At 68.2% G+C, this 43,438-nt stretch carries 43 protein-coding genes and 2 pseudogenes; 25 read left to right on the plus strand and 20 right to left on the minus strand.

From position 1 onward, the window contains the following. The 5 genes from ACFWDI_RS11205 to ACFWDI_RS11225 form a co-directional block, all read right to left on the minus strand. On the minus strand, positions 1-853 hold an 853-nt coding region (locus ACFWDI_RS11205), incomplete at its 3' end, for a histone protein (protein ID WP_385302978.1). A gap of 7 nt (positions 854-860) precedes the next feature. Then, positions 861-1,109: a gas vesicle protein GvpG gene (locus tag ACFWDI_RS11210; protein WP_385302981.1), complete on the minus strand. Its 249-nt coding sequence runs from the start codon at positions 1,107-1,109 to the stop codon at positions 861-863. Position 1,110: 1 nt separating this feature from the next. Continuing rightward, on the minus strand, positions 1,111-1,857 hold the full coding sequence (locus ACFWDI_RS11215; RefSeq protein ID WP_385302983.1) for a GvpL/GvpF family gas vesicle protein: 747 nt from the start codon (positions 1,855-1,857) through the stop codon (positions 1,111-1,113). Between the two features lie 3 nt (positions 1,858-1,860). Continuing rightward, positions 1,861-2,325 (minus strand): gas vesicle structural protein GvpA, encoded by a 465-nt coding sequence (locus tag ACFWDI_RS11220; RefSeq protein ID WP_385302984.1) that lies wholly within the window; start codon positions 2,323-2,325, stop codon positions 1,861-1,863. Positions 2,326-2,359: 34 nt separating this feature from the next. Then, a complete protein-coding gene (locus ACFWDI_RS11225) occupies positions 2,360-2,680 on the minus strand; it encodes a gas vesicle protein (RefSeq protein WP_385302987.1) in 321 nt (106 codons plus the stop codon). A gap of 220 nt (positions 2,681-2,900) precedes the next feature. Between ACFWDI_RS11225 and ACFWDI_RS11230 the strand changes: the two genes are divergently transcribed. The 6 genes from ACFWDI_RS11230 (at position 2,901) to ACFWDI_RS11255 (ending at position 7,627) form a co-directional block, all read left to right on the plus strand. Continuing rightward, positions 2,901-3,056, plus strand: coding sequence for a DUF6131 family protein (locus tag ACFWDI_RS11230; protein ID WP_327327732.1), 156 nt, complete (start codon positions 2,901-2,903; stop codon positions 3,054-3,056). A 345-nt stretch (positions 3,057-3,401) separates the two neighbouring features. After that, the gene (locus tag ACFWDI_RS11235) at positions 3,402-3,893 is read left to right on the plus strand and encodes a hypothetical protein (protein ID WP_385302989.1); all 492 of its coding nucleotides are present in this window, start codon (positions 3,402-3,404) and stop codon (positions 3,891-3,893) included. 571 nt (positions 3,894-4,464) lie between these two features. Beyond that, positions 4,465-4,710 carry a DUF6158 family protein gene (locus tag ACFWDI_RS11240; protein ID WP_385302991.1) on the plus strand — a complete coding sequence of 82 codons (246 nt, stop codon included), beginning with the start codon at positions 4,465-4,467 and terminating at the stop codon, positions 4,708-4,710. A 97-nt stretch (positions 4,711-4,807) separates the two neighbouring features. Next, positions 4,808-6,358 carry an FAD-dependent oxidoreductase gene (locus ACFWDI_RS11245; RefSeq protein ID WP_385302992.1) on the plus strand — a complete coding sequence of 517 codons (1,551 nt, stop codon included), beginning with the start codon at positions 4,808-4,810 and terminating at the stop codon, positions 6,356-6,358. 427 nt (positions 6,359-6,785) lie between these two features. Further along, a complete protein-coding gene (locus ACFWDI_RS11250; RefSeq protein ID WP_385303264.1) occupies positions 6,786-7,319 on the plus strand; it encodes a type 1 glutamine amidotransferase domain-containing protein in 534 nt (177 codons plus the stop codon). 134 nt (positions 7,320-7,453) lie between these two features. Beyond that, positions 7,454-7,627, plus strand: a complete 174-nt coding sequence (locus ACFWDI_RS11255) for a CsbD family protein (RefSeq protein WP_385302994.1) — start codon at positions 7,454-7,456, stop codon at positions 7,625-7,627. Between the two features lie 111 nt (positions 7,628-7,738). On the opposite strand, the gene ACFWDI_RS11260 is transcribed toward ACFWDI_RS11255, so the two are convergent. Next, entirely contained in the window at positions 7,739-8,071 is a 333-nt protein-coding gene (locus ACFWDI_RS11260; protein WP_385302995.1) for a DUF3140 domain-containing protein, read from the minus strand. A gap of 185 nt (positions 8,072-8,256) precedes the next feature. Further along, complete coding sequence (locus tag ACFWDI_RS11265) at positions 8,257-8,766, minus strand: DUF664 domain-containing protein (RefSeq protein WP_385302997.1); 510 nt, start codon at positions 8,764-8,766, stop codon at positions 8,257-8,259. Between the two features lie 242 nt (positions 8,767-9,008). Here ACFWDI_RS11265 and ACFWDI_RS11270 point away from each other — a divergent pair. Beyond that, positions 9,009-9,587, plus strand: a pseudogene (locus ACFWDI_RS11270) (dihydrofolate reductase family protein). Between the two features lie 14 nt (positions 9,588-9,601). On the opposite strand, the gene ACFWDI_RS11275 reads toward ACFWDI_RS11270, so the two are convergent. Together ACFWDI_RS11275 and ACFWDI_RS11280 are read right to left on the minus strand one after the other, a co-directional pair. Continuing rightward, positions 9,602-10,159 carry a hypothetical protein gene (locus tag ACFWDI_RS11275; RefSeq protein ID WP_385302999.1) on the minus strand — a complete coding sequence of 186 codons (558 nt, stop codon included), beginning with the start codon at positions 10,157-10,159 and terminating at the stop codon, positions 9,602-9,604. Between the two features lie 112 nt (positions 10,160-10,271). After that, positions 10,272-10,568: a DUF1876 domain-containing protein gene (locus ACFWDI_RS11280; protein ID WP_385303001.1), complete on the minus strand. Its 297-nt coding sequence runs from the start codon at positions 10,566-10,568 to the stop codon at positions 10,272-10,274. A 258-nt stretch (positions 10,569-10,826) separates the two neighbouring features. On the opposite strand from ACFWDI_RS11280, the gene ACFWDI_RS11285 reads away from it, so the two are divergent. The 7 genes from ACFWDI_RS11285 (at position 10,827) to ACFWDI_RS11315 (ending at position 21,500) form a co-directional block, all read left to right on the plus strand. After that, the gene (locus tag ACFWDI_RS11285) at positions 10,827-12,152 is read left to right on the plus strand and encodes an ABC transporter substrate-binding protein (RefSeq protein ID WP_385303002.1); all 1,326 of its coding nucleotides are present in this window, start codon (positions 10,827-10,829) and stop codon (positions 12,150-12,152) included. Positions 12,153-12,217: 65 nt separating this feature from the next. Continuing rightward, complete coding sequence (locus tag ACFWDI_RS11290) at positions 12,218-13,099, plus strand: sugar ABC transporter permease (RefSeq protein WP_327328597.1); 882 nt, start codon at positions 12,218-12,220, stop codon at positions 13,097-13,099. Next, entirely contained in the window at positions 13,099-13,932 is an 834-nt protein-coding gene (locus ACFWDI_RS11295) for a carbohydrate ABC transporter permease (protein WP_385303003.1), read from the plus strand. The genes ACFWDI_RS11290 and ACFWDI_RS11295 overlap by 1 nt, the downstream gene beginning before the upstream one ends. A gap of 38 nt (positions 13,933-13,970) precedes the next feature. After that, positions 13,971-15,167 carry an ABC transporter ATP-binding protein gene (locus ACFWDI_RS11300; RefSeq protein ID WP_385303005.1) on the plus strand — a complete coding sequence of 399 codons (1,197 nt, stop codon included), beginning with the start codon at positions 13,971-13,973 and terminating at the stop codon, positions 15,165-15,167. Between the two features lie 483 nt (positions 15,168-15,650). Then, the gene (locus tag ACFWDI_RS11305) at positions 15,651-17,750 is read left to right on the plus strand and encodes a SpoIIE family protein phosphatase (protein ID WP_385303006.1); all 2,100 of its coding nucleotides are present in this window, start codon (positions 15,651-15,653) and stop codon (positions 17,748-17,750) included. 2 nt (positions 17,751-17,752) lie between these two features. After that, positions 17,753-20,200, plus strand: coding sequence for a SpoIIE family protein phosphatase (locus tag ACFWDI_RS11310; RefSeq protein ID WP_385303007.1), 2,448 nt, complete (start codon positions 17,753-17,755; stop codon positions 20,198-20,200). 70 nt (positions 20,201-20,270) lie between these two features. Beyond that, positions 20,271-21,500 (plus strand): PP2C family protein-serine/threonine phosphatase, encoded by a 1,230-nt coding sequence (locus tag ACFWDI_RS11315; RefSeq protein WP_385303268.1) that lies wholly within the window; start codon positions 20,271-20,273, stop codon positions 21,498-21,500. Between the two features lie 68 nt (positions 21,501-21,568). On the opposite strand, the gene ACFWDI_RS11320 is transcribed toward ACFWDI_RS11315, so the two are convergent. The 3 genes from ACFWDI_RS11320 to ACFWDI_RS11330 form a co-directional block, all read right to left on the minus strand. Further along, positions 21,569-23,173, minus strand: a complete 1,605-nt coding sequence (locus tag ACFWDI_RS11320; protein WP_385303008.1) for a cation acetate symporter — start codon at positions 23,171-23,173, stop codon at positions 21,569-21,571. Further along, positions 23,173-23,373, minus strand: coding sequence for a hypothetical protein (locus ACFWDI_RS11325; protein WP_385303010.1), 201 nt, complete (start codon positions 23,371-23,373; stop codon positions 23,173-23,175). Before ACFWDI_RS11325 ends, ACFWDI_RS11320 begins: the two co-directional genes overlap by 1 nt. 282 nt (positions 23,374-23,655) lie before the next feature. Continuing rightward, positions 23,656-24,936, minus strand: a complete 1,281-nt coding sequence (locus tag ACFWDI_RS11330; protein ID WP_385303011.1) for a PucR family transcriptional regulator — start codon at positions 24,934-24,936, stop codon at positions 23,656-23,658. 227 nt (positions 24,937-25,163) lie between these two features. On the opposite strand from ACFWDI_RS11330, the gene ACFWDI_RS11335 reads away from it, so the two are divergent. Together ACFWDI_RS11335 and ACFWDI_RS11340 are read left to right on the plus strand one after the other, a co-directional pair. Beyond that, complete coding sequence (locus tag ACFWDI_RS11335; protein WP_385303012.1) at positions 25,164-25,634, plus strand: hypothetical protein; 471 nt, start codon at positions 25,164-25,166, stop codon at positions 25,632-25,634. A 114-nt stretch (positions 25,635-25,748) separates the two neighbouring features. After that, the gene (locus tag ACFWDI_RS11340; protein WP_385303013.1) at positions 25,749-26,426 is read left to right on the plus strand and encodes a pyridoxamine 5'-phosphate oxidase family protein; all 678 of its coding nucleotides are present in this window, start codon (positions 25,749-25,751) and stop codon (positions 26,424-26,426) included. A 104-nt stretch (positions 26,427-26,530) separates the two neighbouring features. Here the strand turns inward: ACFWDI_RS11340 and ACFWDI_RS11345 are convergent, their stop codons facing one another. Further along, positions 26,531-27,190: a TetR/AcrR family transcriptional regulator gene (locus ACFWDI_RS11345; protein WP_385303015.1), complete on the minus strand. Its 660-nt coding sequence runs from the start codon at positions 27,188-27,190 to the stop codon at positions 26,531-26,533. Positions 27,191-27,535: 345 nt separating this feature from the next. On the opposite strand from ACFWDI_RS11345, the gene ACFWDI_RS11350 reads away from it, so the two are divergent. Further along, positions 27,536-28,771 carry a YncE family protein gene (locus ACFWDI_RS11350; protein ID WP_385303269.1) on the plus strand — a complete coding sequence of 412 codons (1,236 nt, stop codon included), beginning with the start codon at positions 27,536-27,538 and terminating at the stop codon, positions 28,769-28,771. A 50-nt stretch (positions 28,772-28,821) separates the two neighbouring features. Here ACFWDI_RS11350 and ACFWDI_RS11355 read toward each other — a convergent pair whose 3' ends face one another. After that, on the minus strand, positions 28,822-29,049 hold the full coding sequence (locus tag ACFWDI_RS11355; protein ID WP_385303016.1) for a hypothetical protein: 228 nt from the start codon (positions 29,047-29,049) through the stop codon (positions 28,822-28,824). A 111-nt stretch (positions 29,050-29,160) separates the two neighbouring features. After that, complete coding sequence (locus ACFWDI_RS11360) at positions 29,161-29,955, minus strand: intradiol ring-cleavage dioxygenase (protein WP_385303018.1); 795 nt, start codon at positions 29,953-29,955, stop codon at positions 29,161-29,163. A 298-nt stretch (positions 29,956-30,253) separates the two neighbouring features. Between ACFWDI_RS11360 and ACFWDI_RS11365 the strand changes: the two genes are divergently transcribed. The 4 genes and pseudogenes from ACFWDI_RS11365 to ACFWDI_RS11380 all read left to right on the plus strand — a co-directional run bounded on the left by ACFWDI_RS11365 (position 30,254) and on the right by ACFWDI_RS11380 (position 32,472). Beyond that, a complete protein-coding gene (locus tag ACFWDI_RS11365; protein WP_327327707.1) occupies positions 30,254-30,826 on the plus strand; it encodes a MarR family transcriptional regulator in 573 nt (190 codons plus the stop codon). Between the two features lie 197 nt (positions 30,827-31,023). Continuing rightward, complete coding sequence (locus tag ACFWDI_RS11370; RefSeq protein ID WP_385303020.1) at positions 31,024-31,152, plus strand: hypothetical protein; 129 nt, start codon at positions 31,024-31,026, stop codon at positions 31,150-31,152. Continuing rightward, positions 31,145-31,747 (plus strand): annotated as a pseudogene (locus tag ACFWDI_RS11375) (aldehyde dehydrogenase family protein); the annotation flags it as partial. The gene ACFWDI_RS11370 and the pseudogene ACFWDI_RS11375, both read left to right, overlap by 8 nt. Beyond that, positions 31,744-32,472, plus strand: coding sequence for a gamma-glutamyl-gamma-aminobutyrate hydrolase family protein (locus ACFWDI_RS11380; protein ID WP_385303023.1), 729 nt, complete (start codon positions 31,744-31,746; stop codon positions 32,470-32,472). The pseudogene ACFWDI_RS11375 and the gene ACFWDI_RS11380, both read left to right, overlap by 4 nt. A 62-nt stretch (positions 32,473-32,534) precedes the next feature. On the opposite strand, the gene ACFWDI_RS11385 is transcribed toward ACFWDI_RS11380, so the two are convergent. The 4 genes from ACFWDI_RS11385 to ACFWDI_RS11400 all read right to left on the minus strand — a co-directional run bounded on the left by ACFWDI_RS11385 (position 32,535) and on the right by ACFWDI_RS11400 (position 36,796). Continuing rightward, positions 32,535-33,392 (minus strand): fumarylacetoacetate hydrolase family protein, encoded by an 858-nt coding sequence (locus ACFWDI_RS11385; RefSeq protein WP_385303025.1) that lies wholly within the window; start codon positions 33,390-33,392, stop codon positions 32,535-32,537. A gap of 1 nt (position 33,393) precedes the next feature. Further along, positions 33,394-34,359: a 3,4-dihydroxyphenylacetate 2,3-dioxygenase gene (locus ACFWDI_RS11390; protein WP_385303027.1), complete on the minus strand. Its 966-nt coding sequence runs from the start codon at positions 34,357-34,359 to the stop codon at positions 33,394-33,396. Further along, complete coding sequence (locus ACFWDI_RS11395) at positions 34,352-35,824, minus strand: aldehyde dehydrogenase (protein ID WP_385303028.1); 1,473 nt, start codon at positions 35,822-35,824, stop codon at positions 34,352-34,354. The genes ACFWDI_RS11390 and ACFWDI_RS11395 overlap by 8 nt, the downstream gene beginning before the upstream one ends. A gap of 165 nt (positions 35,825-35,989) precedes the next feature. Continuing rightward, a complete protein-coding gene (locus tag ACFWDI_RS11400) occupies positions 35,990-36,796 on the minus strand; it encodes an acetoacetate decarboxylase family protein (RefSeq protein ID WP_385303030.1) in 807 nt (268 codons plus the stop codon). Between the two features lie 200 nt (positions 36,797-36,996). Between ACFWDI_RS11400 and ACFWDI_RS11405 the strand changes: the two genes are divergently transcribed. The 3 genes from ACFWDI_RS11405 (at position 36,997) to ACFWDI_RS11415 (ending at position 41,097) form a co-directional block, all read left to right on the plus strand. Then, entirely contained in the window at positions 36,997-38,379 is a 1,383-nt protein-coding gene (locus ACFWDI_RS11405) for a glutamine synthetase family protein (RefSeq protein ID WP_385303033.1), read from the plus strand. Positions 38,380-38,400: 21 nt separating this feature from the next. Next, positions 38,401-39,765, plus strand: coding sequence for a pyridoxal phosphate-dependent decarboxylase family protein (locus ACFWDI_RS11410; protein ID WP_385303035.1), 1,365 nt, complete (start codon positions 38,401-38,403; stop codon positions 39,763-39,765). 279 nt (positions 39,766-40,044) lie between these two features. Next, complete coding sequence (locus ACFWDI_RS11415) at positions 40,045-41,097, plus strand: chitinase (RefSeq protein ID WP_385303037.1); 1,053 nt, start codon at positions 40,045-40,047, stop codon at positions 41,095-41,097. Positions 41,098-41,234: 137 nt separating this feature from the next. On the opposite strand, the gene ACFWDI_RS11420 is transcribed toward ACFWDI_RS11415, so the two are convergent. Continuing rightward, positions 41,235-41,765 (minus strand): hypothetical protein, encoded by a 531-nt coding sequence (locus tag ACFWDI_RS11420; RefSeq protein WP_385303039.1) that lies wholly within the window; start codon positions 41,763-41,765, stop codon positions 41,235-41,237. A gap of 338 nt (positions 41,766-42,103) precedes the next feature. On the opposite strand from ACFWDI_RS11420, the gene ACFWDI_RS11425 reads away from it, so the two are divergent. After that, positions 42,104-43,357, plus strand: coding sequence for an AI-2E family transporter (locus ACFWDI_RS11425; RefSeq protein WP_385303042.1), 1,254 nt, complete (start codon positions 42,104-42,106; stop codon positions 43,355-43,357). Positions 43,358-43,438 lie beyond the last annotated feature (81 nt).

Consider the following 43,438-nt stretch of genomic DNA (forward strand, 5'->3'; position numbering starts at 1 on the left):
ACGTCTTCTTCGCCGCGCTCTTCTTGGCCGGAGCCGTCTTCTTCGCCGCGCTCTTCTTGGCCGGAGCCGTCTTCTTCGCCGCGCTCTTCTTGGCCGGAGCCGTCTTCTTCGCCGCGCTCTTCTTGGCCGGGGCCGTCTTCTTGGCCGGGGCCGCCTTCTTCGCCGCAGCCTTCTTGGCCGGGGCCGCCTTCTTCGCCGGGGCCGCCTTCCTACCTGCGGCCCTCGTGGAGCGCCCTCGGGGCGTCCGCGTCCGTGCGGATTGAGACCGCCTTGCTGCCGCTTCTCGAGAGCTGCGGCGCCGTCGCGGACTTACCTCCTCCGGCTCTTCCTCTTCTTCCTCTTCCGGCTCTTCCTCTTCCGGCTCCTCCTCTTCCTCTTCCTCTTCCGGCTCCTCCTCCTCTTCGTCCTCGTACTCTTCCGGCTCTTCCTCTTCTTCCTCTTCCTCTTCCTCTTCCGGCTCCTCCTCTTCTTCGTCCTCGTACTCTTCCGGCTCTTCCTCTTCGGCCTCTTCCTCGTCCTCGTACTCCTCCTCGTCCTCCCCCTCGCCGAGGCGGGCTGTACGGTCACTGATCGCGTCGGCCAACGAACTCATCCCTCGGTTCGCTGTAGCTGTCAGCGCCTTGCGGCCGGCGTCGAGGACCTCCCCCTTCAATTGCCCCTGCAGCTCGGCGAATTGTGGGATCTCACCCAGCCTGCGCATCCCTTCAGTGGCAAGCTGACGCGGTTCGAGGCCGAATCGCCTGCCCGCGAGATACGTCGCCACGGTGAGGGCCAGCCGGCCCTTCTTGGTACGGCCCAGCAGGTAGCCGCCCACGACTGAGACGGCGAGGGCCAACTTGGTTTGCTCGTCCATGAGTGAGTCACCTTCGTTCATTCGGCGCGCAGAACGCTTCATGGAGTCGGTCGAGCAGCCGTTCCTCTTCCCGTTCGAACTCCTCCTGACTGATGTGTCCGTCTTCGAGCTCCTGGTTCAGCGCCACCAGTTGAGCGCGCAGTACGGCGGGGTCATGCAGCTCGCGCTCGGCGGCTTCATTGACTTTCTCCGCTACCCAGATCACTCCGCGGACCGGCGCGAGAGGGAGTGTGAGCAGTCCCGTGATGAGTCCCATGTCATGCTCCGGCCGGCACGGGAGGGCAGTCGTCGGCGACGAAGCTGTAGCAGGGCAGCGGGCCCGCAATGCGAAGCTCAACTCGTTCACGGTGCGCATCACCAAACCGCTCCGCCGTCTTTCGGAAGTCGTCGCTGTCGCTCCGGTTGACGAGGAAGGACACGTTGAGAGCGCACCCCTGAACTTCCGGTCCCGCTGCTGCCGCGCGAGCCATGGGCGTGAGCTCGCGCACCAGACGCTGGCCGGCCTCGGCCGCTCTGCGGGACAGCGCCACAGCCACGGCTTCACCCAGCCGGAGCGTGGCGTCGTATCCGGGACGGCGACGTACGTCCTCGCGCAGCCGTCGGATGTTCCTGTCCTCGGCCACGAGGGCGGCCAACCCGTTCTCGGCCGAAAGTGCCTTGATGTTCACCTCGACCCCGCCGTCGACGTGCTCCAACGCCGCGATGTGGCGCGTCTCGGCGACGGCCAGTTGCTTGCGCACGGTCTCCTCGTCCGGTGCGACCATTCCGAAGCGCATGGGCAGCACTGGTCCGCCGTCAGCCAGGCGCATCAGAAGATCCTGGTGTGCGAGCAGATCGCGACGGCGTGCACGCAGCTGCGGGGGCGCATCGCTGACGACGGCGGTGACAGGCCCCTGCCGGACCACTCTCAAGGAGGCAGGCGGGCTGCCCACGCCGGAGGCGTCCGTCGGCAGCGGTTTTCCGGTCCGGATGATCGCGTAGACGTACACACCATTGTTCGTCACCGGTCATGCCTCCACACGTCGGCGTCGGCGGGCCCCGCTGCCGGCAGGCGCGCGTCGACCCGGCCGCTCCTGCTGCTCCTCGTCGGCCTCATCGGACTCTTCGGAGTCATCGTCGTCACGGCCTCCGACCGCCTTGCGCACGGTGTCACCCACGGATTCCGCGGCCTTCCTCACCTTGCGCTTGCCGACGGACTTGGCCGCACCGCCACCGAACAGCTCCGGGACGGTGGTGCTGCGCGAGTCGCGCTCCAGGTCCAGTCGGTTGCACGCTTCGGCGAAGCGCAGATAGGTGTCGACGCTGGCGACGACGATGCGCGCGTCTATCTTGAGGATCTCGATGCCCACCAGGGAGACCCGGACGAACACGTCGATAACCATGCCCCGGTCCAGGATGAGTTCCAGCACGTCGTACAACGTGCCGGCGCGTGGCGGGCACGCAACCTCGTCGGAGTACACGGTTGTGGGCATGGGTGCGTCCTCTCAGCTGGTCGGGCAGCGCAGATCACTCGTCGGCGGAGCCCCTTCGATAGCGGCGGACCCTGCGGTACTCCAAGAGCTCGCCGCCCTGATCGAGTTGCACCTCGTACGAGGCGAGCAAGCTCGTTGTGTCCGGAATTCGAGCCACCTCAAGGACGTCAACGACGACGCACCATCCGTCGTCCGTACGTCGTACTGCCGACACGCCCTCTACGGGATGGCTGATCAGCCCCTCCAGCCGCTGGCAGGCATCGCGGCCAGCTTGCTCCGGCCCCCGGGTGGAGGAGGCTCGTCGGCCCGACGTCTTTGCCGAGGGCCGCTCCCGCGTGCGCCGCTGTTCTGCCATAGCAACAAGTCTCATCGCTAACAGGAATGGCGCATCTTGTGCTGAGCCGTCGGCGTGGCCGCTGCGCCCCCGTGCGTGCACCGGGGGGCCTGCCACGCGGTTGCAGGGAGGGTCATGCACGGGTCGCGTAGCGCGCGGCTGTCGGACCGGGAGCGGTTGCCGCCTTGACAGCCGAGGAGCAGAGTGATTTGGAGATCTTTAGGCGAATCGGGAGGTCACCGTGATCACTCTTGGCGTCATTCTGCTCGTCATCGGGTTCGTGGCCGGTATCAGTATCCTTTGGACCATCGGGATCATCCTGGTCGTGATCGGGGCAATCTTCTGGATCCTGGGGTCGGTCGGGCACGCGGTCGGCGGGCGGCGACACTATTGGTAGAGGACCGCGCTTATGGGGGCGCTCGCGTAGTCCCCGTAACCGAGGGCATCTGGCAGCGAGTACGGCCCGGTGACACATTCGCCACCAGGGTTACCCAGATACCAGCCTGATTGCGGCGTGCTGCTCTCCGGAGCGGCGATGTCACCGGTTTGCTCACAGCGGTGACGATGGTCGACGTGTCATTCTCCGGGCCAACCCCACCCCGTGCGCCGGCCGGCGTCGGCCCCTACCTGCTCGGTCCCGGCTCTCGTCGCAGCGATCAACACGACTACGCCCCCCGCAGAGCGTGCCGTCGACGCGGACGCCGGCATCCCGGACGTGAATACGCAAGGAGGAAGGAACGTCGTGGACGAACGATCGCACCTGCTCGGCATCTACCTCAACGACCATCTTGCGGGCTCTTTCGCCGGCACCGATCTGGCCCGTCGCATGGCGAAGACCCACGAGGATCCGGCAGTCTCTTCGACCTTGGAGCCCATTGCGGCAGAGATTGCTCAGGACCGTTCGGCTCTGCTGGAGATCATGAGCAGGCTCGACCTCCCGGTCCGCCGTCACAAGGTCGTTGCGGGCTGGCTGTCCGAAAAAGCCGCCCGCCTCAAAACCAATGGCCGCCTTGTGCGTCGTTCGCCGCTCAGCTCCCTGCTGGAGCTGGAGATACTGCGACTGGGCGTGGAGGGCAAGGCGGCGGCATGGAAGACGCTGCGGCTGCTGGCTGACAGCGAGCCGCGGTTGGAGTCGCAGAGGCTGGACACCCTCCTTGAGCGTGCGGGGCGTCAGCTGCGGACGCTCGAGGAGCTGCGCCTCCAGCAGGCGGGAACCACATTCCGGCACGCATAACGTGCCCTCTTGGTGCTGCGCGCGACAGTTGCTTGAAGCTCCTCAGGCATGGCCGTCCACGAACATTGCGGCATGGCGCCCCCAGTCTCGGTGGCTCAGCCGAGCATGGCGGTATCCGGCCTCCCCGCCGAGCCCGCCGCGCCCTTTCGGCCCGCGTCCACGGGCTGGTGGTAGACGTCCGCACCTCTGCGCTCTGTTGCTGCACGCGTCCGCCCCCCACAGCGCCGCCTCCGGCCGGCCGCAGGTCAGCCGGGTTACCCCGGTCACCGGGGTGAGGCTGTCCTGCGAGTAGATCCTCACCAAATGGACCGTACTCGCCCCCGACCATCGCGGTCCCGTGTCGGCTCGCGTGCCAAAGCCTGTCCGTGGGGCCAGAGTGGAAGAGATGCCCGAGGACCGGATCCGGGAACGGCGCAAGGGAACGGTCCCCGCGGCCGGCTCCGGCGGGCGACGTAACGCAGTACCTGGAGCGCTGCGACCCCTGCGCCCCTGCCCGAATCGACGGCATCACGTAGTTGCTTCCCGGGCGGGTAGCAGGTACTGGACGAAGTGCAGACGGGAAGGAAGTCCGATGAGCGACGCTGGAGGCAGGCACAGGGGTGTGGGGCCGGCAGATCTCGACGACCAGCAGCTACTGCGGGAGCTGGAGACCATTCACCGCACGCGGCACGACGCACTGCTGCACGGCTCACAGAACGCGCTGGTAGCGCACAGCATCCGCATGACGGAGCTGGAAGCCGAGTATCTGAAGCGCCATTCCGACCGCCCCGTGGCGCCCGGCAGGACACGGGAAGGCGCCCGCGCGAGGAGCGAGTGAGTGGTGCCATACGTCGCGCCCTCGGCGCACTCGGCCGATGGAAGTCCGTTCACGCACGACGCCGTTGGCCAAAGGACAGAAGGGGAAGACGGCAATCATGGCTGCGGAACGCCCAACAACCGACGAGTCGTACTGGATGGTCACCACCCCCGGTACCGGCTACCCACCCGCCGGCACAGATGTGACCGCCGAGGTCGCCGTCATCGGCGGGGGCATCGCCGGCCTGTGCACCGCATGGGAACTGGTCCGGGCGGGTCTGGACGTCGTCATCCTGGAGGCGGACCGGATCGCCGCCGGAGTGACCGGATACACCACAGCCAAACTGACGTCCCTGCACGGTCTGGCATACACGCGGCTGGAGGCGAAGCACGGCGCCGACAACGCCGGTTTGTATGCGCTCTCGCAGCAGGACGCGGTCGAGCGGACAGCGGCTCTCTGTGCCCAGCTGGGTATCGATGCCGACCTGGAGCGCGCCCCTGCCTACACATACGCAGAGGATTCGAAGCGCGCGGGCGAGATCAGGGACGAGGCGGAGGCGGCCCGCAGGGCAGGACTCGACGCTTCCTTCGTGACCGAGACGGAACTGCCCTTCCCGGTCTCCGGCGCGGTGCGCGTCGAGAGCCAGCTGCAGTTCCATCCGCGGAAGTTTCTGCTCGCCCTGGCCGAGAAGTTCGTCGCCGCGGGCGGCCGCATTCACGAACGCAGCCGTGTCACCGCACTCCATGACGGCAGCCGCTGCCGACTGTCGACGGAGGGCGGAGTGACGGTCCAGGCGCGCGATGCCGTCATCGCGACGCACTACCCGGTATTCGACCGCACCCTCCTCATCACCCGGCTCAAGCCCCGTCGGGAACTGGTGATCGCCGCGCCGGTACCGTCCGATGCCGCGCCCACGGGCATGTACATGAGTCCCGAGGACAGGGTCCGTTCGGTGCGCAGCGCGCCCTACGACGAAGGACGCCGGCTGCTCATCGTCACCGGTGAATCGTTCGAGCCGGGGGCCGGAGGCGTACGGCAACGGTTCGCGCGCCTCGACTCCTGGGCGCGCGAGCGGATGCCCGGCTTCGCAGAGGCCGACCACGCCTACCGCTGGGCGGCGCAGGACAACGACTCGAGCGATCACCTGCCGTACGTCGGACACGCCCACCCGGGCACCCAGCACGTCTATGTGGCCACCGGCTTCGGCGGCTGGGGCATGAGCAACGGGGTGATGGCCGGCCGCCTGCTCGCGGCCCACATCGCAGGCGGGGGCCGACCTGCCTGGACCGACCTGTACGACCCGAGGAGGCTGCCTCGGGTGAGCGAGACGGCGGAGCTGGTGAAGTTCCAGGCTTCTGCCGCCCGGCACTTTGTCGGCGACCGCTTGCACACCAGCCACGTCGACTCGGTGAACGATATCCCGCCCGGCAGCGGAGCAGTCGTACGACTGGAGGGAAGGCGCTGCGCCGTGTACCGCGACGAGTCGGGCCACGCCAGCGTGCTCTCCGCGCGCTGCACTCACCTCGGCTGCCTGGTGCAGTTCAACGATGCCGAGCGGGTCTGGGAATGCCCCTGCCACGGCTCCCGCTTCGCAACGGACGGTTCGGTCCTGCACGGACCCGCCACCCGGCCATTGGAATCTCGTGAGGCGCCCGGAACCGGGGGATGAACAGGTGAGAGGTCCATCGGTCTTGGCTCCGATGACCTCATCGCGCATCCGCTCGGCATGGACAAGGGAAGCAGCAGCCAAAAAGACAGCTCTGAGGCCCCGCTACTGCGGCTCGGGTAACCGACGGCGGGGATGCGAAACACCCCCAGCGCTTATGACGGAAAGTAGCGGCCTGGCACTCATGAGGCACACCTCGTGCGGGCGCGGGACGAATCGCATTCGTTGGATTGCCCACCAAGTGGAAATAGCACGCTCATCACGCTGGGCACGGGCCGGACACCGCATCCTGGTCCGGTTCCGGCCTCCCAGCGGCCCGCCCGGAAGACGGGTTCTGAAAGTTTGGGATATGCCGCGGCAATGTGGGCACTCGCGGTTGAGATGGACGGGGTACATATCGCCGCGCATCGATGGAAAGGACGTGAGTCCCGTGCGAGTCGCTTTTCTCATGGCTCCCGAGGGTGTGGAACAGGTCGAACTGACCGACCCCTGGCAAGCTGTCGTCGAAGCAGGTGGTGAGCCGGAACTGCTCTCGACAAAGTCCGGACGCGTGCAGGCTTTCCACCACCTCGACAAGGCCGACACCTTCCCCGTTGACCGGACGGTCGCGGAGAGCAATGCAGAGGACTATGCCGGGCTGGTGCTTCCCGGAGGCGTCGCCAATCCGGACGCACTGCGCATGAACAAATCGGCCGTCGCCTTCGTCAGGCTGTTCTTTGACCTGGCCAAGCCGGTGGCGGCGATCTGTCACGCCCCCTGGACGCTGGTGGAGGCCGACGTGGTGCGCGGGAGGACGCTGACCTCTTGGCCCAGCCTGCAGACCGACATCCGCAACGCGGGCGGCACGTGGGTCGACGAGGAGGTCGAGGTCTGCCGTGCCGCCCCCGCCACGCTGATCACGAGCCGTAAACCCGCCGATCTGAAGGCTTTCTCTTCGACGTTCATCCCGGAGTTCGGCAAGTGAGCGGCAGCACCCTGGAGAGAGTCGAATGGTTACCGTAAGCAACAAAATGAACAATAGGCATCCACATGCGCACTCTGGGTGATGAGCGCAAGATGGGCATGCCAGCCCACTCCCCACATGAAAGGGCAACCGTCATGAGCAAGGCAAAGGCGAAGGCAAAGCAGGTCAAGGGAAAGATGAAGGAAACCGTCGGCAAGGCCACTGACGACCTGAGCATGCAGGCGGAGGGCCGTGGCGAGCAGATCACGGGCAAGACCCAGGAAGTCGCCGAAAAGGCTGCCGACCGGGCGAAGAAGTCCGGACGGTAAGCCGGGATCACTCGAGGACTGGACCTGAGGCGGTACCCACCGCGTCAGGTCCAGCACCTTTAGCGTCAACCCCTGCCGCTTTTGGCGTCAACCCCCACCGCTCCGCCTCTTTCAGGGCTTGAGCGGATCGTGCCCGAGGGTCATGAGGCTGTGACGCGCCTGAACGTCCCCGGCGTCACGTACCCGCTCCTGCTGCGTTTCGACGGCTTCCACGACGTGGTGCATAACCTGAACGTCGTCGTCAGTGAGGTCGGCACGCCGCTTCAACAGAATCGACAGCACATGCCGGCCCGCCTCGACGTCGGCGCCCGCCGGCCAGGTTTCCGCGCTCTCGGCCTCCTCGCGGGTTTTGAGCCATGCGCTCAGTTCCTGGGAGGTCATGTTCACCAATTGGTGAAACTCATCCCAGAGAGCCTCGGTCTCGACTGCGTCCATTTCACCCATACTCGGCTCCGTACATCGTGCCGTCTCTGCAGGCAGGCAGCCGCGCCGGCCATCGGGCGCAGCGTCTTTACAGCCCTGCCGATGCCTCTCGGGTGACCAATCGGCAAGGACTCCAAACCTGCCGAACAAGAGCGAGCCCCGACAATCAGGAATCCCCGGCGGACAGCTTCAGGCCGGGGAGCACGTCAACGGCGCTCCAGGGAGCCCCGGACGAATGCTGCCTGACCAACGTGCTGCAGGTCGTCGGCGATGACGCTGATCAGACGGACGCCCAGAGTGACGGGCGGGGACCAGGTCTCGTCCACGACTCTGTCGAGCGCTGCGTCGTCGAGCCCGCGCACGAATCGCATGGTCTGCTCGTGGACGGCGTCGTAGTAGCCGAGCAGCAGCTCTGCGGACTGGACCTGTACCGCGGCGACCTGCTTGCTGGAGTGGCCGAACCCGGTCGCCCTCTTGGTAAAGGGCAGCTCGAAACGGTCCGCCCAGTCCTGGGAGAACCACACCTGCTCCCACGCGGCTGCATCAGCCACGTGATCGTCCTGGATGCGCGACAGATGCCATACGAGCCAGGCGATCGAATTCGCGTCGGCATCCAGCCGGGCGTTGAGGTCATCCGGTGAAAGCCCGTCGACCGCCGCGTGTACTGCCTCCCGGACGCGCTCGAACGCATCCGCCAGCAAATCCGAGCTGTTCATGCATCGATCCTTGATCCTGGGCCGTCCCGGCAAGTGGCTGTGTCTCCGGAACCACCATGAACCCTCTACCGCCCCGGCCAGGCGTTCGACACGAAGTAGCGCGGCAGACACAGGGGATCGCGCCCCAAAACGCGCACCAACACCTCGGGCACATGCCAATCCGCTCCTCAATTCGTCCCGCGGTGCCGCCGGGGGCGTAACGTCTCGGCCATGACCGGCGCGCGACTTCGGCGAGGACGGCGATGAGAAAGATCATCTTGATGATGTCGGTGTCCCTTGACGGCTTCATCGAGGGACCGGACCGCCAGATCGATTGACACATGGTCGACGACGAGCTGCACAGCCACATCAATGAGGAGCTCAAGGTGATGGGCGCCTTCCTCGGCGGACGTGTCACCCATGAGCTCATGGCCGGGTTCTGGCCAACCGCCGACTCGGACCCCTCAAGTACCAGGCCCATGGTGGAGTTTGCCGGTATCTGGCGGGACATGCCCAAGATCGTGTATTTCCGGACCCTGGAGCGGGCCGACTGGAACACCACCATCGTGCGCGACGTCGTCGTCGAGGAGGTCATGGCGCTCAAGGCGCAGCCGGGCGGAGATCTCGTTCTCAGTGGTGCCGACCTCGCCGCGACCTTCATGCAGCACGATCTGATCGACGAGTACCGGATCTACGTTCATCCGATCCTCATTGGACGGGGCAAGCCCCTGTTCCAGCCATCGGACGCCAAGATCAATCTTCGGCTCGCCGAGACCCGGACCTTCGGCAACGGAGTCGTCCTCCTCCGCTACCACTGTGCCGAGACTTCGTCCTCGGGATGACACAGACTGCGCGATCACAGCGTGGTGACCGGCGCGTCCGGCGGCAGCCGGAAATGCGTGCGCGCGGCCGACTCCAACGTGCTCGTAGCGTCCCAGTCCTCGTGCCGCACCACCTCCGCGCCCCCCTGCGAGAACGAACGGCCGATCCACTCGTCATAGCCCACGCCGTCGGGCGGACTGTCCTGGCGTCGTACGTGGTAGCCACCCTTCCCGTCCATGGACAGCTCCACCAGCCACGGCGCGCGGACGCCTGTTCCCTCGACAAGGGTCCGGCCCCGCGCTGCCAGTTCGGAGCAGCGCGTGACCAGACCCACCTTCAAGGCCCCGCCATCCATCTCGCGGATCTCGACGACCTTCTCCGCACAGAACCACCGGGCCGTGGAGGCCAACGAGGAGTCGGCCAGCATGCCGCCCTCCTTCTCCAGTCCGGCGACCAGTGCGTCATGCACGACCGGCTGGACGGCCTTCCTCTGCATGGGATCGACATCAGGCGCGAGTGCCGTGCAGCCGGCGACCACCACCGCCAGGACTCCATACGCACCCGCATAGCACCACACCCGCGCGCCGCTCATCGTCTCCCCCGCCCCCACGCTGCCGCGCCGTGAACTATACGTGGGAGCACGATTGTTCAGGTCCTGATATCAACTGGCTCTTACACGTGCGCCCCAGGACGCAACGGCACTACTAGGTCATGTCCGACCAGGCGTACGGCGGCCGGATAGGTCCGCTCCCCGATCCGGCGCCCGCAGCCTCCAGGTCACGATCGGCCACCCTCATCAGCTGCCCGGCGATGTCTCTCATGGCCCGGCTCGCCGCCAGTTCGTCGCCGATTGCGGGGACGTCCACGTCCTGGGGATTGCAGTGGGCCACCCCGTGCCCGGTGAGCGTCGCGGTCCCAGTGTCCAGCACCGCCTCGGCCTTCGTCGTGCCGTCCTCCTCGGTCAGGCGAACGCGGACCTTCCACTCAAGTGTCCGAGTCATGGCGCACCTCCTCGCCCGCGGCCGCAGTGCGCCGCCGCGACGCAGTCCTGCCTTCAGGATCCCCCCGCCGGGGCCAGGTCGCGCGCCACCCGGAAAGGGGGACCCGCCAGGCGAGGGGGGCTGGCCATCCGGGGGATCTCCGGTCCCCCACACGACGCGTTGCGCTGGGCGGGGCAGGGGACCCGTTACGTTCCGGGGACGAAGGCACTGCGCGGGGTGACCAGGCACCCGGTGACCGCCGGGTCCGGGAGGTGAGCGGTGGGGCACACGAACGGGCAGGCCCCGGTGCGGGCGCGCGGCGAAGCATCGCCGCGACCCGCGAGCCGTGGCGCCGCACGGCGGCTGCGGTGCCTCACCGTGCTTCCCCTACTGGCCGGACTGCTGACCTCCTGCGGCTCTGACGAATCCGGCCCGGTCAGCCTGAACTGGTACAACTTTCCCGACGATTCAGGTGCCCTGGCCGGCGCAGCGAGCAACTGCACCCGCTCCTCGGGCGGGCGCTATCGCATCGCGTACAACAAGCTCCCGCGCGGCGCGGACGGCCAGCGTCAGCAGCTCGTCCGCCGGCTCGCCGCGCACGACGACACCCTGGACATCCTGGGCCTCGATGTCACCTGGGCTGCGGAGTTCGCCGAGGCCAACTGGATCCTGCCCTGGACGGGCGGCAATCGCCGGAGTGCCACCGCGGGCACCCTCGAGGTGCCTCTGCGAACGGCGACGTGGAAGGGCAAGCTGTACGCCGTCCCGTACAACACCAACACGCAGTTGCTGTGGTACCGAAGCGACCTCGTGCCTAAGCCCCCCAAGACCTGGGCCGAGATGCTGGGCATGGCACGCAACCTCGCCAAGGAAGGCAAGCCCCACTACGTCGAGATCCAGGGCGCCCAGTATGAGGGGTTGACGGTCTGGTTCAACACGCTCGTGGAGAGCGCGGGCGGCTCCATCCTCAACGCCACAGCCACTGCACCCTCGCTGGGCCCGCCCGCGGTCCAAGCGGCCACGATCATGCACAACTTGGCCACCTCACCCGCCGCAGACCCCTCCTTGTCCAATCAGATGGAGGATCAGAACCGGCTGGCCATGGAGTCGGGCAGCGCCGCCTTCGAGCTGAACTACCCGTTCGTCTATCCCTCGATGAAGGCGAACAAGCCCGGCCTGTTCAAGAGTTTCCGCTGGGCGCCCTACCCCGGCGTGGACCCCGGCCGGCCGTCGAAACCCACCATCGGAGGCATCGACCTCGCCGTCGGCGCCTACTCGCGCCACCCTGACCTCGCGTTCGAGGCCGCGCTGTGCCTGCGCAACCGTCAGAACCAGATGACCGCGGCGCTCAAGGGCGGGCTGCCGCCCACGCTGCGCGCGCTCTACTCCGACAAGACACTCTTCAAGAGCTACCCGTTCGCCTCCGAAGTGCTCTCGGCCCTGGAGAACGCCAGCGTCCGTCCCCAGACCCCCGCCTATCAGAACGTGTCCATCGCGATCTCGCACACGCTCTCCCCGCCATCGGCGATCAGTCCCCGGAGCGACATCGAGAACATCGGCGACCAGATCGAGGACGCCCTCCAGTCCAAGGGGCTGATCCCGTGAACACCCCGACCCCCGCTCCGTCGACGGCTCCGGCCCCCGCCCCCGCCCCCGGCAGGAGCGGAGCGTTGTCCGAGGGCGCGCGGCAGGAGCGACGGCTGGGCTGGCTGCTGTGCGCGCCCGCGGTGGTCGTGATGCTCGCCGTCACGGCCTACCCCATCGGCTACGCGATCTATCTTTCTCTGCAACGCTACGACCTGCGCTTCCCAGGTCAAGCGCGCTTCGTGGGCCTGAGCAACTACGCGGCCGTGCTCTCCTCCGAGTTCTGGTGGGAGGCGTTCTGGGTCACCCTGTTCATCACCGTCATCTCCGTAGCCGTGGAACTCGTCCTCGGCTTCGCGCTGGCCCTGGTCATGCATCGCGCCATCTTCGGCCGCGGGACCGTGCGTACCGCGATCCTGATCCCCTACGGCATCGTCACCGTGGTCGCCGCCTATTCCTGGCAGTACGCCTGGACCCCGGACACCGGCTACCTCGCCGCACTCCTGCCGCCCGGCGATGCCCCGCTGACCGAGCAGTGGCCGGCCATCGGGCTGATCATCCTCGCCGAGGTCTGGAAGACCACCCCCTTCATGGCACTTCTCCTGCTGGCCGGACTCGCACTCGTGCCTGAAGAGACGCTGCGCGCCGCCATGGTCGACGGTGCGTCCGCCTGGCAGCGCTTCATTCTGGTCACGGTGCCGCTGATGAAGCCGGCCATTCTGGTGGCTCTGCTGTTCCGCACCCTGGACGCCTTCCGGGTCTTCGACAACATCTATGTGCTGACCTCGGGAGCTCATGGCACCGGCTCGGTGTCGATCCTCGGCTACGACAACCTGTTCACCGCGCTCAACCTCGGCATCGGATCGGCAATCTCCGTGCTCATCTTCCTTTGCGTCGGCCTGATCGCCTTCGCCTTCATCAAACTCTTCGGGGCTGCCGCCCCCGGCTCACAGGAGGCGGGTCGCTGATGGCCGGCGCAGGCAAGCGGCACGTCACCGGCTGGGCCATCGCCAACACCGTGGTGATCGCCTATGCCCTGTTCCCGGTCTGGTGGATCGCAGCCCTGTCGTTCAAGGACCCCAGCACCCTCACCGACGGCAACTTCGTCCCGGACAAGTGGACGCTGGAGAACTACAGCGGCATCTTCCAGACCTCGGAGTTCACCCGGGCCCTGATCAACTCCATCGGTATCGCCCTGATCGCCACAGTGATCGCCGTTGTGCTGGGCACCATGGCCGCCTACGCCGTAGCGAGGCTCCGTTTCCCCGGCAAGAGGCTGCTGATCGGCATGTCCCTGTTGATCGCGATGTTCCCGCCGATCTCGCTGGTGTCCCCGCTGTTCAACATCGAGCGCATTCTGGGGATCTTTGACACCTGGCCGGGGCTGATCATCCCGTACATGACCTTCTCCCTCCCGCTCGCGATCTACACCCTGTCGGCGTTCTTCCGGGAGATCCCGTGGGATCTGGAGAAGGCGGCCAAGGTCGACGGGGCCACACCCGCGCAGGCGTTCCGGCTGGTGATCGCGCCGCTGGCCGCGCCGGGCGTGTTCACCACGGCCATCCTCGTCTTCATCTTCTGCTGGAACGACTTCCTGTTCGCGATCTCCCTGACCTCGACAACCAGGGCCCGCACCGTGCCGGCGGCGATCGCCTTCTTCACCGGGAGCAGCCAGTTCCAGCAGCCCACCGGTTCGATCGCCGCCGCGGCGGTAGTGATCACCATTCCGATCATCGCCTTCGTGCTGCTGTTCCAGCGGCGCATCGTCGCCGGACTGACGTCCGGGGCCGTCAAGGGCTGACCGGCAGCAGCCGACCGTCAGGACAAGGAGCACCGACCGTGGCCGAGATCGTTCTCGAGGGCATCACCAAGCGGTTTCCCGACGGCGCCCTGGCCGTGCGGGACGTCAACCTCGCAGTCGGCGACGGGGAGTTCGTCATCCTGGTCGGGCCCTCCGGTTGCGGCAAGTCCACCACGCTCAACATGATCGCCGGGCTTGAGGACATCACCGATGGCACCCTGCGGATCGATGACCAGGTCGTCAACGACAAGGCGCCCAAGGACCGCGACATCGCCATGGTCTTCCAGAGTTACGCCCTCTATCCGCACATGACCGTGCGAGAGAACATGGGCTTCGCCCTGCGCCTGGCCAAGGTCGACAAGACCACCATCCGGAGCAAGGTGGAGGAGGCCGCCCGCATCCTCGACCTGACGAATCATCTGGACCGCAAACCCGCGAACCTCTCGGGCGGCCAACGCCAGCGCGTCGCCATGGGCCGCGCCATCGTCCGCGATCCCAAGGCGTTCCTGATGGACGAGCCGCTGTCCAACCTCGACGCCAAGCTCCGGGTACAGATGCGCACCCAGATCTCTCGACTTCAGCAGCGTCTGGGCACCACCACCGTCTACGTCACCCATGACCAGACCGAGGCCATGACGCTCGGGGACCGTGTGGTCGTCATGCGCAGCGGCGTCGTTCAACAGGTCGGCACCCCGCAGTATCTCTACGACGAGCCACACAACCTGTTCGTCGCGGGGTTCATCGGCTCACCCGCCATGAACTTCCTCCACGCCACCCTGGAGGAGAACGTGTTGCGCACCATCGTCGGCGAGATCCCCGTGTCCGGCGAGGTACGCCAGAGCCTGGAGCGCCAGAACGCGTCCCGGGACCTCATTGTGGGTCTGCGGCCCGAAGCCTTCGAGGACGCCGCACTGGTCGATCCGGGCCGGTTGGGGACGGGGACCGCCTTCACCACCACCGTGGATGTGGTGGAGTCCTTGGGCTCGGACGTCTACGCCTACTTCACCGAGGAGGACTGGCAGCCGACCGCCACTTCGGAGCTGGACGAGCTGGCCGCCGATTCAGGCATCAGTGAGACGGGAGCCAGCGGCCATCAGATTGTCACCCGGCTCAGTACCGGGACGCAGGTCCGCGAGGGGAGCCAGGCCGAGTTGTGGGTGGACACCTCGAGGATCCATGTCTTCGACCCACGCACCGGCGCGAACCTCACCCACCGGGAGAACAGCGGCGGATGAGCCCGGACTGTCCGAGCGAGCCCGGCGTGCAGCGCCGACGTGGTCGCCCGGCATCGACGGACGGTCTCGCGCAGAGCGGCGGACTGCTCGCTCATGACCTTCACTCCTCGATGGCAGGGGCCAGGACAGACCCCGGAGTCAGCTGCATCGACGTTCTTGAATGCAACCTTTCGCACTGATTCGAAAATCTTCAACATAGAAGAATGTCGAAACAAGAGCGCATTGGCTGCTGCCCGAGATGATCGACAAGCTCGCGGCATCCTCACCCTTCCTGGATCACCACGGCTCCGTTCACGCACGCCACGCCTCGGATAGGGTGATTTGATAGAACCTGCACCCGGAAAAGCTTTACCCGAAGACGCTGCACCCGTGATTCGTCGGCAGCGCCCGGCCGGTAGATCGCCAGGGAGCCGCCTGCAGGCGGAGCGCCCCACACCCCGGGGTTAGGTCGTTGTGTTGGACACACACGAGTCGACGAGTGATGTGCCGGATCAGCCCCTGTCGGCGATCGGGTACGCGGGTGTGCTCCGCGAGCTGCTTCCCATCGCGCTGTGGAGGGCCGATGCGGACGGGCGCCTGGTGGAGTGGTCGCTCGCCGCGCAGGATCTGCTCGGTTACGGGCCGGAGGAGCTGCTGGGCCGGCACGGGGTCCCGATACTGGTCCCCGAGCCCGACTGGGAGCTTGCCGATCAGCTGATGCAGAAAGTCCGGGACGGTGAGGCGGTGGTCGGGTCCCTCCCGGTGCGGCACCGCGACGGGCATCTCGTGCCGATGGAGATGTGGATCTGCCCGGCTGCGGACCCGCAGGGAGGGACGGGCATCCTGGCCATCGCCGTGGAGACCTCCGAGGTTCTGCGCATGCGGGATTCACTGGCTGCTCTGGAAGGTCTGTTCACCCAGTCCCCCATCGGTCTGGCCATGCTCGGCCCCGATCTGCGCTTTCTGCGGGTCAATGACGCGCTGGCGCGGATGCAGGGCGTTTCTGCCGCCGACCACCTCGGCAAGCGGCCGGCGGAGGTCGCGCCGGGGGTCAACACCGCGGAGCTGGAGACGGTGATGCGGCAGGTTCTGGATCGCGGAAAGGCGGTGGTCGACGTGCGCCGCACCGGTCGCACACCGGCCGATCCCGATCACGACCGGATCTGGTCCTGCTCCTATGCTCCACTGCTCGACGGCGTCGGCCGGAGGCTGGGCCTGATCGCTTCGCTGATCGACATCACCGCGGGGCAGCAGGCGCAGGTCGAGGCCGGCCGGGCGCGGCGGCGCCTGGCCCTGCTGGCCGAGGCGGGCACGCAGATCGGGACCACCCTGGACCTGCGGCAGACCGCCGAGGAAGTGGTGCAGGTACTGGTGCCCCAGTTGGCCGACTCGGCCGACGTACAACTGCTGGAAGAAGTGCTCGACCCCGATGAGGCCGCCGCATCGACCCAAGGCGTGGTGCGGCGTCTGGCGGCCGCCTTCCCCGATCCCTCCGCCCCCACCGCAAGACTGGCAGTGGGCGCCACCTTCCAGGTCCCGATCGGCTCGGTGTACGAGCAGGTCATCGCCGACGGGCGTCCCATGAACCTCTACAAGGCCGATGTCCCGGCGCTGATCACCGATCCGCGCGCCGAGCGACTGCGTACCTACCTCGGCAGCCTGGGCTCCGCGCGACTGGTCCCGCTGGTAGCCCGTGGCAAAGTGCTCGGCGCCGTGGTGGTGACGCGTGCCCGCAGCCGCGAACCGTTCGACGAGCAGGACTGCGTGCTCATCGACGAGCTGGTCGCCCGAGCGGCGCTGAACATCGACAACGCGCGCATGTACACCAGCCAGCGAAAGGCGGCGCTCACACTGCAACGCAGCCTGACGAACAACGCGCTACCGGAAGTGACCGGCCTGGAACTCACCGGGCGCTACCTGCCCGCCAGCGACCACGAGGTCGGCGGCGACTGGTTCGACGCCATCTCGCTGCCCGACGGCAGGACCGGCCTGGTCATCGGAGACGTGATGGGGCACGGAATCCATGCGGCGGCAGTCATGGGACAGCTGCGCACAGCGGTGCGAACACTGGCGCGGCACGATATCCCCCCGGCTGAGATGCTCCGCTCCCTGGACGCCGCCGTGAGCGACCTGGGTGAGAATGAAATGGCAACGTGCGTGTACGCGGTCCACGACCGGGCTGCCGGCGGTTGTCTGATCGCCAGAGCCGGCCATCCACCTCCGGCCGTGGCCGACGCCCAAGGGACGATCGCGTTCCTCGACGGTCCATCGGGTACGCCCTTGGGGGCGGGTGGGCAGGACTTCCAGACCGAGCAGGTGCCGCTGCCCCCCGGCAGCCTGTTGGTGCTGTACACCGACGGCCTCATCGAGGCCCGCGACAGAGACCTCGACCAGGGCATGCAGCAACTCGCCCAGGCGCTGCGGCAACTCGACCACCCGTTGGAGGAGATCTGTGACCGCGTCCTCGGCCAATTGCTGCCCTCCACGGCCCAGGACGACGTAGCGGTGCTCCTCGCCAGAACTCCGCGTCCGCGGGGCTCGGTGCGGAGTCACCCCGCGCGGATCCACTCGCGCGGTCCCGCTGGGAAGGTGCAAGGCTGGTAGCGATGGACAGACCGGTGACGACGTTCAGCGAGGGACCGGAAGACCCCTTCGCGGTGCGGCGTGCGGCTTCGGCGGTGCTGGACGACCGCGGGACGATCGTCGGCTGGAGCAAGCGGGCCGAGGCGCTGCTCGGCTACCCGCCGGAGGAAGCCCTTGGGCGGACGGCGCTCGGTTTCCTGGTCGACCCCCGCGAGAACGACGTCGTCCTGGACGCCGTGGCGGCGTGTGCACGCGACCGGGGCTGGTTCGGGGTGGTGCCCGTACGGCACCGCGACGGTCATCGTGTGGAGCTGGGGTGCCGGGCCCGGGCGATCACGAGGGGCGACTCCCACTGCGAGTGGTTTCTCGTCGCTGCGCCGGCCGAGGAGGTCGTCCAGTGGGAGACGGACCGGTCGGTCCTGGACGGGTTGTTCCGCCGCTCCCCGATCGGTCTGGCCGTCTTCGCCCCGGACCTGAGCATCCTGCGGGTGAACCGGGCGATCGCGAGGTTCAGTCAGATACCGGTCGAGGCGCACCGGGGGCTCCGCACCGGCGACTTCCTCATCCAGCGGGACTCCGAAACAGTGGTGAACCAATTGCGGGAGGTACTGGAGACGGGCCGGTCCTCGATCTCCACCGAGCAGCCCTGCGTCCTGCGGCGGGACCCGGACCATGAGCTGTTCGTGTCGATATCGGCATTCCGGATGGAGGACCCCTCCGGACGGATCCTCGGCGTGACACAGACGGTCGAGGATGTGACCGACCGGTATCGGGCCCGCCATCGGCTCGCGCTTCTCAACAAGGCCAGCGCCCGCATCGGGACCACGCTGGACGTGGCGAGGACGGCGAGTGAGCTGGCCGAGGTTGCGGTCCCGGACCTCGCCGACTGCGTCTCCGTGGACCTGCTGGAGCCGGTGGCCCGCGGCGAAGAGCCCAGCCAGGAGGTACTCGGAACCGTGCGCCGCATGGCCATCCGCAGCATCATGCCGGACACGCCGGAGGTGATGTATCCGGTGGGCCGCACGATTCACATCCCGCCGGCGAGTCTGCAAGCGCGGTGCTTGGCCGCGCGGCGTCCGGTCATCGACGCGCATCAGGAAGGCGTTACCGGATGGCTCTCCAAGGACCCGGAGCGTGCTGACCGCGTCCTCAGCCTGGGTGACCCCTCGCTGATGGTGGTGCCGCTGGTCGCGCGGGGGCTGGTGCTGGGTCTGCTCAGTCTGTGGCGGTGGCGACGGATCGATCCGTTCGAGGAGGACGACCTCACACTCGCCGAGGAGTTCGCCTCCCGCGCCGCGGTCTGCATCGACAACGCACGCCGCTACACCCAGCAGCACGACACGGCGCTCACCCTGCAGCACAGCCTGCTCCCGCACGAGGTGCCCAGTCACCCGGCGGTCGAAATCGCCCACCGCTACCTGCCGGCCGACGCCACGACCGGCGTCGGTGGTGACTGGTTCGATGTCATTCCCCTCTCCGGGCTTCGCGTCGCCCTCGTCGTCGGCGACGTGGTCGGCCGCGGTATCAACGCGGCGGCCACCATGGGCCGGCTGCGCACTGCCGTACACACCCTGGCCAACCTCGACCTCGCCCCGGACGAGGTCCTCTCCCACCTCGATGATCTCGTGGACCGCCTGGCCGCCGAGCAGGAGCCGAAGAACGAACATTTCCCTCAAGTCATTGGCGCAACCTGCCTGTACGCGGTCTACGACCCGGTTTCGAGGCACTGCGCCCTGGCCCGCGCCGGTCACCCGCCGCCGGCGGTGGTGGACCCGGACGGGCAGGTGCGCCTCCTCGACCTACCTGCCGGTCCGCCGCTCGGTCTGGGAGGGCTGCCGTTCGAGGCCGCCGAGCTGGAACTGGCCGAAGGCAGCCTCCTGGCCCTCTACACCGACGGCCTCATCCAGGGCCACAAGCGAGACGTCGACGAGAGTTTGGCGGCTCTGTGCGGGGCGCTGAGCGTGCCTGCCCGCTCGTTGGAGGACACGTGCAGCGCGGTGGAGGACGCGTTGCTGCACGACCGGCCGACCGATGACGTTGCCGACGATGTGGCACTGCTCCTCGCCCGTACCCGCGTCCTGGCCAGGGAGATGGTGGCCGCGTGGGAGCTGCCCGTGGAGCCCACCGCCGCCGCTCAGGGCCGCATGCTGGTGGCATCCCAGCTGACCGAGTGGGGGCTGGAAGAGATGGTCTTCACCACCGAGCTGATCGTCAGCGAGCTGGTCACCAACGCCTACAGGTACGGGGAGGGGCCGATCGGCCTACGACTCATCCGTGACCGCCACCTCATCTGCGAAGTGTCCGACACCGGCAGCACCTCGCCGCACCTGCGCCGCGCCCGCACCACCGACGAGGGCGGTCGCGGACTCTTCCTGGTGGCCCAGCTCACCGAGCGGTGGGGCACCCGGTACACGCGTGACGGCAAGACCATCTGGGCCGAACAGCCGCTGCCCGCCCCGTCGGCGACGTGAGATCTCCGCTGATGCCTATCGTGGAAAAGTCGCACGATCGAAGCGACGCGGTACTAGGCGGGAAGCAATGATGCGGGAATCCGGGATCGACTATGAGGCCGTTTTCCATACCTTGCCCAGCGCGGCGGCGCTGCTCACTCCGCAGCTGGTGTACGCCGACGCCAACGAGGCGTACCTGCGCTTGTCAGGCCGCGCACGGGAACAGCTGCTCGGGATGCATCTGTTCGACGTCTTCCCCGACAATCCCGACGACCCCGACGCGTCCGGCATGCGCAACCTGAAGGCGTCACTGCTGCGGGTGGTGGAGTCGGGTACGCGCGACAGCATGGCGCTGCAACGCTACGACGTCGAGGCACCCGACAGGCCCGGCGTGTTCGAGGAGCGGTACTGGAGCCCGGTCAACGCCCCCGTTCTCGATCCGGACGGAAAGGTCGTGCTGATCGTGCACCGGGTGGAGGAAGTCACCGAGCTCATCCGCGCCCGCTCCCGCCAGGATGCAGGGGACCGCCATCAGCTGATGGAGGCCGAGCTCTACACCCGCGCCCGGGAACTGCAGGAGGTCAATGAACGACTGCGCCAGGCACACGCCCGCGAACGGCAGGTCGCCCTCGCCTTGCAGGAAGCGATGCTGCCCGCACCGCGGCCGGTCGGCCATCACCGGGCGGCGGTGCGCTACCGGCCCGCCGTCGGCGCTCTGAACGTCTGCGGCGACTGGTACGACCTGGCCGAGCTGCCCGGCGACCGCATCGCTGTCGCCGTCGGCGACGTCGTCGGCCACGGCCTGCCCGCAGCCGGCGTCATGGGACAGCTGCGGAGCGCCCTCAGCGCCGCCGTATGCGTCGCCGACGGACCCGCGACGGCGCTGGACGTCGTCGACCAGTACGCCCGCTCCATCGAGGGTGCCGAGTCCACCACAGCGGTCCAGGCCATCGTCAACTGGGACAGCCACACCATCACCTACAGCAGTGCCGGCCACCCGCCGCCCGCGCTGCTCCATCCCGACGGCACGGTCCGGTTTCTCGACCGGGCCACCGACCCCCCGCTCGGGGCCCGCCCCGAGCATGTCCCCCGCCCCCAGAGCGACAGCGCCTTCATCGACGGTGCCAATCTCGTGCTCTATACCGATGGACTGATCGAACGCCGCGGTGAAGACATCGACACCGGACTCGCCCGCCTCACCGAGTGCCTCACCCGGCATCCCGCAGCCGATGCCGATGCCCTCGCCGATTACCTGCTGTCGCAACTGATCCCACCCGGCGGGAACACCGACGACACCGCTCTTGTCGTCATCCGTCTCTGAGCCCCGGCCCTTCTCAGAACGGACGCCCGCCCCGCTGCGGGTGTCGGCGGGGCGAGCAGGCCGCCGCCCTATGCCCTGACACGCTCCGCGACCGCCTGTATCCGCCGCCTTCCCACGACGCTGCCCAGCCAGCCGAGCAGGAAAGCGGCCGGCATCGACACGAGGACGACCGTCTGGAGCGGGAACCAGTTGAGGTGCCAATTCGGGAAGAACGCCCAGGGGTTGCCCGAGAAGACCGGGCCGGATATCTGCAGCCCGATGGCACAGCACAGGCCTCCATACAGTGTCCAGAACAGCCCAGTTCGCGTGTAGCCGCTCCAGAAGAGCGAGTACACCAGCGCCGGCAGCAGGCAGGAAGCAGCCACCGCCAGAGAGAGAGCCGACAGGAAACCCATGTTCCATCCCTGGACCCAGACCGCCAGCCCGATGCTCAGGACTCCGACGCCGGCGGACGCATAGCGTGCGGCGGCCACCTCTCGCCCCTCGGTCGTGCGCCCACGGAACAGGACATGCGTGTACAGGTCGTGGGCGATCGCCCCGGCGGCCGCCAGGGTGACGCTCGCAACCACCGACAGCGTGGTGAGGAACACCGCGGAGGAGACCAGGACGACGAGGAGTGCCCCGCCCGTGTGGATCGACGAGCCGCCCGCCAGTTCGCCGGTGAGCATCAGCAGGCTGCTGTTGCCTCCCGGATCCGCGGCCAGGATTACCGGGGCGCCGATCAACGCGGCGGCCGCGAATCCCGTCATCGCTGTGGCGAGGCAGAAAGCGCCGACGATGCCGACGGTGTGGCGCACCGTACGGCGTGCGGTGGCAGCGTCGGGAGCTGCGTTGAGTTGCATGGCCACGTGGGGCATGCAGGCCACACCCAGCACGATGGTGATCATCAGGCCGACGAAGTCGAGTGTGCCTCGGGGGCTGGTGCTGCCGGCGAATCGGAGGCCGGGACGCATATAGATGGCCGGGCGGCCACTGCCCTTTCCGGCGGCGTCGATCAGGGAGTCGCTGCTCCAGTGAAAGCGATGCAGCAGCACAGCTGTTACAGCCACGGCCATGCAGAGCAGCACCACCGTTTTGATCACCTGAAGTGCCACGGTTCCGCGCATACCGCCGAACGCTGTGGCGCAGACGACCAGTGCGCCGATCATGACGATGGCTGTCTGTTCGGCGCCCGGCCCGGACAGCCCCAGCAGCATCGCGGTGGTCGCTCCCGCACCTGAGAGTTGCACGACCAAGTAGGGGACGCATGCACTCAAGGTCACGACGGCGACCGCCATCCGTACCGCGGGCCCTGGAGCCCGCAGAGCGAAAGTGTCGCCCAAGGTATAGCTGCCGCGCTCGCGCAGGGGGGCAGCCAGCAGGAGGAGCACGCCGAGTGAAAGTACGGTGCACAGGGCGATGAACAGACCGTCGTAGCCAAAGATCGCGACGCTTCCCGTGGTGCCGAGCACCGTGGCCGCGGACAGGTAGGCCCCGGACAGTACGAGGGCTCCCCGCACCGGCGGCAGCCGGCGGCCTGCTGTGTAGAACTCGTTGACACGGTCCCTCTCAGGGCCGCTGAGAACGCAGATGAACAGTATGGGGACGATCAACGTCAAGAAGCCCACGAGAACCAGGGAGCGCGTGTCCGTGTCCAGGGTGCCGGGCACAGCGAGCAGGACGTCAGAAGTCATCAGTACTCCACGTCCTGTTCGTTCGGTACGAGTTCACCGGCACGCCGGTCGTACCGCGCCGCCGTCCACAGCAGGAGGGCCCCCTGGAGAAGGACTGCCAGCACGCCGCGGGTGATCTCTCCCCAGACGCGGGTGGCCATGAAGTCGGCGGCAGAGCAGGCGAGCAGCAGATGTACGCCGAAGGTCAGTCCATTGATCACGGCGAAAGCGACACCTGGACGACGCGGCCGTGGTTGATGATGCAGCGGGGCGGCGTGTTGTTGAGCCATGACGTTCTCCTGGCGGGCAGGGATGAGGGCGGATCACCTCAGTGCGGGGCTCACCAGAACACGTGCGGCCATGGCCGGTCCACGCGCTGTGCTCGCCCTGTTGTCCGCTCCCAACGCCGGCAGGGGGTCACTGTGCGGATGCCCATTCAGCCATGCCGTGCGAGCCCGGCGCCGCCTGCGCCGACGCCCATCGCCAGGGACGAGCATCCGACGTCAGACGGACGGCAGCGGGTTCCCTTCGTACGGAGTGCCAAGTACGGCGGCTGGTCCGAGCAGGCGGTGCGCGTCGAGCGCGAGGGTGAGTTGCACCAGATCACGGGGGCGGGACAGAGCGAGTCCGGTGATCTGCTCGATGCGGCGGAGACGGTTGAGCACGGTGTTGCGATGGCAGAACATGTGCCGGGCGGTCTGGACGGCGGAGCCGCCGTTCTCCATCCAGATACCGAGGGTGTCGAAGAGCGTGTCGCGATCGGCGGGTTCAAGGTCGTACAGGGGCCGGAGCACCTGGTGGGCCAGTTCGGCGGACAGATCGGGCCGTGAGATCAGGAGCCCGTCGGGCAGGCAGGAGTCGAGCCGGGCTATGTCACCGTCGGCCCGGCAGGTGCGAACGGCGAGTTCAGCCATGTCACGCGCACGGGACAGGCTGTCCAGACCCTGGACGACCGGGCTGATCCCGATCCGCAGCCCGGGACCGGCGGCCAGACCGGAGGCGAACACGTCCAGGGGACGGTCCCCCAGGTGGGCGACGAGCACATCGCCCTGGGGGCGGGTGTGGCGCAGGATCCGGATGCCGCGCACCTCCGGAACGGTCTTGGGCGCGCGGCCGTACGGCGGTGTGGCCCGTACCGCCGCTACCGCGAAGCGTCCGCCGAGCGGCAAATCGAGGATCGCCGCTGCGTCCCGGGTGAACTCGGGTTCGCTGCGGTTCTCCAGCAGGGCGGCGAGGACCAGGCGGACGCGTTCACCGTGCCGGCTGGCGACGCCTTCGGCGACCTGCCGGTAGGCGTCGGCGACAAGAACGGCGTCGCGGTCGTTGCTCTTCCACACCAGCTCGGCCACGTGTACCAGTTGGCGCGAGTCGCCGAGTCCGTCCCGCTCCACCACGCTGATGATCCCGCCCCACACCTCCGAACCGGCGACACGGAAGGCGTGCAGCACCTCGTCGAGAGGACGGCCCTGTTGGGCGCGTCTTATGCCGAGCTCTCTTGTGTAGCGCTCGACGCCCACGATCCTGGTCGGATCCAGGCTGGCTTCCAGCCCGTGGCGCACGCCGGTGCCCACGGATTGCCTCAGGTCGGGCGGTGCCAGCACCAGGTCGGCGTAGTACGGCACCTCGGCGCGGATCTTCTCCACCACGCTGTCGGCGAATTCCGTGCCACGCCCCAGAAGGTGCCGGCAGGCACGGTCGAAGAGCTGGAGAGGAGAGGAATCCGTGATGCCATCGATCAGCGGGCCGCTGACGACTGCGTCGTGGGTGCGAGGACTGGTGTGCATGGACCCTCCAGGTGGACGGGGCGTGCGAGAACACCACGGCGAGCCGCCATGTCGTGAGCTGGACGGGCCGTGCGACCTCCACCGGGTCAGCCGCCGGTGCGCGGAAGCAGGCGGCACCTTCCAGGAAGCCACCATGCTAAGCAGTTGGTTAGCTCGGGGCGAGGGCTCAGCCAAACCGTGATGATTCCGCGCAGGTTGCGGCGCCGACGGAGGCCGGATGACCGTTCGTGTCGTGCTCGCCGACGACCAGCCTCACCGCCGGTCCGGCGACGACCCGCGTCCTGGTCCTGGCCACCTTCGACGAGGCCGAGCACGTCTACGGCGCGCTCCGCGCCGGCGCGAGCGGATTCACGGTCAAGGACATGACACTGAACGACATCCTCGCGGCGATCCGCGTGGTCGCCGCCGGTGACGCGCTGATCGCGCCCGGTGTCATGCGCCGTCTGATCGCGGGCTTCGTTCAACGCCCCGTTCCCGCCGCGGAGCGCTCCCGGCGGCCGGTCGCGGCCGTCACCGAGCGGAAACAGGAGGCACTGACCCTGGTCGGACGCGGCCGGTCGAACGACCTTTCGCTGTTTGCGATCCGCACATCGTTGGTCGGCAGCGCTCCGTTGCCCCAGGTGCTGGACGAGCTCGGCACCGCGGACCAGTATGAAGCCTGCCTCAGTAGCCACCCCGGATGGCCGCGGTGCCCATGAGTCATACTGCGGCGCGGACCGCCACGGACGCGGATGCACTGTGACACCCCGGGATGTCCTCGTCCTGTCCTGGCAGTTGGACCTTGCTCGCTCTCAGGAGGAGACCCACCAGCCGTGACCCCACACGACGAGACCATCGGCTCCCCCGGCGAGCGAAGGGTGCAGAAGCAGTTCGGCACCGCCGACCGCGCAGCCGACTTCTACGACCGGCAGCTGCATGACGTCCTCACGCCCCCCATGCGGGAGTTCATAGCCAGTCAGACCATGGTGTTCCTGTCCACAGCCGACGCTGGCGGCGCCTGTGACTCCACCTTCCGCGCCGGGCCGCCCGGGTTCGTCATCGCGCTTGACGACCGCACATTGACCTACCCCGAATACCGCGGCAACGGCGTACTGGCCAGCGTCGGAAACATCACCGAGAACCCTCATCTCGGTCTGCTCTTCATCGACTTCACCCGACACCACATAGGCCTGCACGTCAACGGGTCGGCCGAGCTGCGCACCGAGCAGGAGCAACGAGCCGAGTACCCCCGCCTCCCGAGGGACACAGCACCCGGCCGACAGCCGCAGATGTGGATACACATGACGGTCGAGGAGGCGTATGTCCACTGCTCCAAACACATCCCCCACCTGGAACCCGCTCCACGGCCGCGCGCCTCGGAAACGCATCGCCCCAAGGATGCCGAGTACTTCACCGAACGCGAGCCCGCTTACCCCGCGGCGTCCGGAGCCGACTCCGGCGAGAGCACTGCGGGATCCCGGCGGCTCCGTCGCCTGTGGCTACGGCACTGACGGAGGACGAGCCGGACCCTCTTGCAGAACGTTTTCGCCACGTCTTCGCAGTCGCGCCGGCCGGCGACTCACCGGTCAGGCACCTTTGTTGCCCCGAGGGCACGCTATGCGCCGGGCCACTGGCCGGCTGGACGGACGATGCCCAGCAGCAACAGCACCAGCTCGTCGACGACCTGGTCGAGCGTCGCGTCCACCCAGCCGGCCCTCCAGTCGTGCAGGAGACCGTTCACACTTCCGATGAAGGCCGCCGCGGGGACCCGGTAGTCACGCGGCGCGGCCTCACCGCGCTCGACCGCCGCCGCAGCTTCCGCGCAGATGAGATCCACCCAGCGGGAGCGCCGGGCAAGACGCTGCTCCTCCAGCCGCGGACTGACACCGATGATCTCGACGAAAGTGATCCGGATACGGCGTGGGTCGCCGGTGACGTTGGCGGCGTAGGCGCGGAAGGCCGCCGCGGCCCGCTCCGCGATCGGAAGACCGTCGACATCTGCGAGCGCGGCCAGGGCGGCCTCCTCCGCCCAGTCGTTGACCTGCAGGTGCAGAGCGGCGAGCACGTCTTCGAGGGTGCGGAACTCTTCGTAGAACTGACGCGTGGACAGTCCCGCGGCCTCGCTCAAAGCGGCCACGGTCGTGGCACGGTAGCCGGGGCTGTCGCCGAAGAGCTGGAGTCCGGCAGCGAGGAACCGCTGACGCCGCTCGGCCTGCCGTTCCTCAGCGGACCTGCCCGCGTAACGGCCAGTCGGTTGTCTGAGCCTGCCCGCCACTGACCCTCCCTCGTCGGTCGGCACCATTTTCTCGTGTCGTGAGCCTTGTGGAGTGTCCCGCCCCTCGTTACTTTCCAGTAGCCCAATCTGAATGGTCGCGTATTCAGATTGGGCGGGGCCCAGCTGTCCGCTCAAGCCGCGGTCGAAGCTCAACCCACCTCGCTCCACTGCGACGTCCGGCACCGCAAGCACCACTTCCGCACCACGAGGTCCAACTCGCCCCCCACGGAAGGAACGACGATGTCTCTGCCCACAAGGCGGCGTTCACAGCGGATCGTCTCCATACGTGTCCTCCAGCGCTCCCCGTCCCTGCGCTCGCTCAGCGCTCTCGCCGCGGCCTTCACCATGGCCGTCGCAGGCTCCGCGACAGCGGCCGCCGCGCCGACCGCCCCTCGAGCAACGCCCGGCACCGCCGCACATGTCGGCGCCGCCGACCTCAAGGAGGTGATGTTCGTGGGCAACAACTGGGACGGCACCGCCGACGTCATCGCGTCCCACGGCGACTTCGCCAGGATCGGCCGCATCAACGTCATACCGGACAAGGACCAGCGGCTCGCGGAGATCTACCTCAACCCGGTCAAGCTCATCTACTTCCTCGGCATCCGCAACGGCCCCGGCGAGGGACACGACCAGTTCGTCGACGACATGTACTCCACACCGGACGGCTCAGCGATGGTCGTCTCCCGACCGAGCTTCGCCGACGTCGTGTCGATCGATCTGGCCACCGGCCGGATCAACTGGCGCTTCCCCGTCTCCGGATACCGCTCCGACCACATGGCGGTGTCCCCCGACGGCACACGCGTCGCCGTCTCGGCCTCGACCTCCAATACCGTCCATGTGCTCGACATCCGGACCGGCAAGCAGCTCGGGTCGTTCAAGACCGGCGACAAACCGCACGAGAACATCTTCACCGACGGCGGCAAGTACCTGTGGAACATGTCGATCGGCGAGGTCAACACCGCCCTCGACGACCCCGTAATGGACTGGACGAAGGGCGACCGCCGCATCACCGTCGTCGATGCCACCACTTTCAAAGAGGTGAAGGTCATCGACATGCGCTCGCGACTCGACGCCTTCGGCCGCAAGGACCTGTCCGACGCGGTCCGCCCCGTCGCCTTCACACCGGACCAGTCCAAGCTCTACTTCCAGGTCTCCTTCTTCAACGGCTTCCTCGAGTACGACGTCGCATCCGACCGGATCACCCGGGCGAAGACGCTGCCGAAAAACCCCACGACCAGCGAAGACCGCACCACATGGGTCAACGACTCCCGCCACCACGGTATGTCGATGAACTCCGCGGGCGACAAGCTGTGCATCGCCGGGACCATGGACGACTACGCGACGATCGTCGACCGGGCCTCGCTCCAGGAGGGGCCGCTGGTGCCGGCCTCTAAGCCGTACTGGGCGACCGTGAGCGGCGACGGTGCATCCTGCGTCATCTCCGAGAGCGGCGCCGACCGCGTCACCGCGATCGACTTCGCCACCGGCAAGAAGGTCGCGTCCGTAGCGGTCGGCGACCACCCGCAGCGTGTACGCATCGCCCATGTGGCAGCCGACTGGGCCAGCCCTTCCACGGGCTGATCGTCAGCGCCGACGAGCTGGTCCGCGTCTGCCGTCCAGGCGGAACGTGGTCAGTTGGCCTGCTCCGGTTGTGCGCCCTCCGGGGTGGCCGTGACGGTTTCAATTGGAATGCGCCTGGTCAGCACATCGTCGAAGTTCGCGTTCTGATACACGTCGCTGTGGTTCTCCTGTGCCTCGTGCGCCGAGGGTGCCAGCCAGCCGCCGTGGACGGCGAGCGTGTCATGCGTCCCGGGTATCGAGAGGCTTCCCAGGCTCAGCCGACTGGATGCGCCGCCCACCCACTCCGGATGGCCCGGGTGTACCGGGTGGACTGCGAGTGAGCCAATGGGACGGCGCAGCCGTCGGCCGGCGGCTGCGCCGTTACGAACCCGATCAGGTCACCGATCTCGTCAGGGAGTTGCGGTGGGGTCGATGCCGAGCACCACAGTGCCGATGACACCCTGGCTGAGCGTGCTGCCGACCAGGGTGATGGTGAGCAGCGTCGACGACCCACCGTTGCGGTAGATGCCGTCCTGGGCGTTGAGCGTGCGGCGGGCGGTGTTGGTCCGGTACGGGGTGAGGGCGGCGACCTGGGTGTTGTAGTTCTCGGGGAAGTACAGCTGGCCGGTGTGGGAGACGTGGCCGCCCTCGTACGTGCCGCCGGAGACGGTGCCGCCGACATGCGTCTTGAGGTGGATGTGCAGGGCGCGGCCGACGTACCAGCCGGGGTAGATGGTGGTGAACTCGGCGACACCACTGGAATTGGTGAGCTGAACACCGCGCAGGAAGGTGGTGTCCGGGGTCGAGCCCCCGGCGACGTAGCCGGAGTAGATCCCCCGCGCGTCGCACTGCCATATGTCGACGGCGACATCCGTGAGCGGGGCGCAGGTTCTGGTGTCGATCACCGTGGTGCGCAGGGTCAGCGGCACTCCGGGTTTACCTTCGGTGACGTTCTTGCGGACCGTCTCAAGGTCCAGGTAGTAGGGGCCTTCTGTCTGTTCTGGAGTCAGTACGCACGCGGCTTCGAGCTTGGCGGCCGCCGGTGCCTGTTCACTTTGCGGGCTCGTCCCGAGCCCTTCGGGGGCCGCGAGTCCTGCGGCGGCCAGTGACAGTGCGGTAGCGCCGAGTCCGGTGAGAACTGCGCGACGGGATGCGTTCTCGCAGCCGTTGGACGGCTCGCTCTGGGGGTGGGGGGATTCACTCATGGACCGAAAAGGTAGGCGCATGCCGTGTGCATGACAAGTACGTCTTTTGGCCACAAACGATTTCTGCGGTACGGGCCCGCCGCCGACGTAGCGGTTGAGTGCGGACGCTGTGCGGGCGAGCCTGCCCGGCGGTGTGCCAGTCGTCCAGACCACATGGACGTTGCCGTCTGTCGGGGATCACCATTCGGCGTTGGGCTGCTCGGCCTTGAAGCAGGGACTGACCCGCAGAAAGGGGTGCCCGGTCGGCGCCCACCTATAATTCGAATCCGAACAGCCGCGATCATTCGGAGGAGGGTTCGTGCCTGGTCAGCGATCCATCACTGAGACCGAGCGGATGGTCCGGGCCAAGCTGGGCGACACGCCGATCCGGCACGAGCAGATGGCCATGGTGGGCAACATCCACCGCGCGGCCGCGGCGGTGCGCCAGCATGTGGAGAACTCCGTGCTGCGCGGCTCCGACCTGACCTGGACCGGCTTCGTCGTGCTGTGGGTCGTATGGATCTGGGGCGAGATGGAGACCCGCCAGGTGGCCGAGGAAGCGGGGATTTCAAAGGGAACGCTGACGGGCGTCGCGCGCACCCTCGAGTCGCGGGGACTGGTCAGGCGCACCGAACACCCCACCGACGGCAGGCGGGTGCTGCTGGCCCTCACCGACAAGGGCGAGGCGCAGATGCACAGCCTCTTCCCGGAGTTCAACGCCGAGGAGGCCTTTGTCGCCGAGCAGCTCAGCGACGAGGAGTGCCTGCAGACGGCGGACGCGCTGCGCCGCGTCGTCGTGCAGATCGAGGCACACGGCGAGGAGCGGCGGATGCAGCTGCTCGACGGGGCTCCCCCGGTACGGCGGCGCAGTGGGCGGCGCCCGAAGGCGTGAGCGCACACCCCCGGGCCTGAGCACGCACGCCCCCAGGCCACAACGTCCCGCAGTCTCACGACCCCCCGGCCTCACCGTCCCCCGGCCTCACCGCCCCTCCAACCTCACCGCCCCTCCGGCCCCAAGTGCGGTCGGCCCCTTGTCGGCGCAGGCCCAGGTCCATATCGTTTGAACTCAAACGGATGAGAGGAGTAGGGATGATGCTGAGCCTCACCCCTGACGAACTTCTGCGCCGGGCCAAGGAAATGGAGCTGCCCGCGCAGCACCACATCGACGGCGTCGACGAGCCCGGAGGCGGCTCGACCTTCCCGGCCGTGTCGGGGTGAGACGTGCACCGCGCCGTCCCGGCTGCTGGTGCACTCCTCCATCGCGGAGCAGATCACCGACGCCGTCGTCGAACGTGCGGAGGCTCTGCGCGTGGGCGACCCGCTGGACCCCGGCACCGAGATGGGCGCCCTGGTCGGCGAGGGCCACCTGGGCCGCGTCATGGACCACATCGGCGCCGGCGTCGTCGAGGGTGCACGGCTGCGCACCGGAGGGGCCCGCACCCTCGCGGCGACCGGTGGCAGCTATCTGGAGCCAACGGTCTTCGACCTGGTGCAACCCACAATGCGGCTCGCCCGCGACGAGATCTTCGGTCCCGTCCTGTCGGTGCTCACGTTCGACGACATCGACGAGGCCGTCGCGCTCGCCAACGCCACCGACTACGGCCTCGCAGCAGGCCTCTGGACCAGCGACCTCACCACCGCCCACCGGGTCTCGCGCGCCCTCAGGGCCGGCACCGACTGGGTCAACTGCTACGAGGAGGGTGATCTGACCGTTCCCTTCGGCGGGATGAAGCAGTCCGGCAACGGCCGCGACAAATCCGCCCACGCCCTCGAGAAGTACACCGAGCTCAAAACGACCTGGATCCGGCTGTGACAGCCCCAAGACCCCTGATCGCGGTCCCCGCCCGCTTCGCCGCCTCCACGTCCGCGCTGCGGTACGCCGCCGAGGTCAACGCCCGTGCCCTCGTCGAGGCGGTGTGGCGGGCGGGCGGGGAGCCCGTGACCATCCATCCGTACGCCCCCGGAGGCATCGCCGATCCGGCCGGGGTCGCGGCCCGACTGGCCCGGTTCGACGGCGTCCTGCTGCCCGGCGGAGGCGACCTCGCCCCGCACCGCTACGGAGACCCGGGCCGGCACGACAGCGTGTACGACGTGGACGACGAGCAGGACGGCTTCGACCTCGAGGTCGCCCGTCAGGCGCTGCGTACTGCTCTGCCGCTGCTCGCCGTCTGCCGGGGGCTCCAGGTCGTCAACACCGTGCTCGGCGGCACTCTGCACCAGGACATGGGCGGTCGCGAGCGCGAGCACCGCCATGTGGTGCACCCCGTAGCGCTGCGGCCCGGTTCGCGGATCGCGCAGATCACCGGTGTCGAGAAGACCGAGGCCTCCTGCTATCACCACCAGCGGGTCGACCGACTCGGTGAGGGGCTGCACATCACTGCCACGGCCGCCGACGGCACGCCCGAGGCCCTGGAACTCACCGGAACACAGGGCTGGTTCGCGGCTGTGCAGTGGCATCCCGAGGACACCGCACGCGAGGATCCCGTCCAGCAGCGGCTCTTTGACGCGCTGGTGCGGGCTGCCGGCGACTTTCTGTGAAAAAGTAAAAGATGTGGGGCCGGATCCCTGATGATCCGGCCCCACACCTCTTGCTCAGCGGCTCAGCCCCGCCTGGGTGGCCTGATGGCGCGGAACTCCCAGTCACCGCCGAGCGCGGTGGAGAGCACCTCCTCCGACTCGGTGGGCTGCGCGCCGACGTCCGCGCGGATCTCGGTCGGGCCGCTGACGATGTGGTTGGTGAGCCGGCCGAGGCCTTCGACCTCCACCTCGACGACATCGCCGGGCTTGACGGGCCGCGAGTTTGCCGGCGTGCCGGACAGCAGAACGTCGCCGGGGAACAGGGTGATCGTGCGGGCGATGTCGGCGACGAGATAGTGCATGTCCCACTTCATCTCGTCGGTCGAACCGTCCTGGACGACGTCGCCGTTGACGTATGTACGCAACCGCTTGCCGTGGAAGTCCCAGTCGGTGACCAGGCCGGGGCCGAGCGGACAGAGGGTGTCGGAGCCCTTGACGCGCAGCATGGAGCCGGCGTCGGTGTCGCGGAAATCGTGCAGGCCGTAGTCGTTGGCGACGGTGTAGCCCGCGATGTACTCCCCCGCCCGGTCCGGCGCGATGTTGCGGCAGGTCCGGCCGATGACGATGGCGACCTCGCCCTCGTAGTTGAGCCACTTGCAGCCCTCGGGGCGTACGACTGCGCCCTGGTGGGCGTTGAGCGACGACGTCGGCTTGTGGAAGTACGTCGGTGTGTCCGGGAGGCCGATCCGGAACTCGTCGACCCGGCTGCGGTGGTTGAGATGGACCGCGACGATCTTGGACGGGACGACCGGCGGCAGATGCTGAGCCTCGTCGGCCTTGACCCGGCGGCCGTCGCCGGCGACCAACTCGTCGCCGTCACGGACGGTCTCAACGACGGCGCCGTCGAGGAGGATGCGGCGGTACTCGGACGTCTCAGCCATGTCAGCTCTCCTGGTCGGCGTGCGGGTCGCGGTGGTGGTGCGGGTCGTGGCGCAGGCCGGGTGCGGCGTTGGGGGTGCCGGTCCCGGTCCAGCCGTCGGCCGGGCGGTCGAACCACAGATGCGCCTGGCCGGTGCCGATGGCGTTCTCGTACTCCCCGTACTGCCGGGCCGGGGCGATGCACTCACTCCCACCGAGGGCGCCCGCCATCATCAGATAGTGGAAGAACTTCGCCTCGGGCCTGTGCTTCCAGAACTCCGGCATGGTCTCAAGGACCTTGGCGTGGCGGCCTTCCTTGAACCAGGCAATGCGCTCGTAGTCGGCCTCCCGGGCCCCGGCGCTGAAGACGTGGGAGGGGTCGCTGGGCTCGTGGTCGCGCAGCTCCCGCAGCGGCCAGAAGGTGTGCGACAGGGCGCCGGAGGCGATCAGCAGCACCTTACGGCCGGGGGTCGCGGCGATGCCGTCGGCGAGGGCGCGGCCGAGCCGCAGGTGGTCCTGCATATCGCCGGTCTGGCAGACGCCTATGGTGACCCAGCGCTTGTCGGGCAGGCCTTCGCCCAGGTACTTCCACAGGTTGATGGTGGCGTAGTAGATCGGCAGATAGACGTCGTCGATGGCGGTGATCCAGGTGCCGTGCTTCTCGGCGAACTGCGCGACGTTGTGGGCGAGTTCGGGGTCGCCCGGGAAGTCGTACGGCATACGGCGCATCCCGCGCGGCAGCTCTTCGGAGGTGAACAGGCCGGCGCGGCGGTCCTGGGCGGTGATGACGAACTCGACGGTGGTTGCCCAGTGCGAGTCCAGGACGACGACGGTGTCGTAGTCGGCGGTCTCGAAGACGTCCCGGCGCAGCTGCTGAAGGCCGGTGACAAGGGTGATCTCCTTGCCGTCGTTCAGCTCGAACCGGTCCTCCTGCGAGAGCACGATGGTGGGGACGTGCGAAAGCAGTCCCGCACCGACGATCTCACCCATGGTCCTGCCATCCCTTCGGTGCCGTCACGCTGTTCTTGATGTCGCAGTAGAAGTCGAAGCTCCACGTGCCGCCCTCACGGCCGATACCGGAGTGGCGGGAGCCGCCGAACGGCGCCTGCAGGTCTCGTACGAAGAAGCAGTTGACCCAGACCGTGCCCGCGACGAGCTGTGCGGTGACGCGCTCGGCGCGCCCGCGGTCGCCGGTGACGACGGTGGCGGCGAGGCCGAAGCGGGTGTCGTTGGCGAGGGCGACCGCTTCGTCCTCGGTGCCGAAGGTCTGCAGAGTCAGGACAGGGCCGAAGACCTCCTCCTGGACGATCTCGCTGTCCTGCGCCACGTCTGCCAGCAGCGTCGGCCGGTAGTAGAGGCCGCCCAGCTCGGTGTTGGGGCCGCCGCCGATGACGGCGCGTGCGCCGGCCGCGAGCGCCCGCTGCACAAAGCCGTCGATCTTCTCCAGCTGGCGCAAGTGGATGTTGGGGCCGATGCCGGTGGCCTCGGCGCGTGGGTCGCCCTGCCGGAGCTGTTCGGCTTTGGCCACGAAGCGCCGGGTGAACTCATCGGCGATCGAGTCCTCGACGAGGATGCGGGTGGCGGCCAGGCACACCTGTCCGGCGTTGTCGTACTGCTCCACGGCCAGGTCGACGGCGAGGTCGAGGTCCGCGTCCGCGAAGACCAACAGGGGTGATTTGCCGCCCAGTTCGAAGCTGGCGGGTGTCAGGTTGACGGCGGTCGCGGCGGCAATCGTACGAGCCGTGGGCACCGAACCGGTGAAGCTGACGCGCCGCACGTCCGGGTGCGAGACAAGAGCGCTGCCGGCCTCGGAGCCGTACCCCTGGAGGATGTTGAGGACGCCGGCCGGGAGTCCCGCCTCGGCTGCGATGTCCGCGAGCAGGGATGCGGTGAGCGGGGACCACTCGGCGGGCTTGAGGATCACCGTGTTCCCGGCGGCGAGAGCCGGGGCGATCTTCCAGGTCGCGAGCATCAGCGGCGCGTTCCACGGCGTGATCAGGACGCAGGGGCCGGCCGGGTCCCAGGAGACGTGGTTGGTGTGACCGCGTGTGTCGAAGTCCTCGTGGCCGAGCCGCAGCAGCCAGTCCGCGAAGAAGCGGAAGTTGTGCGCGACGCGCGGCATGACGCCGCGGCGGTGGGAGCGCAACAGGGCGCCGTTGTCATGCGTTTCGACGATCGCCAGGTCCTCGATGCGTCTCTCGACGCCGTCGGCGATGGCGTGCAGGATGCGGGCGCGTTCGGCTTGCGGGGTGCCGGCCCAGGCGGGGAAGGCGCCCTTGGCGGCGGCGACGGCCGCCTCGGCCTCCGTCGCCGTGCCGCGGGCGATCTCACCGAGCGTGCCGCCGTCGATGGGCGAGACGTCGGTGAAGGTCTCGGCGGAGGCAACGCGCTCGCCGCCGATCCAGTGCCGGGTGTCGACGGCGACGCCGGCGACGGTGGTGATGTGTCCGGTCATGTCCAGGTGCTCCAGGTGCTCCAGGGGCTGCAGGTGCTGCACAGGTTGCGATGAGGAGTGCGGGCGCCGCTGGAAGAGGAGCCTCGCCGGTGTTTGAGGCGCGGGGTCCGGGGCGGAGCCCGTCCTGCGCGGCAAAAGAGGGGCGGGAGAGCTTGCCGCAGGCGCCTACTCGGCCCGGGACGTGCCGGACTCCAGCACATGCCCGCCGTCCCAGACCGCCCCCACCTGCCGGTAGTACGCCGCGATCGGCTCCCGTACCTCCAGCCGCGCCAGTTCCTCCGTCGGCGCCTCGAACAGCTCGAGCTCGGCCTCGCCCCGCCATGCCTGCCCTGCCTCGAAGGACGCGGCGCCGGTCTCGATGAGCTCGTCCAGCGCGAGCCCCTTGCCCTTCTCGACGGAGGGGAGCCAGCGGTGGTGGGCCATGGGGTGTCCGTTGACGAACCCGTTCGTCTCCGACTCCTCCCGCAGCGTCACCACGGCCTGCGCGAGGCGCCGGTCGGCGGCGGCGAGCGTCGCCCCGAAGCGGGCGCCGGCCTCGATCCGCGGGGCGGGCCCGTACGGATGCGGACGGGTCTGATGGATCGAGCCGAGCTTCTTCGGGTAGCCCTGGTGCAGCCCGCGGGCGATCGCGAAGTCCTTGTCGACCCAGATGTAGACGCAGCGGGAGTACGTTCTCCCCCGGTAGGAGCAGCGGACCACCGCGAAGGCCTCCTTGTACTGGGAGCGCACCGGGTCGAGCAGTTCCTCGCGGGAGCCGGAACAGGACTGCCAGTCGGCCCAGATGAGGGCGACCGCACCCGGGTCCTCGTCGGCGAGCTCCAGCGGTTCGGGGAGCAGTTCGCGCACCCGGGCGGGATCGGTGCGGTACTCGACGGTGAGGAGGTCCCCGGAGTAGTGCCATGGGGGCGAGGGAATGAGTGATGAGTTGCCCGTCGCCGTCTTGGGGTGGAAGTAACCGCGCGTCAGCGACACGATGTCTCCTCGATGGGTGGGGCAGCCAGACATTGAATTCGTTTGGATCCAAATAACAGTCTCACCGCACCCTCCGTCAACCCCGCCCATCACCCGATGCACTTCCGCCGGAACGGTCCGCGCGGGAGGCTTGCCAGGGAGGGCCCCACAGAATACGTTTGACCCCAAACGGAACGCGGGACGACCGGAAGGGGCACACAGTGTCCACCCACCCCTCCCCCACACATCCGGGCGCCACACCGGAGGAACTCGCCGCTCTCGCGGACGAGCTCTCCGCCCAGGGCATCGATCTCGTCCGGGTGCTGTGGAGCGATCTGCACGGAGTCGCCCGGGGCAAAGAAGTGCACGTCAGCGAGTTGTCGCGGTTTGCCGGGCCCGGCCTGTCCTTCTGCCAGGCCGTCATGGTCACCGACCTCGGCGGAAACCCGCTGGCCCTGTCCGAGAGCTCGGGAAGCGGCTGGCCCGACGCCCATGCCCGGATCGACCCGACCACGCTCGCGATCCCCGGCTACGCGCCCGCAACCGCGTTCCTGCTCGCCGACGTCACGGACTCGTCGGAGAACCACGCCCCGTTGCATCTTGACCCGCGCGGGCTGCTGCGCACCCAGGTCGACCGGCTCGCCCGCCGCGGCCTGAACGCCGTCGCCGCGCCCGAGCTGGAGTTCTATCTGCTGGCCCCGGATCCGGAAGCGCCGCACGGCTGGCGGCAGTACTCCGAGCACGACAGCGCCGGATACGTGGTCGGAGCTGCGTACGACCCCGACTCCCTGCTCCCGCTGCTGATCCGCGAATGCCATGCGCTCGGGCTGCGCGTCCAGACCGGCAACCAGGAGTTCAGCGGCGGCCAGTTCGAGATCAACCACACGCACGGACCGGCGCTCGAGGCCGCGGACCGGGCTTTCCTCTTCAAGTACGCCGTGAAAGAGATCGCGGCGGCACGCGGTCTGCGGGCCACCTTCATGGGCAAGCCCTTCGCCGACAAGGCGGGCAGCGGACACCACGTCCATGTGTCGCTCGTGGACGACGATGGCGGGAATCTCTTCGCCGATCCGTCGGGCGAGGGCGGTCTCAGCATCCTCGGACAGTCCTTCCTCGCGGGCGTGCTTGAGCACGCACCGGCGCTCACCGCCCTGCTCAACCCCACCGTCAACGCCTACAAGCGGCTTGCCTCGCCCGACTCTCTCGCGCCCACCACCGCCAACTGGGGCTACGACAACAGGACCGCTTACGTACGGATCCCGCCCGAGCGTGGCCCCGGCACCCGGCTCGAGGTTCGCGTCGCTGACGGCGCCGCAAACTCCTACCTCGTCATCGCGGCCCTGCTCGCAGCGGGACTGGACGGAATCGATCGCGAACTGGTTCCGCCCCCGTCCCTCACGGAGAAACCGCGCACCGAGGGTGTACCGCCGCTGCCGTCCTCGTTCGGCAGTGCTCTCACCGCCCTGGAGGAGGACAAGCTCCTCGGCGAAGCACTCGGGCCCCGCTTTGTCGAGGTCTTCATCGCCCTGAAGCGCCAGGAACGCGCCCGTTTCGAACGCGCGGTCACCGACTGGGAGTTCCGCGAGTACGCACGCATGCTCTGACCACTGCATGAAGGGAAACACATGGACCTGCAGCACTGGCTCCGCGAAGCGGCACGAGCCAACCAGGAGTGGTCGGCAGGCTTCGGCTCGTACACGACGCACCCGTCACTCGCCGTCGAGGACGATCGATTCGCCGAAGTTTTCGGGGAGTTCACCGAGCGACTGAAGGACAACTATCCCTTCTTCCACCCGCACTACGCCGGGCAGATGCTCAAGCCCCCGCACCCGGCCGCCGTGGTCGGCTATGTCACGGCCATGCTGATCAACCCCAACAACCACGCGCTGGACGGCGGTCCGGCCACAGCAAAGATGGAACGCGAGGTGGTCCAGCAGCTGGCCAAGATGTTCGGCTTCGGCACACATCTCGGCCATCTCACCACCAGCGGGACCGTCGCCAACCTGGAGGCACTCTTCGTCGCCCGCGAACTACATCCCGACCAGGGCGTCGCCTACAGCGCGGAGGCCCACTACACCCATGGCCGGATGTGCGGCGTCCTGGGTGTCGAGGGGTACGCCGTGCCCACGGACGACCGTGGCCGAATGGATCTGGACGCCCTCGAAGAGCTGCTGCGCACGGGCCGCGTCGGCACGGTCGTACTCACCACGGGCACCACCGGCCTCGGCGCGATCGACCCCGTCCATCAGGCGCTCGCCCTGCGGGAGAAGTACGGGGTACGCATCCATGTCGATGCCGCCTACGGAGGCTTCTTCACGCTGCTCGCAGGCGCCGAGGGAACGGCCGGACTGCCCGATGCCCCGTGGCGCGCCATCGCCCGCTGCGACTCGGTGGTGGTCGACCCGCACAAGCACGGGCTCCAGCCGTACGGCTGCGGCGCGGTCATCTTCGCCGACCCCGAGGTGGGGCGCTTCTATCTGCACGACTCGCCGTACACGTACTTCACCTCCACGGAACTGCATCTCGGCGAGATCAGCCTGGAGTGCTCCCGCGCCGGCGCCTCGGCCGCGGCCCTCTGGCTCACCTTCCAGCTGCTGCCGCCCACGACCGAGGGCCTGGGCAACGTCCTCGCCGCCGGCCGCCGCGCCGCCCTGCGCTGGTCGGAACTGATAGAGGCTTCGGACGCCCTGGAGCTGTACCAGTCCCCCGAGCTCGACATCGTGTCCTACTTCCCCGCGACCGACCCCGCCGCCCTCTCCGCCATCGACACGGCCTCGGAACGCGTGCTCCAGCAGGGCATGACCGAGCAGGACCCGGTCTTCCTCAGCACTCTGCGGGCAGATGCCCGCGCCTTCGCGGCACGCCACCCCAAGGTGACCATGGACGCGGACGGGGCGCGCATCCTGCGCAGCGTGCTGATGAAGCCGGAATCCGAGGACCATGTGCAGCAGTTGCACGCCCGGCTGGAGCAGCTCGCGCGACAGTCCTAGACGCCGCCGACGTGCTGCGTCCGACGCCGCCGTACGACCGACCTCCTCGGCGGCGGTAACCGGTGCAACGGCACTGGCGCCTCGGGTTGGTCCTGACCTATTGACGGTAGGTCTGGACCATTTTACCGTGTGGTGACATCACCTCACGCGATCCTCCAGGCCTGTCCCGGTCGCGCGCCCCCATCACCACCGTGGTTCACCAACTCACCCGGAGCCAGGCCGTCATGGACGACTTCGTCGATGCGGTGGCGGCCAGAAGCGGCGAGAAGGGAGCACGGCATGACCGGTCGGAGGTTACGTCTGCTGGGGGTCGGCCTGGCGATGGCTTGCCTCGTGCAGGTACTGGTCGCCGCGGCGCCGAGTTCACCGAAGGCTGCCACATGTGCGGTCAAATCGAAGCCCTCGGGCAAGGTGCTCCAGGGGTACTGGGAGAACTGGGACGGCGCGGCAAACGGCGTTCACCCGCCGTTCGGATGGACTCCGATCACTGACACCCGCATCCGTGATCACGGCTACAACGTGGTCAATGCGGCCTTCCCGGTGATTCGTTCGGACGGCACTGTCCTGTGGGAGGACGGGATGGACGCGACGGTGAAGGTAGCGACCCCGGCCGAGATGTGCCAGGCCAAGGCAGCCGGTCTCACGATCCTGATGTCCATCGGCGGTGCGACGGCCGGTATCGACCTCAGCTCCAGCGCCGTCGCCGACCGCTTCGTCGCGAGCGTGGTGCCGATCCTGAAGGCGTACAACTTCGACGGCATCGACATCGACATCGAGACGGGCCTCGTCGGCAGCGGCAACATCAACCAACTGTCGGCCTCGCAGGCCAACCTCGTTCGCATCATCGACGGCGTGCTTGCCCGGATGCCCTCGAACTTCGGCCTGACGATGGCGCCCGAGACGGCCTACGTCACTGGAGGCAGCGTGGCATACGGCTCGATCTGGGGCGCGTACCTGCCGATTGTGAAGAAGTATGCGGACAACGGCCGACTCTGGTGGCTGAACATGCAGTACTACAACGGCAGCATGTACGGGTGCTCCGGCGACTCGTACTCCGCCGGCACGGTCCAAGGGTTCACCGCGCAGACGGACTGCCTCAACAGGGGGCTGGTCGTCCAGGGCACCACGATCAGGATTCCCTATGACAAGCAGGTTCCGGGGCTGCCGGCGCAACCGGGCGCCGGGGGCGGCCATATGTCGCCGAACCTGGTGTCGCAGGCCTGGAACAACTACAACAACGGCCTGAAGGGACTCATGACCTGGTCCATCAACTGGGACGGGTCGAAGGGCTGGACGTTCGGGAACAACGTCAAGGCTCTCCAGGGCCGCTGAAGTCGGCGTCGGGTGAGCGCCGCATGGCACCGGTGCGCGGCCTCAGCAAGCTCGCAGCCGGCCCCGGCCGCCTCGAGGGCCGCTGCCGCCGGGCCGCATCCGGCTGCGAGTCGGCGGCGCTGTGCGGCAGGCGACGGCTACCAGTCCTTTTCGACGCCACCCATCTTGGCACCGGCGACGACGCTCACCCGGCCCGTGTCGTCGTAGACGTCCTGACGCCACTTGGCGAACGCATCGGCCAATCGCTGCATGTCCTCATCCGATCCGAAGCCCGCCTGCATCACGATCTGCGCCTCGTTCCTGTCCCCCACCTTGCGGATGATGACCTTGCCGGCCATGGGTGACAGGACGTCGTCGGTCCTGACGCTGTTCGAGGCGAGATAGCCGCGGAAGTCGGCCTTCGCGTCGTACCAGCCCGCCATCTGCTCCTCGGAGGTCAGAACCGGCTCACCGTCGCCCTCGGTCGTCAGGTCGGGCTGCTCCGCTCCGGACTCGTCGGTCGTCTCATCCGTGCTCCCCTCGGTCGCTCCCGACTGCCCCTGAACGGAATCGCCGGCCACCACTTCGCCCGGCCCCGGCCGCTCGTGTCCGCACGACACCAACAGCCCGCAGAGCAGGACCACCACTGTCGTGGCCCCCGCGCGGCGCACACTTCGGCCAGTCGTCATCAAGACCCCCCGGTTCGCGTACTGTTCCCCGCTGTCCAGATGCATACGACGCCGGTTCCGTTCCCGGTTCTCGGGAGATCCATGAGATCCGGGTGGGCCTGCTGTCCTCACGGCAGCGGATGGCCAAGCTTCCCGAGGAGCTCACCCGCGTCGCCTGCCCAGACCCCCCTCGCAAGCGCCCGACGCCGACTCGAGGTCGGACGGGCCGGCACGGGGGCATTCGGACCGCCGCTGAGACCCGAGCGGCACACCAGCCACGCCATACGGTCCGCGTGCCTTCGGGCGAATATCGCGCCAGAGGCGTGGCACGAAGGGCCCTCGGTGGTACGAGCTTGTGGATGTCCAGGCCATCGGATCCGCAGTCCAGCAATCCGGACCCCGGCGCGCCGTCCGCCGGGCGCCGGCGCCGGATCCGTACGGCGTCGCGTCAGGCGTTGCGCGGCATCACCGCGCCTCCGGCCGGGAAACCGGGCGGCCGACGCCCGCTGGCCCGCTCCCGGCCCGGCGGCGAGCCGCGGGTGTCCCCCGCTCTGCGGACGGCTGCCGCGTACGCCTGGCGGATCCTCGTGGTGGGCGCGCTCGTGTACGCCTGCTTCTCGGCTCTGGGGCGGTTCCACGAGATCGCCCTGGCTGTCTTCCTCGGCATGGTCATCACCGCGATGCTCCGGCCGGTGGCCGACCTCCTGGGGCGCGTTGTGCCACGACCGCTCGCCGTCGCCGTTTCCCTGATCGGCGGCATCGTCCTCGTCCTGGGGGTCCTGGCGCTGGTCGGCAACGCGGTGGCGAGCGAGCAGGCCGGGCTGGTACGGGAGTTCCAGGCCGGCTTCGGCAGGATCCAGCGCTGGCTCCAGCAGCCGCCGTTCCGGCTCGACCCCAAGGCACTGACCGACATCCAGTCCCGGATCGGGCAGTTCCTTTCCAGCCACCGGGCCACTCTCATCAGTACGGCACTCAGCGGCGCCGGCCGGCTGGTCGAAGTCCTGACCGTGTTCGCCCTGGCCCTGTTCTCCTCGGTCTTCTTCATCCACTCCGGCGACCGGCAGTGGGGCTGGTTCTGCGACCAGCTTCCGCCGACCGCACGGGACCGGGTGTCGATCGCGGGCAGCGCGGCCTGGCGGACCTTCACCGGGTACACGCACGGCATCGTGCTGGTGGCAGGGACCAACGCGATCCTGGTCGGCGTAGCCCTCTTCGCTCTCGGCGTGCCGCTCGCGGTCCCGCTGGCTCTGCTGGAGTTCTTCGCCGCCTTCATTCCGCTGATCGGCTCACCCATCGCCCTCGCGGTCGCCGCCGTGGTGGCCCTGGCGGCCAAAGGCCCGCTCATCGCGGCCATGGTCGTCGCCCTCATCGTGATCATCGGGCAGATCGAGGGCCATCTGCTGCACCCGATCGTGATGAGCTGGGCCGTTCGGCTGCATCCGGTGGTGGTCGCGCTCACGGTCATCGGCGGCGCCGTGGCGGCCGGAGTACTGGGGGCCGTGGTGGCCGTGCCGATGGTGTCCGTCCTCTGGTCGGTCCATCAGGCACTGCGCCGGGCGCGCGAACCGGATCCGCTGCAGAACCCGGCCCCCGGCGGAGGGACGGGTCCGTAGGGCGGGGGCCCCCCGCCAGGGGGGGGCCCGGGGGGCCCCCCCCCGGAAACCAACCCGCGAGGCAACAGGGCCCCCGAATGT

This window comes from Streptomyces sp. NPDC060064 (assembly GCF_042736455.1).
Lineage (GTDB): Bacteria > Actinomycetota > Actinomycetes > Streptomycetales > Streptomycetaceae > Streptomyces.

Excerpts from the sequence above, each read along its gene's own strand:
- ACFWDI_RS11265 (WP_385302997.1), bottom strand. The coding sequence starts at position 8,766 with ATGAACAGCTCGGATTTGCTGGCGGATGCGTTCGAGCGCGTCCGGGAG.
- ACFWDI_RS11275 (WP_385302999.1), bottom strand. The coding sequence starts at position 10,159 with ATGAGCGGCGCGCGGGTGTGGTGCTATGCGGGTGCGTATGGAGTCCTG.
- ACFWDI_RS11220 (WP_385302984.1), bottom strand. The coding sequence starts at position 2,325 with ATGCCCACAACCGTGTACTCCGACGAGGTTGCGTGCCCGCCACGCGCC.
- ACFWDI_RS11225 (WP_385302987.1), bottom strand. The coding sequence starts at position 2,680 with ATGGCAGAACAGCGGCGCACGCGGGAGCGGCCCTCGGCAAAGACGTCG.
- ACFWDI_RS11410 (WP_385303035.1), top strand. The coding sequence starts at position 38,401 with ATGGACCTGCAGCACTGGCTCCGCGAAGCGGCACGAGCCAACCAGGAG.
- ACFWDI_RS11415 (WP_385303037.1), top strand. The coding sequence starts at position 40,045 with ATGACCGGTCGGAGGTTACGTCTGCTGGGGGTCGGCCTGGCGATGGCT.
- ACFWDI_RS11395 (WP_385303028.1), bottom strand. The coding sequence starts at position 35,824 with ATGACCGGACACATCACCACCGTCGCCGGCGTCGCCGTCGACACCCGG.
- ACFWDI_RS11390 (WP_385303027.1), bottom strand. The coding sequence starts at position 34,359 with ATGGGTGAGATCGTCGGTGCGGGACTGCTTTCGCACGTCCCCACCATC.
- ACFWDI_RS11360 (WP_385303018.1), bottom strand. The coding sequence starts at position 29,955 with ATGAGTGAATCCCCCCACCCCCAGAGCGAGCCGTCCAACGGCTGCGAG.
- ACFWDI_RS11245 (WP_385302992.1), top strand. The coding sequence starts at position 4,808 with ATGGCTGCGGAACGCCCAACAACCGACGAGTCGTACTGGATGGTCACC.
- ACFWDI_RS11295 (WP_385303003.1), top strand. The coding sequence starts at position 13,099 with ATGGCCGGCGCAGGCAAGCGGCACGTCACCGGCTGGGCCATCGCCAAC.
- ACFWDI_RS11280 (WP_385303001.1), bottom strand. The coding sequence starts at position 10,568 with ATGACTCGGACACTTGAGTGGAAGGTCCGCGTTCGCCTGACCGAGGAG.
- ACFWDI_RS11255 (WP_385302994.1), top strand. The coding sequence starts at position 7,454 with ATGAGCAAGGCAAAGGCGAAGGCAAAGCAGGTCAAGGGAAAGATGAAG.
- ACFWDI_RS11260 (WP_385302995.1), bottom strand. The coding sequence starts at position 8,071 with ATGGGTGAAATGGACGCAGTCGAGACCGAGGCTCTCTGGGATGAGTTT.
- ACFWDI_RS11310 (WP_385303007.1), top strand. The coding sequence starts at position 17,753 with ATGGACAGACCGGTGACGACGTTCAGCGAGGGACCGGAAGACCCCTTC.
- ACFWDI_RS11350 (WP_385303269.1), top strand. The coding sequence starts at position 27,536 with ATGGCCGTCGCAGGCTCCGCGACAGCGGCCGCCGCGCCGACCGCCCCT.
- ACFWDI_RS11385 (WP_385303025.1), bottom strand. The coding sequence starts at position 33,392 with ATGGCTGAGACGTCCGAGTACCGCCGCATCCTCCTCGACGGCGCCGTC.
- ACFWDI_RS11330 (WP_385303011.1), bottom strand. The coding sequence starts at position 24,936 with ATGCACACCAGTCCTCGCACCCACGACGCAGTCGTCAGCGGCCCGCTG.
- ACFWDI_RS11420 (WP_385303039.1), bottom strand. The coding sequence starts at position 41,765 with ATGACGACTGGCCGAAGTGTGCGCCGCGCGGGGGCCACGACAGTGGTG.
- ACFWDI_RS11315 (WP_385303268.1), top strand. The coding sequence starts at position 20,271 with ATGCGGGAATCCGGGATCGACTATGAGGCCGTTTTCCATACCTTGCCC.
- ACFWDI_RS11425 (WP_385303042.1), top strand. The coding sequence starts at position 42,104 with ATGTCCAGGCCATCGGATCCGCAGTCCAGCAATCCGGACCCCGGCGCG.
- ACFWDI_RS11320 (WP_385303008.1), bottom strand. The coding sequence starts at position 23,173 with ATGACTTCTGACGTCCTGCTCGCTGTGCCCGGCACCCTGGACACGGAC.
- ACFWDI_RS11210 (WP_385302981.1), bottom strand. The coding sequence starts at position 1,109 with ATGGGACTCATCACGGGACTGCTCACACTCCCTCTCGCGCCGGTCCGC.
- ACFWDI_RS11240 (WP_385302991.1), top strand. The coding sequence starts at position 4,465 with ATGAGCGACGCTGGAGGCAGGCACAGGGGTGTGGGGCCGGCAGATCTC.
- ACFWDI_RS11370 (WP_385303020.1), top strand. The coding sequence starts at position 31,024 with ATGATGCTGAGCCTCACCCCTGACGAACTTCTGCGCCGGGCCAAGGAA.